At 69.7% G+C, this 56,109-nt stretch carries 56 protein-coding genes and 1 tRNA gene; 32 read left to right on the top strand and 25 right to left on the bottom strand.

Translation table 11 applies throughout. From position 1 onward, the window contains the following. Positions 1-128: 128 nt before the first annotated feature. From QM582_RS01480 to QM582_RS01465, 4 genes are all read right to left on the bottom strand, one after another. Positions 129-1,466, bottom strand: a complete 1,338-nt coding sequence (locus QM582_RS01480) for an O-antigen ligase family protein (RefSeq protein WP_415081108.1) — start codon at positions 1,464-1,466, stop codon at positions 129-131. Between the two features lies 1 nt (position 1,467). Further along, the gene (locus QM582_RS01475; protein WP_415081106.1) at positions 1,468-2,349 is read right to left on the bottom strand and encodes a hypothetical protein; all 882 of its coding nucleotides are present in this window, start codon (positions 2,347-2,349) and stop codon (positions 1,468-1,470) included. A gap of 250 nt (positions 2,350-2,599) precedes the next feature. Beyond that, positions 2,600-3,565: a glycosyltransferase gene (locus QM582_RS01470; protein WP_415081104.1), complete on the bottom strand. Its 966-nt coding sequence runs from the start codon at positions 3,563-3,565 to the stop codon at positions 2,600-2,602. A gap of 153 nt (positions 3,566-3,718) precedes the next feature. Further along, positions 3,719-4,558, bottom strand: coding sequence for a WecB/TagA/CpsF family glycosyltransferase (locus QM582_RS01465; RefSeq protein ID WP_415081102.1), 840 nt, complete (start codon positions 4,556-4,558; stop codon positions 3,719-3,721). 267 nt (positions 4,559-4,825) lie between these two features. Here QM582_RS01465 and QM582_RS01460 point away from each other — a divergent pair, with 267 nt between their 5' ends. Beyond that, complete coding sequence (locus tag QM582_RS01460) at positions 4,826-5,410, top strand: acyltransferase (protein ID WP_415081100.1); 585 nt, start codon at positions 4,826-4,828, stop codon at positions 5,408-5,410. Positions 5,411-5,414: 4 nt separating this feature from the next. On the opposite strand, the gene QM582_RS01455 is transcribed toward QM582_RS01460, so the two are convergent. The 3 genes from QM582_RS01455 to QM582_RS01445 all read right to left on the bottom strand — a co-directional run bounded on the left by QM582_RS01455 (position 5,415) and on the right by QM582_RS01445 (position 10,212). Next, positions 5,415-6,509 carry a glycoside hydrolase family 5 protein gene (locus QM582_RS01455; protein WP_415081099.1) on the bottom strand — a complete coding sequence of 365 codons (1,095 nt, stop codon included), beginning with the start codon at positions 6,507-6,509 and terminating at the stop codon, positions 5,415-5,417. Between the two features lie 4 nt (positions 6,510-6,513). Further along, entirely contained in the window at positions 6,514-8,646 is a 2,133-nt protein-coding gene (locus QM582_RS01450) for a glycosyltransferase (RefSeq protein WP_415081098.1), read from the bottom strand. A 285-nt stretch (positions 8,647-8,931) separates the two neighbouring features. After that, positions 8,932-10,212 carry an oligosaccharide MFS transporter gene (locus tag QM582_RS01445; protein ID WP_415081097.1) on the bottom strand — a complete coding sequence of 427 codons (1,281 nt, stop codon included), beginning with the start codon at positions 10,210-10,212 and terminating at the stop codon, positions 8,932-8,934. Between the two features lie 241 nt (positions 10,213-10,453). Here QM582_RS01445 and QM582_RS01440 point away from each other — a divergent pair, with 241 nt between their 5' ends. The 4 genes from QM582_RS01440 to QM582_RS01425 all read left to right on the top strand — a co-directional run bounded on the left by QM582_RS01440 (position 10,454) and on the right by QM582_RS01425 (position 14,784). Beyond that, positions 10,454-10,894 carry a MarR family winged helix-turn-helix transcriptional regulator gene (locus QM582_RS01440; RefSeq protein WP_415081095.1) on the top strand — a complete coding sequence of 147 codons (441 nt, stop codon included), beginning with the start codon at positions 10,454-10,456 and terminating at the stop codon, positions 10,892-10,894. Positions 10,895-10,899: 5 nt separating this feature from the next. Beyond that, entirely contained in the window at positions 10,900-12,114 is a 1,215-nt protein-coding gene (locus QM582_RS01435; protein ID WP_415081093.1) for an MFS transporter, read from the top strand. A 238-nt stretch (positions 12,115-12,352) separates the two neighbouring features. Further along, the gene (glmU, locus tag QM582_RS01430) at positions 12,353-13,810 is read left to right on the top strand and encodes a bifunctional UDP-N-acetylglucosamine diphosphorylase/glucosamine-1-phosphate N-acetyltransferase GlmU (protein ID WP_415081091.1); all 1,458 of its coding nucleotides are present in this window, start codon (positions 12,353-12,355) and stop codon (positions 13,808-13,810) included. Further along, positions 13,807-14,784 (top strand): ribose-phosphate diphosphokinase, encoded by a 978-nt coding sequence (locus QM582_RS01425; protein WP_415081089.1) that lies wholly within the window; start codon positions 13,807-13,809, stop codon positions 14,782-14,784. The genes glmU and QM582_RS01425 overlap by 4 nt, the downstream gene beginning before the upstream one ends. Before the next feature lie 134 nt (positions 14,785-14,918). On the opposite strand, the gene QM582_RS01420 is transcribed toward QM582_RS01425, so the two are convergent. Further along, positions 14,919-15,935 (bottom strand): LacI family DNA-binding transcriptional regulator, encoded by a 1,017-nt coding sequence (locus QM582_RS01420; protein ID WP_415081087.1) that lies wholly within the window; start codon positions 15,933-15,935, stop codon positions 14,919-14,921. Positions 15,936-16,198: 263 nt separating this feature from the next. On the opposite strand from QM582_RS01420, the gene QM582_RS01415 reads away from it, so the two are divergent. The 11 genes from QM582_RS01415 (at position 16,199) to QM582_RS01365 (ending at position 27,278) form a co-directional block, all read left to right on the top strand. After that, positions 16,199-17,170 carry a family 43 glycosylhydrolase gene (locus QM582_RS01415; protein ID WP_415081085.1) on the top strand — a complete coding sequence of 324 codons (972 nt, stop codon included), beginning with the start codon at positions 16,199-16,201 and terminating at the stop codon, positions 17,168-17,170. Between the two features lie 120 nt (positions 17,171-17,290). Beyond that, positions 17,291-17,926, top strand: coding sequence for a 50S ribosomal protein L25/general stress protein Ctc (locus QM582_RS01410; protein ID WP_415081083.1), 636 nt, complete (start codon positions 17,291-17,293; stop codon positions 17,924-17,926). A gap of 9 nt (positions 17,927-17,935) precedes the next feature. Then, positions 17,936-18,535: an aminoacyl-tRNA hydrolase gene (gene pth / locus QM582_RS01405; RefSeq protein ID WP_415081081.1), complete on the top strand. Its 600-nt coding sequence runs from the start codon at positions 17,936-17,938 to the stop codon at positions 18,533-18,535. Between the two features lie 209 nt (positions 18,536-18,744). Continuing rightward, a complete protein-coding gene (mfd, locus tag QM582_RS01400) occupies positions 18,745-22,326 on the top strand; it encodes a transcription-repair coupling factor (protein WP_415081080.1) in 3,582 nt (1,193 codons plus the stop codon). Between the two features lie 82 nt (positions 22,327-22,408). Then, positions 22,409-22,930 (top strand): hypothetical protein, encoded by a 522-nt coding sequence (locus QM582_RS01395; protein ID WP_415081078.1) that lies wholly within the window; start codon positions 22,409-22,411, stop codon positions 22,928-22,930. Positions 22,931-22,970: 40 nt separating this feature from the next. Beyond that, positions 22,971-23,543: a MazG family protein gene (locus QM582_RS01390; RefSeq protein ID WP_415081126.1), complete on the top strand. Its 573-nt coding sequence runs from the start codon at positions 22,971-22,973 to the stop codon at positions 23,541-23,543. A gap of 156 nt (positions 23,544-23,699) precedes the next feature. Beyond that, on the top strand, positions 23,700-24,989 hold the full coding sequence (gene eno / locus QM582_RS01385; protein ID WP_415081076.1) for a phosphopyruvate hydratase: 1,290 nt from the start codon (positions 23,700-23,702) through the stop codon (positions 24,987-24,989). Between the two features lie 33 nt (positions 24,990-25,022). Next, on the top strand, positions 25,023-25,604 hold the full coding sequence (locus QM582_RS01380; protein ID WP_415081074.1) for an FtsB family cell division protein: 582 nt from the start codon (positions 25,023-25,025) through the stop codon (positions 25,602-25,604). A gap of 130 nt (positions 25,605-25,734) precedes the next feature. Continuing rightward, entirely contained in the window at positions 25,735-26,232 is a 498-nt protein-coding gene (locus QM582_RS01375) for a DUF501 domain-containing protein (RefSeq protein ID WP_415081072.1), read from the top strand. Further along, positions 26,229-27,149 (top strand): exopolyphosphatase, encoded by a 921-nt coding sequence (locus tag QM582_RS01370; protein ID WP_415081070.1) that lies wholly within the window; start codon positions 26,229-26,231, stop codon positions 27,147-27,149. Before QM582_RS01375 ends, QM582_RS01370 begins: the two co-directional genes overlap by 4 nt. A gap of 55 nt (positions 27,150-27,204) precedes the next feature. Further along, positions 27,205-27,278 (top strand) — tRNA-Leu (locus QM582_RS01365). A gap of 104 nt (positions 27,279-27,382) precedes the next feature. Here QM582_RS01365 and QM582_RS01360 read toward each other — a convergent pair. Beyond that, the gene (locus QM582_RS01360) at positions 27,383-27,955 is read right to left on the bottom strand and encodes a dihydrofolate reductase family protein (RefSeq protein ID WP_415081068.1); all 573 of its coding nucleotides are present in this window, start codon (positions 27,953-27,955) and stop codon (positions 27,383-27,385) included. Between the two features lie 75 nt (positions 27,956-28,030). Here QM582_RS01360 and QM582_RS01355 point away from each other — a divergent pair, with 75 nt between their 5' ends. Both QM582_RS01355 and QM582_RS01350 read left to right on the top strand, forming a co-directional pair. Next, positions 28,031-28,606: a TetR/AcrR family transcriptional regulator gene (locus tag QM582_RS01355; protein ID WP_415081066.1), complete on the top strand. Its 576-nt coding sequence runs from the start codon at positions 28,031-28,033 to the stop codon at positions 28,604-28,606. Between the two features lie 133 nt (positions 28,607-28,739). Continuing rightward, positions 28,740-29,576 (top strand): Bax inhibitor-1/YccA family membrane protein, encoded by an 837-nt coding sequence (locus tag QM582_RS01350; RefSeq protein ID WP_415081064.1) that lies wholly within the window; start codon positions 28,740-28,742, stop codon positions 29,574-29,576. Between the two features lie 157 nt (positions 29,577-29,733). On the opposite strand, the gene QM582_RS01345 is transcribed toward QM582_RS01350, so the two are convergent. Further along, positions 29,734-30,459: an NUDIX hydrolase gene (locus tag QM582_RS01345; protein ID WP_415081062.1), complete on the bottom strand. Its 726-nt coding sequence runs from the start codon at positions 30,457-30,459 to the stop codon at positions 29,734-29,736. A gap of 126 nt (positions 30,460-30,585) precedes the next feature. Here QM582_RS01345 and QM582_RS01340 point away from each other — a divergent pair, with 126 nt between their 5' ends. Then, entirely contained in the window at positions 30,586-31,434 is an 849-nt protein-coding gene (locus QM582_RS01340; protein ID WP_415081060.1) for a neutral zinc metallopeptidase, read from the top strand. 141 nt (positions 31,435-31,575) lie between these two features. Here the strand turns inward: QM582_RS01340 and QM582_RS01335 are convergent, their stop codons facing one another. Beyond that, on the bottom strand, positions 31,576-32,490 hold the full coding sequence (locus tag QM582_RS01335) for a hypothetical protein (RefSeq protein ID WP_415081058.1): 915 nt from the start codon (positions 32,488-32,490) through the stop codon (positions 31,576-31,578). A 36-nt stretch (positions 32,491-32,526) separates the two neighbouring features. Between QM582_RS01335 and QM582_RS01330 the strand changes: the two genes are divergently transcribed. Beyond that, entirely contained in the window at positions 32,527-33,135 is a 609-nt protein-coding gene (locus tag QM582_RS01330; RefSeq protein WP_415081056.1) for a DNA-3-methyladenine glycosylase, read from the top strand. Between the two features lie 537 nt (positions 33,136-33,672). After that, positions 33,673-34,086: an SRPBCC domain-containing protein gene (locus tag QM582_RS01325; protein ID WP_415081054.1), complete on the top strand. Its 414-nt coding sequence runs from the start codon at positions 33,673-33,675 to the stop codon at positions 34,084-34,086. 133 nt (positions 34,087-34,219) lie between these two features. Here the strand turns inward: QM582_RS01325 and QM582_RS01320 are convergent, their stop codons facing one another. Beyond that, positions 34,220-34,489 (bottom strand): DUF2277 domain-containing protein, encoded by a 270-nt coding sequence (locus tag QM582_RS01320; RefSeq protein WP_415081052.1) that lies wholly within the window; start codon positions 34,487-34,489, stop codon positions 34,220-34,222. A 121-nt stretch (positions 34,490-34,610) separates the two neighbouring features. On the opposite strand from QM582_RS01320, the gene QM582_RS01315 reads away from it, so the two are divergent. Together QM582_RS01315 and QM582_RS01310 are read left to right on the top strand one after the other, a co-directional pair. Further along, positions 34,611-35,531 (top strand): phosphodiester glycosidase family protein, encoded by a 921-nt coding sequence (locus QM582_RS01315; protein ID WP_415081051.1) that lies wholly within the window; start codon positions 34,611-34,613, stop codon positions 35,529-35,531. A gap of 3 nt (positions 35,532-35,534) precedes the next feature. Continuing rightward, on the top strand, positions 35,535-36,596 hold the full coding sequence (locus QM582_RS01310) for a GtrA family protein (RefSeq protein WP_415081049.1): 1,062 nt from the start codon (positions 35,535-35,537) through the stop codon (positions 36,594-36,596). Between the two features lie 18 nt (positions 36,597-36,614). Here QM582_RS01310 and QM582_RS01305 read toward each other — a convergent pair whose 3' ends face one another. The 8 genes from QM582_RS01305 to QM582_RS01270 all read right to left on the bottom strand — a co-directional run bounded on the left by QM582_RS01305 (position 36,615) and on the right by QM582_RS01270 (position 43,513). Next, positions 36,615-37,046, bottom strand: coding sequence for a CoA-binding protein (locus tag QM582_RS01305; protein WP_415081047.1), 432 nt, complete (start codon positions 37,044-37,046; stop codon positions 36,615-36,617). A gap of 5 nt (positions 37,047-37,051) precedes the next feature. After that, entirely contained in the window at positions 37,052-37,762 is a 711-nt protein-coding gene (locus tag QM582_RS01300) for a hypothetical protein (RefSeq protein WP_415081046.1), read from the bottom strand. Continuing rightward, positions 37,759-38,154 (bottom strand): pilus assembly protein CpaE, encoded by a 396-nt coding sequence (locus QM582_RS01295; RefSeq protein ID WP_415081044.1) that lies wholly within the window; start codon positions 38,152-38,154, stop codon positions 37,759-37,761. The genes QM582_RS01300 and QM582_RS01295 overlap by 4 nt, the downstream gene beginning before the upstream one ends. 40 nt (positions 38,155-38,194) lie before the next feature. Next, positions 38,195-38,830 (bottom strand): peptide-methionine (S)-S-oxide reductase MsrA, encoded by a 636-nt coding sequence (msrA, locus tag QM582_RS01290; RefSeq protein ID WP_415081042.1) that lies wholly within the window; start codon positions 38,828-38,830, stop codon positions 38,195-38,197. 174 nt (positions 38,831-39,004) lie between these two features. Then, on the bottom strand, positions 39,005-40,501 hold the full coding sequence (gene dacB / locus QM582_RS01285) for a D-alanyl-D-alanine carboxypeptidase/D-alanyl-D-alanine-endopeptidase (protein ID WP_415081040.1): 1,497 nt from the start codon (positions 40,499-40,501) through the stop codon (positions 39,005-39,007). 194 nt (positions 40,502-40,695) lie between these two features. Next, on the bottom strand, positions 40,696-41,382 hold the full coding sequence (locus tag QM582_RS01280) for a uracil-DNA glycosylase (protein ID WP_415081038.1): 687 nt from the start codon (positions 41,380-41,382) through the stop codon (positions 40,696-40,698). Beyond that, positions 41,360-42,562, bottom strand: a complete 1,203-nt coding sequence (locus QM582_RS01275; RefSeq protein ID WP_415081036.1) for an MFS transporter — start codon at positions 42,560-42,562, stop codon at positions 41,360-41,362. Before QM582_RS01275 ends, QM582_RS01280 begins: the two co-directional genes overlap by 23 nt. 396 nt (positions 42,563-42,958) lie before the next feature. Further along, a complete protein-coding gene (locus QM582_RS01270) occupies positions 42,959-43,513 on the bottom strand; it encodes a DUF4352 domain-containing protein (RefSeq protein WP_415081034.1) in 555 nt (184 codons plus the stop codon). A gap of 77 nt (positions 43,514-43,590) precedes the next feature. Between QM582_RS01270 and QM582_RS01265 the strand changes: the two genes are divergently transcribed. The 4 genes from QM582_RS01265 (at position 43,591) to QM582_RS01250 (ending at position 46,471) form a co-directional block, all read left to right on the top strand. Next, on the top strand, positions 43,591-43,872 hold the full coding sequence (locus tag QM582_RS01265) for a helix-turn-helix transcriptional regulator (protein ID WP_415081032.1): 282 nt from the start codon (positions 43,591-43,593) through the stop codon (positions 43,870-43,872). 94 nt (positions 43,873-43,966) lie between these two features. Next, entirely contained in the window at positions 43,967-45,142 is a 1,176-nt protein-coding gene (locus QM582_RS01260; RefSeq protein ID WP_415081030.1) for an AI-2E family transporter, read from the top strand. Between the two features lie 46 nt (positions 45,143-45,188). Then, positions 45,189-46,067, top strand: a complete 879-nt coding sequence (locus tag QM582_RS01255; RefSeq protein ID WP_415081028.1) for a hypothetical protein — start codon at positions 45,189-45,191, stop codon at positions 46,065-46,067. After that, entirely contained in the window at positions 46,064-46,471 is a 408-nt protein-coding gene (locus QM582_RS01250) for a DUF2089 domain-containing protein (protein WP_415081026.1), read from the top strand. The genes QM582_RS01255 and QM582_RS01250 overlap by 4 nt, the downstream gene beginning before the upstream one ends. A gap of 160 nt (positions 46,472-46,631) precedes the next feature. Here the strand turns inward: QM582_RS01250 and QM582_RS01245 are convergent, their stop codons facing one another. From QM582_RS01245 to QM582_RS01235, 3 genes are read right to left on the bottom strand one after another with little or no spacing between them, the layout of a single operon-like run. After that, positions 46,632-47,363 (bottom strand): hypothetical protein, encoded by a 732-nt coding sequence (locus QM582_RS01245; protein ID WP_415081025.1) that lies wholly within the window; start codon positions 47,361-47,363, stop codon positions 46,632-46,634. Positions 47,364-47,411: 48 nt separating this feature from the next. After that, on the bottom strand, positions 47,412-47,924 hold the full coding sequence (gene greA, locus QM582_RS01240) for a transcription elongation factor GreA (protein WP_415081023.1): 513 nt from the start codon (positions 47,922-47,924) through the stop codon (positions 47,412-47,414). Positions 47,925-47,955: 31 nt separating this feature from the next. After that, positions 47,956-48,357, bottom strand: coding sequence for a DUF4307 domain-containing protein (locus QM582_RS01235; protein WP_415081021.1), 402 nt, complete (start codon positions 48,355-48,357; stop codon positions 47,956-47,958). Positions 48,358-48,419: 62 nt separating this feature from the next. Between QM582_RS01235 and mca the strand changes: the two genes are divergently transcribed. Then, the gene (mca, locus tag QM582_RS01230) at positions 48,420-49,364 is read left to right on the top strand and encodes a mycothiol conjugate amidase Mca (RefSeq protein ID WP_415081019.1); all 945 of its coding nucleotides are present in this window, start codon (positions 48,420-48,422) and stop codon (positions 49,362-49,364) included. Next, positions 49,346-49,510, top strand: a complete 165-nt coding sequence (locus tag QM582_RS01225; protein ID WP_415081017.1) for a hypothetical protein — start codon at positions 49,346-49,348, stop codon at positions 49,508-49,510. Before mca ends, QM582_RS01225 begins: the two co-directional genes overlap by 19 nt. 18 nt (positions 49,511-49,528) lie before the next feature. Here the strand turns inward: QM582_RS01225 and QM582_RS01220 are convergent, their stop codons facing one another. Continuing rightward, the gene (locus tag QM582_RS01220; protein ID WP_415081015.1) at positions 49,529-50,821 is read right to left on the bottom strand and encodes an ATP-binding protein; all 1,293 of its coding nucleotides are present in this window, start codon (positions 50,819-50,821) and stop codon (positions 49,529-49,531) included. 123 nt (positions 50,822-50,944) lie between these two features. Next, entirely contained in the window at positions 50,945-51,355 is a 411-nt protein-coding gene (locus QM582_RS01215) for a DNA-binding protein (RefSeq protein WP_415081014.1), read from the bottom strand. Between the two features lie 324 nt (positions 51,356-51,679). Between QM582_RS01215 and QM582_RS01210 the strand changes: the two genes are divergently transcribed. From QM582_RS01210 to QM582_RS01200, 3 genes are all read left to right on the top strand, one after another. Beyond that, positions 51,680-52,600 carry an IS982 family transposase gene (locus tag QM582_RS01210; RefSeq protein ID WP_415081013.1) on the top strand — a complete coding sequence of 307 codons (921 nt, stop codon included), beginning with the start codon at positions 51,680-51,682 and terminating at the stop codon, positions 52,598-52,600. 117 nt (positions 52,601-52,717) lie between these two features. Next, positions 52,718-54,751, top strand: a complete 2,034-nt coding sequence (locus QM582_RS01205) for a thioredoxin domain-containing protein (RefSeq protein ID WP_415081011.1) — start codon at positions 52,718-52,720, stop codon at positions 54,749-54,751. A 231-nt stretch (positions 54,752-54,982) separates the two neighbouring features. After that, positions 54,983-56,029: a hypothetical protein gene (locus tag QM582_RS01200; RefSeq protein ID WP_415081010.1), complete on the top strand. Its 1,047-nt coding sequence runs from the start codon at positions 54,983-54,985 to the stop codon at positions 56,027-56,029. Positions 56,030-56,109 lie beyond the last annotated feature (80 nt).

Below are 56,109 nucleotides of genomic sequence, written 5' to 3'. Positions count from 1 at the left end.
CGATGGGGGGAGGGGCAGCGGCAGTGCTCTCCGGCTGGCTGCCGCCGGACGCCGAAAGGGCCGGGAGCGATAGACGCTCCCGGCCCTGGCCCGGCGATCTGCCGGAGTGACGACTGCTGTTGCCGGTGCTACCGGCCGCCGACCAGGTCGGACGCCGGCAGCGCGGAGGCCGCCGGACGGCGCGGCAAGTCGATCAGGATGCCGCGGGCGGCGATTCCCCAGATCAGCCAGACCAGATAGTTCGGCGTCAGATAGGGATTCGGGCTGGTCATCGACGGGACGATCCAGACGATGAAGGCGGCCAGGCCGACCAGCTTCCAGTGCCGCGACCAGACCGCGCTCGGCTTCGCGAGCAGGCCCAGCATCGGCCCGGTGATGAAGCACAGAGCCCAGAGCAGAGCACCCAGCACGCCGGTCTCCGCGGCGCGGGAGAGGAACACGTTGTGCACCTCGATGGTCACGGTGGTCACCGGGTAGGTGTCGGCCTGACGCACCCAGAGCACGTTCTGGTGGACGAACTGGGCCCAGCCGATGCCGAACAGCGGAAGCTGCTGAACGATCTGCAGTGCCGCGGCGTTGGTGTTCTGCCGGTCGTAGACCGACCGCTCGGTGAAGAGCCGGGTCGCCAGCGCGTCGCGGAACTCCGGGAAGGCGACCAGCAGCACCGTGCCGGCGATCACGATCAGCACCACCAGTGGAGCCAGCCGACGCCGCAGCCGGGGTACCAGGACGGCGACGGCCAGCCCGGCGAGGACCGCGGAGAGCCAGGTCGACCGGGTCAGGCAGACGACCGTGCCGATCATCCCGCTGAACACGCCGACCGCGCCGATCACGCGCCAGAGCCGCTCCTTGGTGATGTGCACCAGCAGGCCGGCCATGAAGATCGCCAGCACCGACACCATGCCGAGAGGCTCCGGCGCCAGCCAGGGACCGCCGGCCCGGCTGTCGATGCCCTGGCTGGGGCCGTTCAGGATGTACCGGGGGAACAGCAGCGAGCGGATGCCGAGGAACTCCATCAGGCCGGTGAAGCCGATGTAGATGGCCATCAATGCCAACGTCCGGAGCAACAGCTCCCGGCGGTGGCCGGTCGAGAAGATCGCGGCGCCGAGCGGGAACATCAGCAGCGGGACGATGATCCGGTCGAGCAGCGCGAAGGCGGGTTGGGTGTCGCTGGGCGGCCAGGTGGACATCCAGGAGAGCGTGGTCCACACGATCGTGGCGCCGGCGACCGCGTAGAAGGCCCGCAGCCGCAGGTGATCGCGGGCAGGGTCGAGGAACCACAGCAGCACCGCGAGCGCGATCAGCGGCCGGTCCAGCGGAATCGGCAGCCCGATCGCGTCGGTGTGGCCGGTGAACATGGTGAAGACCAGGCCGGCCAGCAGGAGCCAGACGTAGGCGGGCTCCCGCGGGCCGATCCCGGGAAACTGTTGCGGCGGCAGCGCCCTGCTCGGTGCGGACGTGGACACGTCACTCACCGTGGCGTCCGGTCGCCTTCTCGTTCGCGGTGCGGGCGGTCGAGGTGCCCCGGCGTTCGATCCGGAGGGCGATCACCAGGCCGGCGGCCGCTCCGACGATGAGGCCCAGCAGTCCCAGCTGGGAGACCCGGCTCATCCGATTGGACTTCAGCGCGTCCGCGGTGCGGATCAGCTGGAGGTTGGCGGCGGTCTTCCCGCCGTCCACCAGGTTGGTGTACTTCTGGCGCAGCGCCGCCGACTTCGCGGACGTGTTGGCGGCGTTCGCGGCGGCCTGGGTGACCTTGTCGCGAGCGGCCTGAATGGCCGCCTTCTTGGCGCCGTCCTTGTTCAGCAGCTGGTCCAGATTGCGTTGCGCGGCAGCCAGCTGAGTCTGGTTCTTGGCGTCGTTCTTGGCAGCCTCGGAGAAGTCGGCGAAGGCCGCGTCGATCGACTGCCGGCCGTTGGTGTTGACGATGTTCACCAACTGCTCGGCCGCGGTGTTGGCGGCGGCGGTCGCCGCTGCCGAGTCGGCGGAGACCGCCTCGATCCGGATGACATTGGACTCCGGGATCTGCGAGGCGGACAGCGTGACGCCCTCCGGCACGTCGGTCTGCGCGACGCCACGGTCGTTCACGTACCGGGCGTAGTTGGAGGCGAGCCCGGAGGCGGCGAGCGGGAAGCCGGCCACGGCGCCCGACGTGAGGTCGCCCGCGCCGACTGCCACCCGGGACTCCGCGGTGTACGACACCGGCATCGCGAAACCAACGGCCACGCCGACGACGGCGCCGATCAGGGCAGCCACGGTGCCCTTGACCCACTGCCGTCGCCAGGCGGCGAGCGGGCCGATCGCCACCTGGGTAAACGGCTCGCTCTCGCGATATTCGGTACTACTCACGTCTTTCCCCCTATGTCCCCGATGCGGGGACCGTGTGATGTCAAGCTATTTGGGCATGGCGGAGGAGGTGTCGCCTCGACGCCGCGCACTAGCGTAGCCGGACTTGCCGACGACTCTTACCACGTCCGTGGTTCTGGGCCGGCACCGTCCATCGGATTCGGTGCCGTAACGGCGCGACTTTCTACGGTGGCGCGGGATCGGGGAGCCGGTGCCGGACGCCGCCCGAACTCAAGACCGTTCCGCGTCGTCCCTAGTGGGAGGGGCTCGACCCGTCGATCACCCGCCGCCGGGCGGCCCGTTCCAGGACGCTCGCGGTGAGGTCCGGGCCATCGACGGCGATGCCGAGATCGGCGCCGTTGACCAGTTCCGCGATTTCGGTCTGATGGTCGTCGACGTGTTCATTGCGAATGGACCGCCGGATTGCCATCACCGGATAGATGCCCATGGACAGCAGCTCCAGCAGGGTGCCGACGCCGGAGTGTGTCACCACGACGTCGGCCGCCTGGGCGGCGGCCACGAACTCGGTGGGCGTCAGGTAGTCGTGGACGGTTCCGGGCAGGTCGTCGGCCCGGTCGGTGTCGCCGAGTTGCCACACGGTGTGCTCGTTGGCGTATCCGCTGGCCAGCACGGCATCGATCGCGGAATCGAACCGATAGCCCCGAATGGTGCCCAACGTGACGAAGAGGCGGTGTGGCGTGGCGTGCGGATCGGCCGGTTCGCTGCGCACATTGGACAGGATGCTCTCGCACGCCTGCCAGCGCCGGCCGGCCCACTCGTGGTGTTGGGTGTAGAGCGAGATGCCGGGGATCCGCTGCAGGATCCGACCGGTCGCGGACGGGCCACGAACCCGGCAGACGCTCTCCACGTAGACCGCCCGGACGCCGTGCAGAGCAGCGGCGGGAAGGGCCGCCGTGGCGATTGCGGCCCCGGTGCTGATCGCCACCTCGAATGGCTCGGCGCGCAGCAGGCGGCGTGCCTCGGGAATCGCGGCCAGCGTTCCGCGCACGTCACGAGGGCCGATGTACGGCAGGTGGTGGACGCGTCGGTGGCGCAGCAATTGCCGCGCTTGGGGCGTGTCGAAAGTCAGCCACACGGAGTCGGGATGGATTCCCAGGCGCTGTTCGAGTCGGACCAATTCGGACAAATGGCCCCCGGTCGAACAGACCAGCAAGGCCTTTGCCGACAGCGGAGCAATCGGCGCATAGGCGTCGGTCACCCGGAGGTACCTCCTTCTGGGCTCCACATCGCCCGCGTTGCTGATCGTCGCGTCCGGGCGCCGCGGCGGTCGCTCGGTCTGGGGAATTACAGACAAGGATGCTCCCCGCCGCGGACTATCGCAAACGGGGAGCAATTATCGGGCTGGACGCCCTCACTCGTGGCCGAAGGACCCGCCCAGGGTGGCTCGCTGAAGCTGCAGGTACGCCGGCGGTCCCTGGACCAGGTAGCGCCGAGCCAGACGGCTGGGCTCCTGCGCCAGGCGCCAAGCCCACTCGAGTCCGGCCTCGGCGATCACCTGCGGAGCCCGGGAGACCTCGCCGGCGAGAAAATCAACAACCGCGCCGAAGGCGAGCAGCACGCGGGCTCCGGTCGCGGCGCCGTTGGCCTCGATCCAGGCCTCCTGGCGCGGCTTGCCGAGGCAGACCACGAGCAGGTCGACGTTCGCTTCGCGAACCTCGGCTGCCAACTCGCGGGAGGCCGCGGGATCGACGATCTGCTGCCGCGGAGGTGCCCAGGTGCCGGCGATGGTCAGGTGCGGCCACTCGACCGCTGCGGTCTCGCGCAATTTCATCAGTGTCGGCGCTGCGCCGCCGAGGAAACCGACCCGGATGCCGCCGGCCTGCGCCCGGTCGAGGATCGGTCCCATCAGATCGCTGCCGGCGAGCCGCGGCCACGGGGTTCCGGTCAGCCGGCGCGCCTTCTTCGCGATCGGGGCGCCGTCGATCAGGTTGAGCCAGGGCATCGACTTGCCCAGCGAGCCGTGCCAGGCACCCTTCTCGCCGAAGTGATGGATGTGGTCGAGATTGATCGACGCGACCCCGAGCGGCTGATCCTGGTCGGAGGCCCAGTGGGCTTCGATGAGATCGAGCGCGTCGCCCGCGGTCAGCAGCTGGGTCGGAACGCTGGAGACGATCATCTCGGGCGCGACCTTGGCGGCGCCGGCGAACAGTCGGCGCGGGGCGTCGGTGAGTGGAGTATGGACGTTATTCACGGAGCGGTTCCTCTCGTTCTGGGGTGGGAACGGGGAATGAACCAGGTGTGCGTTCTATTGGTCTATACCGAAGTTGCGTACCCGAAAATGGGTACGCGCTCCCGTAATGACCTCCCCCGAGGATACTTACCTTGACTAGTATGCACGAATTGCGTTGGACGTCAAAAAAGGCCACTTGCTGTATCGCACTGTGGACAGGGTCTTGCCAGCCTCGCGGCGCTGCGGGCGCTCGCCCCTGGGGAGTGGCGCGCTGCTAGCATCCGTCCGGTGACCTCCATTTCTCGATCGGCGATGGCGTTGGCGAAGTCCGTCGCTCGCGACCTGCTGGCGGACGTCAACGCCGTCCGGACCCGCACGGCACTGCGGGTGACGTACCCCACGGCGGCGATCAGCCGCCGGGTGACCATCCTGGGCGATCCGGGCCGGATCAGGCTGGGAGACCGGGTCAGCATCAGCGGCCCGACCAGCATCGTGGTGGTCGACGGCGGCGGACTCACTGGCTCCCGGCTGGACGTCGGCGACGAGACCTACATCGGGGAGTTCGGGAACATCCGGGCCTCCGGTGCACCGATCACGATCGGTGCTCGCTGCCTGCTCGCCCAGAACGTGACCGTCGTCGGCAGCAATCACGGCACCCGGGCCGGGGTGCCCATCGTCGACCAGGACTGGTCCGGCACCGGTGTCGAGATCGGCGACGGCGTGTGGATCGCGGCCGGGTGCATCATCGTTCCGGGTGCCCGGATCGGTTCCGGTGCCGTCGTCGGGGCCAACTCGGTGGTCCGCGGGGTCGTGCCGGAGAACGCCATCGTCGCTGGTTCGCCGGCGCGCCAGGTGGGCGAGCGGAAGTCCTAGCCCGCTAGCGGGGCTGGTGGCCGAGCTGCCACAGCCGCGACCCGCCGTCGGAGAGCCCGTGGTCGGGCCCGCCGGTCCAGAAGGCCGTTCCGTCGGCCTTCAATGAGTACTTGTCGCCGTGCGTCGCGTGCCACCACAGCGCGCCGACGCCGTCGTTGCGGGCAACCTCCAGCACCGCCTGCGCGCCGGCGTAGTTGGCCGCGAAGCTGCCCGCGGTGCTGGAGCGGTCGACGGTGTAGCCGAACTCCCCGATCAGTGGGGTGAGCCCCGCCTCGCGGACCTTGGCGACGTAGCCGGCGAGCTTGTCGGCCGTCGAGTACATCTCGTAGGCGCCGTAGTTGTGCTGCTCCAGGATGACGTTGCCGTGCTTGCGCTGCAGGGCCGGGGCCATGTCGGCCTGGTAGCTGAACTTGGCGCCGGCGAAGTAGGGCTCGGTAGGGCCGAGGTCCTGGCCCCAGCAGGGTGCCCCGAGCAGGATCGGATTCGCGTTCCCGGTGCCGCGCACCGCGCTGGCCAGGGTGTCCAGGATCCGCACCCATTCGTCGTTGAGGTAGTCGGGCTCGTTGAGCAGCCCGCACCACACCCGGGGGTTGTCCCGGAACCTGGCGGCGGCGGTGGTCCACCAGGAGATGAGTTGCGACTCGACCGCGGCCTGGTCGTTGTCCTTGGACCGTGGATTGTCGTGGGCGTCGAGGATCACCACCAGGCCGGCGCCGGTGTACTCGTCGACGATCTCGGACGCCAGGTCGAGCAGTGCGTCGGCGCCCCGGTTCGCCACGTAGGACCAGCTGGCGGCGTCGGTCACCATCAGGTTGAGCCGGACCGTGTTCCAGCCCCAGGCCACCGCGTCGGCCGCGTGGCCGCGGGCATCGCCCTTCCAGTCGAAGGTCTTGACCGTGCCCACGTTCGCGCCCAGCGGCGTGAAGGTGGCGCCGTCGAGACCGCGGATGATCCCGTCCACCGCTTCGAAGCGGGTCGGGGCAGGGGAGCCGCAGCCTCCCAGGATCGGTGACGCGAGGATCCCGATTCCGGCGGCGAGCAGTGCCCGCCGGCCGAAGGGGCGGTCGACCGGGTGGGCTTCCTGGTTGACCGGATCCATGGCGTCAGCCGATCGACTCGGTCGGGGTCGGGCGTCCGATACCGTCCAGGAACTGCTGCTGCGCCAGTGCGCAGGCATCCAGCGCGAACCCGGCGATCACGTCCTCACGGGCCGTGACGCCGAGCCGATGCCGCAACGCGGGGTCGGACGCCAGGCCGGCCAGCGTGTCGGCCAGCAGGTCCGCCCGGCCCGGGGGCACCAGATAGCCGTTGCGGCCGTCCTTGACCAGCTCCGGAATACCGTTGATCGGGGTGGTCACCACCGGCATGCCGGTGGCCATCGCCTCCATCAGGACGACCGGCAGGCCCTCCTGGAAGCTGGGCAGGCAGAACACGTTCGCCCAGTGGTACTCGGCGAGGATGTCGTCCTGCCCGACCGGGCCGACCAGGGTGACGCGGTCGGAGAGGCCACGGGCCGCGATGATGGTGCGCAGCTCGGCGTCCAGGTCACCGCCGCCGACCAGCCGCAGCTCGAAGTCGACACCCTGCTCGGCGAGCTGGGTGGCGGCGTCCAGCAGCACCGGCGCCCCCTTCTCGGGCACCAGGCGGCCGACGTCGAGGATCCGCAGCGGGCCGTCGGTCGGGCGGGGCTCGGCGGGCGGCACGAAGCGGTCGGTGTCGACGCTCATGTGCACGATCTGCAGCTTGGCCCAGTCGCTGGGGTCGCTGAGTCGCATCAGCTGGCTGCGGGTGAAGTCGGAGATGCAGGCCACCCCGTCGGCGTCGGCGACCTTGCCGGCCAGGTCGAAGCGGTCGACCGCCTCGAACTCGGTCGGTCCGTGCATGGTGAACGACCACCGCCAGCCGCCGTCGGGATCGACGCTGCGGGCGTAGGCGACGGCGGCCCGGGCGATGTCGGCGCCGCTGTTGGCGAAGTGGGCGTGCACGTGGCGCAACCCGAGGCGGCGCATCTCGGCCAGCAGCCGCATCGCCTCACCGGCGTAGAAGATCTGCCAGACCCGGCTCCGGGCCCGGGCCTCGCCGGTCCGGACGGCCCGTCCGAGCGCGCCCAGCACGGCCGCCGGATGTCCGAGGGTCTCACGCAGTGCCGCGGTGGCGAGGGCGCCGGTCGACTCCTGCAGCACGATGGTGCGCGCGGCCTCCGCGCGCATGGTCTCGCTGAGCAGCGCGCCCGGCGGGCGGACGGTGAACGAGTGCACCGGCGTGCCCATCCGCCGCAGTCCCTCGATCTCGCGCTCGACGAAGGTGTGCGAGATCAGCGGGTATTGGCTGACCAGGTAGGCCACCGGCTCGTGAGAGTCGACCGCTGTGGCATCCGTCGCTACCACCCGGCTGGAGTCGTCGCGCCCCCACTGATCGCCCTTCAGCCGGGCCTGCACCTTCGCCGCCACCGTGGTGCCGACGTAGACCAGCGCGGACGGGGCCAGCGAGGGCTGCTCGGCGACCAGCCCGACCAGGCTGCGCACCGACGAGGACGAGGTCCGCGAGTAGTCGTGGCCCGACTCGAGATCGTCGGCGGCGGCCGCGACCTGCGCGTTGCCGCGGTCCACCCGGGTCCGCACCCGGACCAGGTCGGCCCAGCGCCGCGGCGTCCGCACCACGAACTCGCCGGGGGTCCGGACGCGTTCGGCGGGCTCGAACAGGCGCTGGATGTAGAGATCGTCGGCCATCAGGTCGGGGAACCGCTCGAAACGCTGCCGGCCCTGCTCGGAGACGCCGTAGACGCCGAGCCCGACGAGGTCCTCGCTGAGGTACGGCATCTGCTCGAAGACGCGGTAGTAGTCGCGCACCCAGCGGTCGGCGCCGTCCAGGTCGAAGCGGATGGCGGGGGAGCCGACCACCGGCTCGTCCACCGACAGCGCGGAGATCATCCCTTCCAGGGCGCCCGGCCCCAGCACGATGTCGGCGTCGAGGAAGATGCGCGGAAATGCCTGGGCCGCTTCGTCGCCGAGGTTCAGGGCGTTCGCCTTGCCCGGGGTCTCGGTGTCGATCACCGTGAGCAGCGGGAGCCGGTCGGCGAAACCGCGGGCGGTCTCGACGGTCGAGTCGGTGCAGGCATTGGCGACCACGACGACCTCGACGGACGCCGCCAACGGGTCGTCGGCGATCCGCTCCAGCGTTGCCGGCAGGACGGCGGACTCGTTGTGGGCGGGAATGATCAGGCTGGCGAGTGGCAAGGGAACTCCGTGTAGAACTGAGGTGCTCGGCGCGGTGCGCGAGCGGACAGGGCGTCGGGGTCCGGGGCTGCTCACCGTGGCGTCGACCGACGCCCGACGGGCAGCGCCTCGTATGGTCCGGGGCGGTGGTGACTGGCAGTCTACCCTGGCCGGGCCGCCGAGTGTCCCGACGATCATCGGACCCGTCGGGGGCGGTGGCCCGCAATGCAACGCTGCCGGCCCGCAACGCAACTCAGCGCCCCGGGATCCCGAGGCGCTGAGTTGCGTTGCGATGGTGGCCGTCGGTCAGGCCGCGGCGTCCGCCGTTCGCTGCGAGTCGCGGACGAACGGATCACCCTCGACGTCCTGGTCGTCCTTCTTGAGTGCGAAGTACGCCCAGATGCCCGCCAGAGCCACGACGCCGGCGATCACGAAGAACGTGGGCTGGAAGCCGATCGAGTCGCGGATGGCGCCGAAGGGGATGGCGAAGACGGTGTTGCCGACCTGCGCCGACACCTCGAAGCCCACCAGGTACAGGGTGGCGGAGAGGGCCGCATTGAAGTGCAGGGTCAGGTAGCGGAAGATGCCGAGGATGAACAGCGGCACCTCGATGGCGTGGAACATCTTCACGATCGACACCAGGACGGGATCGTGGAACACCGCCGAGCCGAGGATGCGCAGGCACATCACCGAGACGCCCAGCATCAGCGTGGTCCGGACGCCGACCTTCCGCATGATGATCGGGACCAGCATCATGCAGCCGGCCTCGGCGAACACCTGGACGGAGTTGAGGATGCCGTAGGTGTGCAGGCCGACGTCCTCGTTCTCGAACAGGCCGCGGTAGAAGTTCGGGAACATCTGGTTGTCGTACAGGTTGTAGAACGTCCAGCTGAAGATGACGAAGCCGATGACGACCCAGAGGTTCTTCAGCTTCAGCACCGCGGCCATCTCGCGCAGGCTCGGGGTGTGCGGGTGGGCGGTGTGGCCAGGTGCCAGCGGCACGTGATCGGTCTTCCAGAAGACCTGGATCAGCAGACAGGCGATGCCGAAGGCGGAACCCAGGAAGAAGTTGATCTGCGGGTTGATGGTGAAGATGAAGCCGGTGCCGAGGGCCGCCACGCCGTAGCCGAGCGAACCCCAGCCGCGGGCCTGACCGTACTCGAAGCCGTAGGTGCGGCTCATCCGCTCGGAGAACGCTTCGAGCAGGCCGACCGCGGCGGTGTAGCCGAAGGGCAGGTAGATGGCGCCGGCGGCGACGCCCAAGCCGAAGTTGTTCTTGAGCAGGGGCTCGTAGACGAAGATGACGAACGGCGCGAGGCTCGCCATCACCGCCGAGGACAGGATCACCAGGTGCCGCTTCAGGCCGAGCCGGTCCTGGACCATGCCGTAGAAGAACATCACGGCGATGGTGGTGAACGAGTTCACCGAGTAGACGGTGCCGATCTGGGCGCCGCTCAGCCCCAGGCTCTTGTCGAGCCAGGTCGAGAAGAACGACCACCAGATGCCCCACGAGGCAAAGAAGATGAACAGAGTGGCGGAACTCTGCAGATAGGCGCCGTTTTTGAACAGATGACCGATTTTCGGCATAGGAAAGAGCTCCTTTGATCTTCGGATCAGCTCGGCCGGAGACCGAGTACTCATGAGGCTAAATCGATTCTCGACGCTGCTGAACCGGTTTAGCATCCGTAAGGTAGCAACGCGGCGTCCATCCGTCAAGATTCCGCCGAGGTGGCCGACGAGGATGCGGGCGAGGCGTCAATCCAGGCCGCCTGGAGTGCCGCCGGGGGTCAGGGTTGAAATTTAAATACCCTAGGTATATAACTAAGGCATGGATACTCCGTCGTCCGCCGCCGAAGACCTGGTGCGGGCCGCGGGCGCGCTCTCTCGGTGGGCCAGCACGCAGGCCGGCCTCGGCGCCCCGTCCGGAGTGTTCCGGCTGCTGGCGATCGTCGAGGAACGGGGGCCGATCAGGATCGGCGACCTGGCCCATGCCGATCAGACCAGTCAGCCCGCGGTCACCCGCCAGGTGGGCCGGCTGGAATCTCGCGGCTGGGTCGAGCGGGACGCCGATCCCGACGACGCGCGCGCCATCCTGGTCGCCATCACGCCTAGTGGGAGAGCCGCGCTGGAAAAAGCCCGGCGGTCCCGGGGGGAGGCACTCACCCGGATCATGGACGCGGCCGGCGTCGCTGAGAGCCGCGTCCGAGACGCCGCCGATCTACTGGAGCAATTATTGCAGGCCGCCTCTGCGGCGGCCGGAAAGGAATGACGCCCATGCTGCGTCAATCGCGGACCGTCTGGTCCGTCGCCTTCGCCTGTGTGATCTCCTTCATGGGGATCGGCCTGGTCGATCCCATCCTCAAGCCGATCGCGGACGAACTGGGCGCCGGCCCGTCCGAGGTGTCGCTGCTGTTCACCAGCTACATGGCGGTGATGGGCGTGGCGATGCTCGGCACCGGCTGGGTGAGCAGCCGGCTCGGCGCCAAGTGGACGCTGCTGCTCGGTCTGGCCCTGATCATCGCCGGCTCCGCGCTGGCCGGAATGCAGGAAGGCGTCGCCGGCATCGTCGCGTTCCGTGCCCTGTGGGGGCTGGGTAACGCGCTGTTCATCGCCACCGCGCTGGCCACCATCGTCCGGGCCGCCACCGGCTCGGTCGGTCAGGCGATCATCCTCTACGAGGCCGCGCTGGGCGTCGGCATCGCGGCCGGCCCGCTGCTCGGCGGCTGGCTGGGCAGCGTGTCCTGGCGGCTGCCGTTCTTCGGGGTCGCTGTGTTGATGGCGGTGGCGCTGGTCGCCACCCTGGTCAGCCTGCCGCCGGAGCGGCCCTCCGGTCAGGCGACCTCGCTGGCCGCCCCGCTGCTGGCGCTGCGCGACCGGGGCCTGCTCACCGTCGGGATCACCGCGCTGCTGTACAACTTCGGCTTCTTCACCCTGCTCGCCTTCACTCCCTTCCCGCTGGCCATGGGCGCGTTGGAGATCGGTCTGATCTTCTTCGGCTGGGGCATCCTGCTGGCCCTGTCCTCGGTCTTCCTGGCGCCCTGGGTGCAACGTCGGATCGGCACCTTCGGCGGCATCGTCGCGGCCCTCACCGGGTTCGCGCTGGTGCTGGCCACCATGGCCCTGTTCGCCGACAACAAGGCCGTGCTGGCCACCGGGGTAGTGCTGGCCGGGGCGTTCCTGGGCGTGAACAACACCCTGATCACCGAGGCCGTGATGAAGGTCTCGGACGCCGAGCGCGGCACCGCCTCGGCGGCCTACAGCTTCGTCCGGTTCACCGGCGGCGCGGTGGCTCCCTGGCTGGCCGGGGTGATCGGCGAGTACTCGATCCACCTGCCGTTCTGGGTCGGTGCCGTCGCGGTGGCCGCCGCGATCGGGGTGCTGTGCACTGCCCGCGGCCGGCTGCGGGTGATCGACGACCAGCCCGAGCACGGTGCCGAGCCGGTCAACTCGGTGACCGAGGCCGAGGCGTTGTCGTTCGGCGATTCCTGACCCTCGTCCGCACCATCCGCTCGCCTAACTATTTGGGGCTCGCCGAACTCGGCGAGCCCCAGATAGTTAGGCGAGCGGTGGGCTCGGGCCGGCGTCCGCGCCGCGGCCCGTCGCGGGCGGTTGCCGTTCTCGGGTGCGGGCCACCCCCGCAGGTCCATTAGGCTGAGATCCAGAACTCCTCGGCCGAGCGACCCTCGACCCGGAGCCCCGCGTGGCCCATCGACCTCTTGGAGAATTCGTGTCCACTACCGACCAGGGGCGTGTCGCCGCCGTCGTCATCATGGCGGCCGGTGCGGGTACCCGGATGAAGTCGGCCACCGCGAAGGTGCTGCACCAACTCGCCGGCCGCTCCATGCTCAGCTACGCCGTCGAGGCGGCCAGCGCGCTGGAGCCGGAGCACCTGGTGGTGGTGATCGGTCATCAGCGCGAGCAGGTCCAGGCGCATCTGGACGAGATCGCCCCGCAGGTGGTCACCGCCGTCCAGGAGCAGCCCCGCGGCACCGGCGACGCCGTCCGCTCCGGACTCGCAGCCCTGGGTGACCTGACCGGCGACGTGGTCGTGACCAGCGGCGATGTTCCGCTGCTCACCGGCGACACGTTGCGCGAGCTGATCCAGGCGCATCGCGCGGAGGGCAACGCGGTCACCCTGCTGACCACGATCGTGGACGATCCGACCGGCTATGGACGCATCGTCCGTGAGGCCGGCGAGGTTGCCCGAATCGTCGAACAGCGCGACGCGTCCGACGACGAGCGGCAGATCGCCGAGATCAACGCGGGCATCTACGTCTTCGACGCCGAGACGCTGCGCGCCGGCATCGCGGCGCTGAGCACCGACAACGCCCAGGGCGAGCTGTACCTCACCGACGTGATCGCGTTCGCCCGCAGTCGCGCCGGCCGGGTGGGCGGCACCGTGCTGGCCGACTCGGTGCAGGCCGAAGGGATCAACGACCGCATCCAGCTGGCCGCGCTGAGCGCCGAACTCAACCGGCGCATCCTGCGTCGCTGGATGGCTGAGGGTGTCACCGTGCTCGATCCGGCGACCACCTGGGTGCATGATTCGGTCGACCTGGCCGCCGACGTCACCCTGCTCCCCGGCACGTCGCTGGAGGGGGCCACCTCGGTGGCCACCGGTGCGGTGATCGGGCCGGACACCACGCTGATCGATGTCGAGGTGGGCCAGGGTGCCCACGTCGTCCGGACCCACGCCACCTTGGCGGTGATCGGGCCGGACGCCCAGGTCGGCCCATTCTCCTACCTGCGGCCCGGAACCCAACTGGGCGGCAAAGGCAAGATCGGCGCCTTCGTCGAGACCAAGAACGCCCAGATCGGCGACGGGGCCAAGGTGCCGCACCTGACCTACTGCGGGGACGCCACCATCGGCGAGGGCGCCAACATCGGCGCCGGCACGATCTTCGCCAACTACGACGGGGTACACAAGGCGCACAGCACCGTCGGCAAGGCGTCCTTCGTGGGCAGCGACTCCGTCCTGGTGGCGCCGGTCGAGATCGCCGACGGCGCCTACGTCGCCGCGGGATCGACGATCACCGATGCGGTCGGCCCCGGCGAGCTGGCGCTGGCCCGCAGCCGGCAACGCAATATCGAGGGCTGGGTGGCCCACAAACGACCAGGTACTCGGACGTCGGCCGCGGCCGACGCTGCGCTGAACCGGTCCGGGAGCCAGGAGGGCGAGAAGTGAGCGGGATCAAGCGGCCCACCGAGAAGCACTTGATGTTGTGTACCGGCCGGGCGTTCCCGGAGCTGGCCGAAGAGGTGGCCGAACTCCTGGGCGTCGACCTGGTGCCCACCCGGCAGGTCACCTACGCGAACTCGGAGATCTACGTCCGCTTCGAGGAGTCGGTGCGCGGGGCGGACGCCTTCGTCATCCAGAGCCATCCGGCGCCGGTCAACGAATGGCTGATGGAGCAGCTGATCATGATCGACGCCCTGAAGCGGGCGTCGGCCAAGCGGATCACCGTGGTGTCGCCGTTCTACCCGTACGGACGTCAGGACAAGAAGCACGCCGGTCGTGAGCCGATCTCGGCCCGGCTGATCGCCGATCTGTACAAGACCGCCGGTGCCGACCGGCTGATGAGCGTCGACCTGCACGCCTCGCAGATCCAGGGGTTCTTCGACGGCCCCGTCGACCACCTGTTCAGCATTCCGGTGCTGGCCGACTACGTCGCTGCCAACTATCCGCTGGACAATATGACCGTGGTCTCGCCGGACGCCGGACGGGTGAAGCTGGCTGACAACTGGTCGGATCGGCTCGGCCTGCCGCTGGCGATCATCCACAAGCGGCGCGACCCGAACAAGGCCAACGAGGTGGCCGTCGGCGAGGTGGTCGGTGACGTGAAGGGCCGGGTCTGCCTGCTGGTCGACGACATGATCGACACTGCCGGCACCATCTGCCAGGCCGCTGCCGCACTGCGCGATCACGGCGCGTCCCAGGTGATCGCCGCGGCGACCCATCCGATCCTGTCCGGGCCGGCCGCCCAGCGGCTCAACGCTTCGGCTTTCGAAGAGGTGATCGTCACCAACACGCTGCCGATCCGCGACGACCTGCTGATTCCGAAGCTGACTGTGCTGTCCATCGCTCCGCTGCTGGCCCAGGCCATCCAGGAGGTCTTCGTGGACGGATCGGTCACTTCGCTGTTCGACGGCGTGGAGTAACGGACCCCGCTCCCGGCACTGGTGGCAGGCGGCGGCCCATCGGCGGCGGCTGGAGCAGTGGCTGGCACAGGACGGCGGGCGGTGACCGCGATCTCTCAGCGGCCGCGGACCGAGGGAAACCCGTCGGCGCGGCGCTATCGCAGCGCTCGGACGGACTCCCGCAGCCGCAGCGGCATCGGCACCAGCTGGTGCTCGGGTTCGGGATCGGACAGCAGCATCGCCATGGCGCGGCGTCCCATCTCCTCGTAGGGGATGGCCGCGGTGGTCAGTCCCGGCCGCAGATAGGACGCCACGATGTCGTCGTCGAAGGACACCACGGACAGGTCGTCCGGAACCCGCAACCCGGCCTCGGTCAGCGCCTGGTAGGCGCCGAAGGCCAGCCGGTCGTTGAGGCAGATCAGCCCGGTCGGCCGGGCGTCGCTGGCCAGCAGTTCGCGCATCGCCCGATAGCCGGTGTCCGGCTCCCAGAGCAGGCTGGAGTAGACCCAGCTGGGGGTGACTCCGGCCGTCGCGAGGGCGTCGAAGATGCCGTCGTAGCGGATCGCGATGGTGACCGACTGCCGCGGGTCGGCGGCGGCCTCCCGGTCCACGCCGATGATGGCGATGTCCCGGTGGCCGGCATCGAGCAGCGTCCGGGTCACCGTCCGTCCGGCTTCGAACTCGGCGGGCAGCACGCTGGGGTAGCCCCGTGGGCTGGTGGCGTTGATCAGCACCACCGGCAGGTCGGCGGGCACCTTCGGCACGTCGAACTCCCGGGCGCCCATCCGCCCGAACAGGATCGCGTCGGGTTGCCGGTCGATGATGGCCCGCATCGCCTCCCGGATCCGGCGCGGGTTGCTGCCGGTCTCGGCGATCAGCACGGTGCGGCGGTGGTCCTCCGCGACGTCCAGCAGGCCACGGATCATCGCCGAGGCGTAGCGGGTCACGGTGACGTCGTCGGAGACGAAGGCGACGATATTGGTCTTGCCGCTGCGCAGGCTGCGCGCCGCCGGGTTGGGTCGGTAGTCGAGTTGTTCGGCCGCAGCCCGGATCCGCTCCGCGGCCTGGGCGGAGAGCCGGCTGCCCGGGCGGTTGTTGAGCACCAGGCTCGCGGCCGTCTGCGATACCCCGGCCAGGGCTGCCACGTCGGCCAGCGTCACCCGCTTCGTCATGCGACTCCCGTCCCCATCGGCTGCCAAGTCTTCCACGGCGACTGCCGAGATCGCCCGTTCCGGCCTAGAAGCAAGGATTTAGCAGGTTGTCGGCCCGGCGCGGCGGTGTAGCCTTGACGCGTAAATGCTTTTAGCAGTCGTCGGGACGTGCCGATCCCGCGATCGTCCAGGAGGAACCAATGACGCTCCTCGCCAGGCCGGCGGCGTTCGGCCGACCGGTGGCCACGTCCGTCCCCGTCGCGTCGAGTAGGAAGGGCTGACCGGTGTTCGATCTCCCCGAGGCCTGGGTGTGGGACTTCTGGATCGTGGACGACGGCGATCGCTACCACCTGTTCTTCCTGTACGCCTCGCGGGCGTTGAAGGATCCGGAGGCCCGGCACTACCGGGCCTCGGTGGGGCACGCCGTCTCCGACGACCTCAGCCACTGGACCCGGGTGACGGACGCCCTGGTGCGCTCCGACGCGCCGGCCGCGGACGACCTGGCCACCTGGACCGGCTCGATCACCCGCGGCCCGGACGGGCTGTGGTACCTGATCTACACCTCGGCGACCGCCGCGCCCAACGGGTCGAACGTACAGACCATCTCCTACGCCACCTCGCCCGACCTCTACGACTGGACCAAGGCGCCGGGTCCGGTGCTGCGTGCCGACCCGCGCTGGTACGAGCGGTTGGCCGACGGATTGTGGAACGACGAGGCGTTCCGCGACCCTTGCGTGCTGCCCGACCCGGACGGCGACGGCTGGCACCTGCTGATCACCGCCCGGGCCAATCGCGGCGCCGCCGACGACCGCGGGGTGATCGGGCACGCCACTTCCCCCGACCTGCGCCGGTGGACGCTGCAACCACCGTTGTCGCAGCCCGGTCAGGGGTTCGGGCAACTGGAGGTTCCGGACCCGGTGGTGATCGAGGGCCGGCACTTCCTGCTGTTCAACTGCCTCGATCGCGACGTGTCTGCGGCGCGCAGGGCCACCGGCACCCGCGGCGGGGTGTGGCTGGCGCCGGCCGAAGGGCCGCTGGGGCCCTACGACATCGCCGGTGCACAGCTGCTGGCCGACCGGCGGCACTACGTGGGCCGCATCGTCACCGACCGGTCCGGGGCCCAGGTGTTCCTGGCCTTCCGCCACGACGGCCCGGACGGCGACTTCCTGGGCGGCATCATCGACCCGGTCCCGATCGCGGTGCGTGACGGCCGGGTGGTGCTGCCCGATTTCCACCCCTCGGCTTCGGCGCGATAAGCTACTCCGGTTGCCTCGGCGAGGGGCCCCAGGCCCGTGATCGACAAGGTGTGTGCCGATTCGCGCGCCTCCCTCGTCCGAGAAATCGAGTTGCAGACGAGGTATGAGGAGTAGCCATCCATGGCTGAAGTGAAGATTCCCGCGGTGTCCCGGACCGAGTTCGGCAAGGGCGCTGCCCGCCGGACCCGTCGTGCCGGCCTGGTTCCGGCCGTGCTCTACGGCCACGGGGCCGACCCGGTCCACGTGTCGCTGCCGGGCCACGAGACCCTGCTGGCGCTGCGCGCCGCGAACGCGCTGCTGTCGATCAGCATCGACGGCGCCGCCGCGCAGCTGGCGCTGCCCAAGCAGGTGCAGCGCAACCCGGTCAAGGGCACCATCGAGCATGTCGACCTGGTCGTCGTGAAGCGCGGCGAGAAGGTCTCCGTCGAGGTCCCGCTGGTTGTCCTGGGCGCCGACGAGCGTGCCGACCGGGTCATCGTGATGGATCAGCAGACCATCACCCTGGAGGCGGAGGCCACCCACATCCCGGCCTCGGTCGAGATCGACGTGACCAACCTGGAGATCGGCGACTCGGTGGCCGCCAAGGATCTGAACCTGCCCGAGGGCGCGGTGTTCCCCGGCGAGCCGGACGACCTGATCCTGAGCATCGCCGCGGCCAAGTCGCAGGAGCAGATCGACGCCGAGCTGGACGCCGCCGTTGCCGGCACCTCCGACGAGGATTCCGCTCCGGCGGAGGCCGCCTCCGACAGCGAGTAATTCGCTCCGATGGCTGTATGGCTGGTGGTCGGGCTCGGTAATCCGGGCCCGACCTACGCTTTTCACCGGCACAACGTCGGTTTCATGGTGGCCGACGAGCTGGCCCGCCGGGCCAGCGCCGGTTTCACCGCCCCGCGCGGGATGCGGGCCGACGTCTGCGAGACCCGGATCACCGCCGCCGGGATGGGCGGCATCGGTGCGGACGCCCAGCGCGTCGTGCTGCTGAAGCCGCGCACCTTCATGAACGACTCCGGCGCCGCGGTCGCCAAGGCGTCCGCCTACTACGGGGTGAAGCCGGCCCAGGTGATCGCCGTCCACGACGAGCTCGACCTCGATTTCGGACGCCTCCGGCTCAAGCTCGGCGGCGGCGACAACGGCCACAACGGGCTGAAGTCGATGCGTTCCTCGCTGAGCACCGGCGACTTCCTCCGGGTCCGGATGGGCATCGGACGTCCGCCCGGCCGGCAGGCCCCCGCCGACTTCGTGCTCAGCCCGTTCCCGGCCTCGGCGCGGGAGGATCTCGCCGTCGAGGTGGCGCGCGCCGCCGATGCCGTCGAGGTGCTGATGCGGAACGGGCTGGAGGCCGCGCAGAACGCCTTCAACGGCTGAGTCTCGCCCGGCGGCCCCGCGCCCGCCTACCCGGGATGCTCGACGCGATGCCTCCGGCCGGCAACTTCCTCCGCGCCGCGGCGGCCTTCCTGGGCTTCTTCCTGACGTTCGTGGGCGTCGGTGCGCTCAGCAAGGTGCTGCGGAACGCCCGCCACTGAGCCGGTGACCGAGCGCGTGGGGGTGTCGGTCCGAGGGCGTAAGGTTGCCCGGTGACTTTGTCGGGACTGGTTGAACTCGTCGCCTCCGACCCCACCATCGCACCGGCGATCGCCGACGCCCGGCTGGGACGCCCGCGGGCCCTCGATCTGACCGCACCCGAGGCGCTGCGGCCGGTGCTGGTGGCCGCGCTGGCCACCGGGTCGGGACGCTCCACGCTGCTGATCACCTCCACCTATCGCGAGGCGGAGGCGGCCACCGCGTCGCTGCAGTCGCTGCTCGGTGAGGACGCGGTCGCCTACTACCCGGCCTGGGAGACGCTGCCGCACGAACGCCTCAGCCCTCGCTCCGACACCGTCGGACGCCGGCTCGAGGTGTTGCGCCGGCTGGCCGGCAACGACGAGCGTCCGGCGCCCCGGGTGATCGTCGCGCCGGTCCGTTCGGTGCTGCAGCCGCAGGTCCGCGGACTGGGTGAGCTGTTGCCGGTGGCGCTGCGCAGCGGCGACAGCCACGATCTCAGCGATGTCGCGAGGGCCCTGGTGAACGCTGCCTACGTGCGGGTCGACCTGGTCGAGCGGCGCGGCGAGTTCGCCGTCCGGGGCGGCATCCTGGACGTCTTCCCGCCCACCGAGGAGCACCCGGTCCGGGTCGACTTCTTCGGCGACGAGGTGGACGAGATCCGCACCTTCGCGGTCGCCGACCAGCGCTCCTTCGGCGATCCGCTCAGCGAGGTCGTCGCTTCGCCCTGCCGCGAGTTGCTGATCACCGACGCGGTCAAGGCCCGCGCGGCCGAGCTGGCCGATCGCACCAGCAGCATCGAGGGCAACCTGTCCGAGATGCTCGACAAGATCGCCCAGGGGCACGCCGTGGACGGCATGGAGGCGCTGTCGCCGGCGCTGGTGGACGGCCTGGAACTGCTGATCGACGTACTGCCCGCCGACACCGTGGTGCTGGTCTCCGACCCGGACCGGGTCCGGGCCCGCTCCCGGGAACTGGTCACCACCAGCCAGGAGTTCCTGCAGGCCTCTTGGGCGGCTGCGGCGTCCGGGGGCCGGGCGCCGATCGACCTGGCCGCCGGCGCCTACCGGGAGCTGGCCGACGTCCGCACCGGGGCGATGGACCGCGGCCAGCTGTGGTGGTCGCTGTCGCCCTGGGCGTCCGCGCCGGATCCGCTGCCCGCCACGGTGGCCGACGACTGGGACGAGCCGATCGACCTGGGCATCGGCGAGGCCGATCTGGCCGGGGTGGAGTCCCGCACCGTCGAGGCCCGCGAGGGCGAGGTGTTCCGCGGCGACGCCGAGGCCGGGCTGGCCGCCGTCCGAGCCCGGGTGAGCGCGGGGGACCGGGTGCTGCTGGTCGCCGACAGCCCCGGCCTGGCGTCCCGGATGGGCGAGGTGCTGACCGAGGGCGGTGTCGCCGCCAAGGGTGCGATCGATCTCGACACGCTCCCCGAGCCGGGGCTGGCCACCGTGGTGGTCGCCGAATTGCGGCACGGTTTCATCCTGCCCGGCGTCGACCTGGCGGTGTTCACCGCGGCCGACCTGGCCGGCCAGCGAGAAGTCGACAAATCGTCTCGGCGGATGCCGGCGCGGCGCAAGAACACCATCGACCCGCTGGAACTGACCGCCGGCGACCCGGTGGTGCACGAGACCCATGGCGTGGGCCGGTACGTCGAGATGGTGCAACGCACCGTGCAGGGCGCCACCCGCGAGTACCTGGTCGTCGAGTACGCGCCGAGCAAGCGCGGGCACCCCGGCGACCGGCTGTTCGTGCCGATGGACCAGCTGCACCTGATCACCCGCTACGTCGGCGGCGAGAACCCGACCCTGGACAAGATGGGCGGCGCCGACTGGTCGCGCCGCAAGTCCCGGGCCCGCAAGGCGGTCCGCGAGATCGCCGCCGAACTGATCAAGCTGTATGCCGCGCGGCAGGCGTCCAAGGGGCACGCGTTCGGCCCCGACACGGTCTGGCAGCGCGAACTGGAGGACGCCTTCAGCTACGTCGAGACCCCCGACCAGCTGGCCGCGATCACCGAGGTGAAGGCCGACATGGAGCAGGTCATCCCGATGGACCGGCTGATCTGCGGCGACGTCGGCTACGGCAAGACCGAGATCGCCGTCCGGGCCGCGTTCAAGGCGGTGATGGACGGCAAGCAGGTCGCCGTCCTGGTGCCCACCACGCTGCTGGTGCAGCAGCACCACGCCACCTTCGCCGACCGCTACGCCGGCTTCCCGGTGACCGTGGCGGCGCTCAGCCGGTTCTCCACCGACGCCGAGCGGAAGAAGGTGCTCGCCGGGCTCGCCGACGGCACCGTGGACGTGGTGGTCGGCACCCACGGCTTGTTCGCCGGCGGCGTCCAGTTCAAGGACCTCGGCCTGGTGGTCATCGACGAGGAGCAGCGCTTCGGCGTCGAGCACAAGGAGGCGCTGAAGAAGCTGCGGCTCAACGTGGACGTGCTGTCGATGAGCGCCACCCCGATCCCGCGCACCCTGGAGATGGCGATCACCGGCATCCGCGAGATGAGCGTGATCGCCACCCCGCCCGAGGAACGCCATCCGGTGCTCACCTTCGCCGGCCCCTGGGACGAGGCCCAGGTGCGGGCCGCGATCCGTCGCGAACTGGCCCGCGAGGGCCAGGTGTTCTACGTGCACAACCGGGTCAACTCGATCGAGAAGACCGCCAAGCGGATCGCCGAGGCGGTGCCCGAGGCACGCGTCGCGGTGGCCCACGGGCAGATGAACGAGCACGCCCTGGAACAGGTGATGGTCGACTTCTGGGAGCGCCGCGCCGACGTGCTGGTCTGCACCACGATCGTCGAGGCCGGGCTGGACATCTCCACCGCCAACACCCTGCTGATCGAGCGTGCCGACCTGCTCGGGCTGTCCCAGCTGCATCAGCTGCGCGGACGGGTGGGCCGTGGCCGGGAGCGCGGCTACGCCTACTTCCTGTACCCGCCGGAGAAGCCGCTGACCGAGACCGCGCACGACCGGCTGGCCACGATGGCCGCGCACACCGACCTGGGCGCCGGCATGGCGATCGCGATGAAGGACCTGGAGATCCGCGGCGCCGGCAACCTGCTCGGTGGCGAGCAGTCCGGGCACATCGCCGAGGTCGGCTTCGACCTGTACATCCGGCTGGTCGGCGAGGCGGTCGCCGACTTCCGCGGCGAGCAGGCCGAGCCCGAGCCGGAGATGAAGATCGAGCTGCCGGTCGAGGCGCACCTGCCGGTCGACTACGTGGAATCGGAGCGACTCCGGCTGGAGATGTACAAGCGGCTGGCCCAGGTGGCCGACGAGGCCGGCATCGCCGCCGTCCGGGATGAGTTGATCGACCGCTACGGTCCGCTCCCGGAGCCCGCCGAGGCGCTGCTCGCGGTGGCCCGGTTCCGGCTGCTGGCCCGCGCCAAGGGGATCACCGAGATCATCATGGCCGGCACCTTCGTCCGGTTCTCGCCCGCCGACCTGCCCGAGTCGCGGCAGCTGCGGCTGAACCGGCTCTATCCCGGCTCCCAGGTGCGCAAGGCGGCCGGGCACGTGCTGATCCCGCGTCCGATGACCCGCCCGATCGCCGGCCAGCCGATCGTGGACCTGCCACTGCTCGAGTGGGCCACCGCCGTGCTGGACGAGATCTTCTGACGCGCGGCGCCGACCGGGCATCGCGTAGCGGGTGAAGGTTGGTGGCCGGGGCACTAGGATCGCGGGGGAGTCTGGAGGGACGATGAAAAGCGTGCGTTGGGTGCTCGTCACGGTCGTGGCGGGACTGCTGGTGCTGGTGGGGTGCTCCAATCCGGGGGCCAATGTGGCCGCCAGCGTGAACGGGGTGTCGATCCCGGTCTCCCGGGTCGAGGGCCCGGTGAAGGCCATCGGCGAGACCGGCGGCCAGCTGGCCGAGCCGCACGCGATCGTGCTGTCCTACGCGATTCGCGGTGAGATCGCCCGGGCCATCGCCACCGAGCAGGGCATCCAGCTCACCGGCGACGCGCGCACCACCGTGCTCAACGCGAATCCCAACCTGGCCGCGTTCGGCGACGACCCGCAGGTCTCCGGCTTCGTCGACGACGTGGTCGACTCGACCCTGGTGATCAACCGGGTCGGCGAGACCGCGTTCCTGGCCCGGGTGGCGCAGGCCTCCGTCCAGGTGAACCCGCGCTACGGGTCCTGGTCGGTGGAGTCGGCGGCCATCGCCCAGTCCGGCGGTCAGCTGTCCAAGCCCTGGGCAACGCCCAGCGCTCCCGCCTGAGCCCGTGTCTCATCCGCAGCTGGAGCGCCTCGTCGAGGTGATGCGGACGCTGCGTCGCGGCTGCCCGTGGGACGCCGAGCAGACCCACGAATCGCTGGTCGGCTACCTGGTCGAGGAGACCCTGGAAGTGGTCGAGGCGATCGAGGACGGCTCCGATCCGGCGCTGCTGGAGGAGCTCGGCGACCTGCTGCTGCAGGTGGTCTTCCATGCCGAGATCGCCGATCAGGAGGGTCGCTTCGACATCGAGGACGTGGCCCGCGGGATCGCCGACAAGCTGGTCGCCCGGCACCCGCACGTCTTCGCGTCCGAGCCGGTGCCGGACGACATGCTGGCCAGTTGGGAGCAGCGCAAGCGGGCCGAGAAGGGACGCACCTCGGTGCTGGACGGGATCCCGCAGCGGATGTCGGCGCTGACCCGGGCCGCCAAGGTGATCGCCCGCAGCGACTGGCAGGGGTCGGGCACCCCGACGCCGACCCCGTCCGACGACATCGGGGAGCGGATCCTGGCCCTGGTCATGGAGGCGCACGCCCGCGGTGTGGACGCCGAACAGGCCACCCGCGCCGCCGTCCGGGAGCTGGAGCGCCGGATCGTCGCCGCCGAAACGGCCGGCTGAACCAGCCGACTGGACCAGCCCTCCGGGCCGGAACCCGGACCGCGCCGGCGAGTCCCGGGCACGGATCGATTCCGTTCCTCGTCAACCCCCATCCCCAGCGGGGCTCGGACCGATAGGGTGAAGGCGACGTTTCCACCACCCGAAAGGCACTGCATCGTGGCAAGCATCGAATTCGTGGACGCCCGCGAGATTCTGGATTCCCGGGGCAACCCCACCATCGAGGTCGAGGTCATCCTCGACGACGGCTCCCAGGGACGCGCCGCGGTTCCCTCCGGCGCCTCCACCGGCGCCTTCGAGGCCGCTGAACTCCGTGACGGCGACAAGAGCCGTTACGGCGGCAAGGGTGTGCTGAAGGCCGTCGAGAACGTGCAGCAGCAGCTCTCCGCCGAGATCACCAACGTGTTCGAGGCCGACGCGCAGCGTGCGATCGACCAGGCGATGATCGAACTGGACGGCACCCCGAACAAGTCCAAGCTGGGCGCCAACGCGATCCTGGGCGTGTCGCTGGCCGTCGCGCACGCGGCCGCCGAGTCCGCCGGCCTGCCGCTCTACAAGTACCTGGGTGGCCCGACCGCGAACCTGCTCCCGGTTCCGATGATGAACATCCTCAACGGTGGGTCGCACGCCGACTCCAACGTCGACATCCAGGAGTTCATGATCGCCCCGATCGGCGCCAGCACCTTCGCCGAGGCGCTGGAGATGGGCGCCGGTGTCTACCACGCCCTGAAGGCCGTGCTGAAGGGCCGCGGGCTGGCCACCGGCCTGGGCGACGAGGGCGGCTTCGCCCCGAACCTGGAGAGCAACCGGGCCGCGCTCGACCTGATCGTCGAGGCCATCGGCAACGCCGGCTTCGAGCCCGGCAAGGACGTCGCGCTGGCGCTCGACGTGGCCGCCTCCGAGTTCTTCAACGAGGACGGCACCTACGCCTTCGAGGGCCAGTCGAAGACCTCGGCCGAGATGGTCGCCTACTACGCCGACCTGGTCGCCAACTACCCGCTGGTCTCCATCGAGGATCCGCTCAACGAGGAGGACTGGGACGGCTGGAAGGCCATCACCGACGAGCTGGGCGACAAGGTGCAGCTGGTCGGCGACGACCTGTTCGTCACCAACGTCGAGCGGCTCAAGCGGGGCATCGACACCGGCACCGCCAACGCGCTGCTGGTCAAGGTGAACCAGATCGGCTCGCTGACCGAGACCATCGACGCCGTCACCATGGCCCATCACGCCAAGTACTCCACGATGATGAGCCACCGTTCCGGCGAGACCGAGGACACCACCATCGCCGACCTGGCCGTCGCCCTGGGCTGTGGCCAGATCAAGTCGGGCGCCCCGGCGCGCACCGAGCGGGTGGCCAAGTACAACCAGCTGCTCCGCATCGAGGAGGACCTGGAGGACGCGGCACGCTACGCCGGTGCCGCCGCCTTCCCGAGGTTCAGCGCCAACTGACCGTACGATTGACCTGATGAGAGGTCAGGTCTGATGGCTCGCGACAGGCGACCACCACGTACATCGCCAGCCGGCCCGGGTCGTTCCACACGCACCCGGGCCGGCTCGCGCGCGTCCGGAGCCAGGCCGGCCGCGACGCCGGACGCCGAGGCGCAGACCCCGGCGTCCGCACCGAAGGCCGCGTCCCGGCTGCCCAAGCTGCCCGGACGCCTCGGGCTGACCCGGCGGGCGCTGGCGGTGCTCAGCGTCCTGGTGGTGCTGGCGCTGTCCTACGCCAACTCGCTGCGGATCTATCTCGACCAGCAGCGCGATCTGGCCGCGGCGAACCAGCAGATCCAGGAGCGCACCCAGCGGATCAGCCAGCTCGAGGACGAGATCCGGCGCTGGAACGACCCGGCCTACGTGAAGGCCCAGGCCCGGGCCCAATTGGGCTGGCTGCTGCCGGGCGAGACCGGGTATCGGGTGATCGGCCCGGACGGCAAGCCGCTCGGTACCGGGGTGGTGCTGGACTCCGAGAACGAATTGCCCCCCGGCGAGCACTCCCAGATGTGGTTCGACCGGCTCTGGGGTTCGGTGGAGACCGCCGACAACCCCACCCGCAAGGTCGGACGCTGACCGCTGCCCGAACCCCGCCGGTGGGTGGTACGACGGGGACGGTTCCTTTCGTCCCACTGGTGATACCTTTCCGGCCGCTGGGCCCGTCCCGCACTTCGACAGCCCACCGGCCAGCGGGCAGAATGACCCCATGCCCGCGTCCCTGATCGACCCTGCCGACATCGCGGCGATCGAGGAACAGCTGGGCCGCACCCCGCGTGGCCTGGTCCGCGTCGCCTGGCGGTGCGCGAGCGGTCACCCGGGTGTCGTGGTCACCACGCCGCGGTTGCCGGACGGCACCCCGTTCCCGACCACCTACTACCTGACCTGCCCGCTGGCGGTCGCCGGCTGCTCCACCCTTGAAGCACAAGGTGTGATGGCCGAGATGACCCGGCGGCTCGGTGAGGACGCCGAACTGGCCGCCCGCTACGCCGCGGCCCACGACGCCTACCTGGCCGACCGCAAGGCTCTCGGTGAGGTGCCCGAGATCGACCGGGTCAGTGCCGGCGGCATGCCGACCCGGGTGAAATGCCTACACGTCCTGGTGGCGCATGCGCTGGCGGCCGGGCCGGGGGTGAACCCGCTCGGCGACGAGGCGGTGGAACTACTGCGAGATTTCCCGTTCGGCGAGTGTCTGGGGGCGGCATGAAGGTTGCGGCGATCGACTGCGGAACCAACTCGGTGCGACTGCTGGTCGCGGAGCCGGCGTCCGGGGGTGGGCTGGTCGACCTCGATCGCCGGCTGATCCTGACCCGGCTCGGCCAGGGCGTGGACGCCACCGGCCAGTTCCACCCCGACGCCCTGCGCCGCACCCTGGACGCCTTCGCCGAATACGCCCAGGTGATCGAGGAGTTCGGTGCCGACCGGGTCCGCCTGGTGGCCACCTCGGCCGCCCGGGACGCGTCCAACCGCGACGAGTTCTTCGCCGGCGCCCGCAGCCTGCTCGGTGTGGACGCCGAGATCATCAGCGGGGACGAGGAGGCGGCGCTGTCGTTCCGCGGCGCCCTGACCGCGCTGCCGGACGTCGCCGCCCCCGCCCTGGTGATGGACATCGGCGGCGGCTCCACCGAACTGGTGCTGGGCAGCGGCGGGATCACCCCCCGGATCGAGCACGGCCTCTCTCTCGACATCGGCAGCGTCCGGGTTCGGGAGCGTTTCCTGGCCGGCGACCCGCCCACCGGCGCGCAGATCGACGCGGCGTCCGACTACATCGACGCGCTGCTCGACTCCTCCGGCATCCCGTTCGCCGACGTGGCCACCTGGATCGGGGTGGGCGGTACCGCCACGTCTTTGTCGGCGGTCAGCCAGCGGCTGCCCGAGTACGACCGGACCAGGGTGCACGGCTCCACGCTGGCTCGCCACGACCTGTCCGCGCTCACTCAGCAACTGCTCGGCTCCAGCGTCGCGCAGGTCCGCGAGCTGCCGTCCATGCATCCCAAGCGGGCCGACGTGATCTGCGCCGGCGCCCTGATCGCGGACCGGGTCGGACGCCGGGTGCAGGTCGATCTCACCGTCAGCGAGTCGGACATCCTGGACGGCCTCGCCCTCGGCCTGTTGGAGGCCTGACCGGCCCTGCCCGACACGGTGCCGTCCGGGCCGGGCTCCTCTAGGATCGAGCCGTGCCCCCGTAGCCCAACCGGCAGAGGCAGGCGGCTTAAACCCGCCCCAGTGCGGGTTCGAACCCCGCCGGGGGCACCCAGCAGCCCGATGCGACGAGGGCTGGCCACCGACGGCAACTACATCGACTTCTGGGCGGAGTGACCCGAGGTCGCCGACGAGCCGTCCGGGAGCCGCGGAGGTCAGCTCACCCGTTCGTACTCTTCGACCACGACGCCGGAGTTGAACGTCCGCGCGCTGACCAGTCGAAACGACCTGACCGGGGCAGCTGTGCCGCCGCCGAACATCGGGATGCCGGCGCCCAGCACCACGGGGTTGCGTTTCAGCACCAGCCGGTCGATCTCGGGCAGCAGCGCCCCGGCCAGTTCGCCTCCGCCGCACAGGTAGATCGCCAACCCGTCCTCCCGTTTCAACGCCCGGACGGTGGCGAGGGCGTCCGCGGTGAACGTGACGCCCTCGGGTGGCGTCGTCTCCGAGCGGGTCGCCACATATTCGCGCAGCTGCGCGTACGGACGTTCGATGCCGACCGTGCGGGCGATGTCATAGCTGTGCCGACCCTGGATCACCGTGTCGAACCGGGTTCGCGGCGGCTCGATGCCCAGCGCGGTCAGGACGTGGGCGGGGAGCGCGTCGGCGAACTCGCCCACGATCACGCTCAGGTGATCGCCTTCCAGCGGGAAGGCGTCGTAGCTGCCGTCCGGAGCGGCGATGTAGCCGTCGATCGAGACTGCCACGTAGTAGACCAACTCGCGCACGGCGGCTCCAATCACTACTGATGTCGTGGTTGGAATCTACCACGACATCGGTAGTGATTGCGATAGGTTGGCGAGGTGCCACGAAACGCGGAGCGCCGCACCGTGCTCGCCGATGCGGCGGTACGGGTGCTGGCCCGGCAGGGCGCCCGCGGGCTGACCCACCGGGCGGTCGACGCCGAGGCCGCGGTTCCGACCGGCACCGCGTCCAATTACTTCGCATCCCGCGACGAGATCGTGGACGCGATCCTGCTGCGGATCGGCGAGCGTCTTCAGCCCGACCCTCGGGTGCATGCGGCTCTCGCCGAGCGGACGCCGGACCGGACCCTGTTCGCCGCCTACCTGCGCGACATCGTCCATCGCCTCACCGCCGACCGGGACGCCGCCATCGCCCTGTTCGAACTGCGACTCGAGGCGACCCGCCGGCCCCATGTCGCCGACATTCTGAACACCTGGCAACGCCAGGAACTGCGCGCCGACGTCGAGTTCACCGAACGGATGGGGCTGCCCGGCGACCGCGCCGCCATCGTCCTGTTCCACTACGCACTCGATGGCCTGATCCTCGACCAGCTCACCGTCCCGCTCGATCCGGACGCCGATCCCGACGCGGCGGTGGGCGTCCTGGTGGAGCGGGTCCTCGGTCCCCGGAGCTGACCGAGGGCGGTTGCCGCCCCCTCCGGCGCGGTTTCGGGTCGCCGACTCAGGGAGGAACCGGGGGTGGGAAGCTTCCCGGCGTTCCGCGCGTTACCTACTATGGATGCACATCCACTAGGAGGAAGAAACCCACATGCGTAGCTCCAACCCCGTTCTCTCGAGGCCGGATGCTTTCACCCCGCAACAGCAACAGAACCCGTACGGCTACCAGCAGTACGGCCAGCCGCAGGGTCAGTTCGGCTATCAGCAGCCGGGCCAGCCCTTCCCCGGCCAGCAGTACCCGCAGGATCCGGTCCAGGCGACCCGCGGGGTGATGACCATCGACGACGTGATCACCAAGTCGGCGATCACGATGGGCACCGTCATCGCCTCCGCCGCGCTGACCTTCATGTTCCTGCCGCGGACGCTGTTGCTGCCGGCGATGATCGTCAGTGCGCTGGTGGGCTTCGTCACCGTCCTGCTGGTCTCCGCGCGGCGGGTGATCAACCCGGGGATGGTGCTGGCCTACGCCGCCATCGAGGGTGTCTTCATCGGTGCTGTCAGCAAGGTCTACGAGTCCGCCTGGGGCGGCATCGTCCCGACCGCGGTGATGGCGACGCTGATCACCGCCGCTGCCACGCTCGGCGCCTACAAGTTCTTCCGGATCAAGGTCAACAACAAGTTCCGCAAGATGGTGATGATCGGCACCATGGCCTACGCCGCCGTCCTGCTGGTGAACTTCGTGCTGTCGCTGTTCGGCATGGGCTTCCTGTTCTCGGGCGGCAACCTGGCCTTCCTGCTGCTGATCTCCGCGATCGGCGTGGGGCTGGCGGTGTTCAACCTGATCCTCGACTTCGACTACATCGAGCAGGGCATCGCGATGCGCGCCCCCGAGTCGGAGTCCTGGCGCGGCGCCTTCGGCCTGACCGTCACCATGGTCTGGCTCTACATCGAGATGCTGCGGCTGCTGTCCTACTTCCGGTCCAACTGACCTCGATCTCGTCACAACGCCGCCGGGTCCGTCCGGCGGCGTTGTCGCGTTTCCGCGTCCCCCCGACGCAGCGCTCGCCTAACTATTTCCCGCTCGCTGAACTCAGCGAGCGCTAAATAGTTAGGCGAGCGGTCGATGGGGGAGGAGGCCGGACGCCTCAGCCGGCGTTGCGTCGGCGGTAGCCGAACCGGGCGGCCAGCGTGGCCAGATGGCGGTCCAGCAGTGCCCGGGACCCGGCCGCCCAGTGCAGCCGGTGCCACTGGTTCAGCGGCACCCAGCGAGCGGACGCCGTGGTGCCCCCGACGTCCCGGACCACCGGGTCGGTGGGCTCCGGGCAGGTCGCCGCATAGATGATCCGGACGGCGTGGAAGTCCTCGACGACACCGCGCGGCGAGCGTCCGATCCAGTGGTCGGTCTGGACGTCCAGCAGCTGGGAGATTTCGACGTGCTGGTCGGTTTCCTCCACGGCCTCGCGAATCACCGCCTGGCTGGGATTCTCACCCGGGTCGATGCCGCCGCCCGGCAGCCCCCACGAGTGCGGAACCGCGGTGCGCTCGGAGAACTCGGTGGCCAGCAGCCCCCGGCGGCTCAGCACGATCGCATAGGCGGCCAGCCGCTGCCGGACCAACGGGTCGCCGAGTTCGTCCTCGGTCAGGCCGGGGTCGAGCGCCCGGCGGCGACGCAGCCCGCGACTGGACACCGCCCGGCCGTGGGCCGAGACCTGCACGGTCAGGGTCAGCTCGTCGCCCTGGCCGGTCGCCGACAGCGGCCGGACGATTCGGTAGCCGAGTTCCCAGGCCAGTTGATGCGGATCGGCGCCATGCTCGAGCGGACGGGCGAAGACGCTCGCTCCGCCCGCGACCACGACGCCGACGATCTGCATCTGCCCATGATGACCGAGGGTTTTGGGCAGACCAAACCGACTCCCCGGCGCACCCCGGCTGCGGGCTGACCGTCGACGGCGTCCGCACGTACACTCAGTCACACTCTCGCGGCGAAGGAGCGGACGGTGCAGTACAGGGACTCGGCGGGCCTGGACAGCTCGCAGGTGCGCAGCAGTTCCGGAGCGGCGGGCGGCAAGCTGGCCGTCGGCGGCGTCGGCGGCCTGGTGATCGTGCTGCTGGCGGTCTTCCTCGGCTTCGACCCGAGCGCGCTGCTCAGCGGTACCGAGGCCGGGCCGCAGCAGAACACCGACAGCTATGCCCAGTGCCGCACGGGGGCCGACATCGAGCAGAACCGCGATTGCCGGTTCGTCGCCTACACCAACTCGATCCAGGCGTACTGGAGCAAGGCGCTGCCTGGCTACCAGCCGACCACCACCAACATCTTCACCGGCCGGGTGAGCACCGCCTGCGGTACCGCGACGTCCGCGGTGGGGCCGTTCTACTGCCCGGTCGACCGGGTGGTCTATCTGGACACCGGCTTCTTCGACCAGCTCACCCGGCAACTCGGCGCCAAGGGCGGGGACGCCGCCGAGGCCTACGTGATCGCCCACGAGTACGGGCATCACATCTCCAACCTGACCGGCGTGCTGGAGCGGGCGCAGCAGGCGGGCAACCAGACCGGGCCCAACTCGCCCCAGGTGAAGCTCGAACTGCAGGCCGACTGCTACGCGGGGGTGTGGCTGGCGAACGCGGCCAAGGACGCTGCGTCCCCGATCGCCGCGGTGACCCGCGACGACATGCTGCGGGCCGCGGACGCCGCCCGCGCGGTGGGTGACGACCGGATCCAGGAGCAGTCCACCGGACGGGTCGACCGGGAGTCCTGGACGCACGGGTCGGCGAAGCAACGGCAGGACTGGCTGACCAGAGGATTCAACTCCGGGGATCCCCGGCAGTGTGACACCTTCGCCGCCTGAGCACCGCCGAGCCACGAAAAGGCCCTGCCTAACTATCTGCGCCCTCCCGCATGCGGGAGGGCGCAGATAGTTAGGCAGGGCCTTGTCGGCTGGGGAAAGTGCGGGCGGGGGAGGACCCGGGCGGCGTCCGGGCCCAGCGGTTCAGCGGGTGAGTTCCTGGCCGTCCAGGTCGGTGGTCAGCGAGGTGCTTCCGATGGTGAAGTGCATCCGGGGGATGCCGGTGCGCTCCCGGTCGTCCACGGTCACCTGCCAGCGGGTGCCGGCGTCGAACAGGCCCTTGAGCCGGGCGTCGGCGAGCACTCGCCAGATCGCGGACGCCCGTACCCGGGACACGCTGAAGGTGGGCAGATCGGAGCGCTGCGACCGCTCGTTGATGGTGACCGGGACGGTGGAGGTGCGCAGCCGCCGGATCGTGGTGGTGGCGCTGCCGGGCAGGTCGACCCAGGCGCCCAGATTCGACTGCACCCCGATCGCCAGGGCGTTGGCGCCGGTCGCGGTGACGTCGTCCAGGCCGCGTTGGATGCCGCCCTCGGTGTTGAAGTCGAGGGTGGGCAGCAGGCCCCCGTCCGGGTAGAAGAAGACGGTGCGCGACTCCGGAAGGGTGGACACGCTCATGAACAGCTCGCCGGCCGAGGAGTCCACGATCTGCAGTTCCTGGCCGCTCTCCGAGCCGGAGATGGCGGCGGCGGCACGGAACAGCCCGCCGATGTTGTCGATGTTGAACTCGTCGATCGAGAAGACCCGCTGCTGCACGTAGGCGACATCGCTGTCCACCTGCTTGATGGTGTTGTCCCGCCAGGCCCAGGTCTCCGGCTGGTCGTCCTTGACCACGGTGATGGCGGCCCACTCCTTGGCGATCTCGACCTGGATCAGCCGCGGGGTGCCGGCCTTGGCGATCAGCCGGCGGATCATCGCGCGCGCCTGCTCGGGGGCGGTGAGATCGACCGCGACCGGGGACGGGCTGCTGCTCGGGCTCGTCGTCGGGGTGGGCGGGGTGCATCCGCCGAGCAGGGTGACCACGACCACGGCCGCGGCCAGGGCTCGGGGGGATCGCACCAGGCGAGACTACCCGTCCAGGGCAGACTGGGGCCCATGGACCTGAACCGGGATGCCCTGTCCGTCGCCCCCGATCTGCTCGGGATGCGGCTCCGGGTGGGGCCGGTGACGCTGCGGATCACCGAGGTGGAGGCCTACCACGGCGCCGACGATCCGGCCGCGCACGCCTACCGGGGCTGGCGCCCGCACACCCGGCACCTGTTCGAGCCGCCCGGCACGCTGTACTGCTACCGGTCCTACGGCATTCACATCTGCGCCAACCTGGTCTGCGGCCCGGACGGCAGCGGCTCGGCGGTGCTGCTGCGTGCCGGCCAGGTGGTGGAGGGGCTGGACGTCGCGCGCGCCCGGCGTCCCGGCGTCCCCGATGTCCGGCTGGCTCGCGGACCCGGGTGCCTGGGCCAGGCGCTGGCGCTGACCCTGGCGGATTCCGGACGCCGCCTCGGCGAGCCCGAGCTGGACCTGCTGCCTCGGCGGGAGGAGAGCGGACGGATCGCGACCGGGCCGCGGGTCGGGGTGTCGGTGGCTGCCCGCCGGCAGTGGCGGTTCTGGCTGGCCGGGGATCCGACGGTGTCGGTCTACCGTCCCAGCCCGCGGCTGCGGCCGGCCGCGCCCGCAGCGGCGGGTGAGAATGGTGCCGCAACGTAAGGCGGGGCCGGACCAAGTATGAGTTGGTCCGGCCCCTGTTCGCTCGGGGAAGACGACTCCCGAACTCCGGTCGGCTCGCCGGCTCGTCCGCTCGTCTTACGGAACACCCGTGGATTGCTCCCCGGGCAATGAGCCCCGATCTCCTACCGTGTACCGGATCACTGGTGACGGCCCTGTGAAGTCTTTCGACTCCGGTTCGTCGGATCCGGCGTAGAGCTATTTCTACTCCGCATCGCGGGCCGGCGCAAGGCTTTTCGGGGAGGTTTTCCGTCGACTTCGGCGATCCGTCTCGCGTTCGGGTATCTGCCTGTCACAAGGGGCTTTGCTCGTCCCAACTGTCTCAGCTGTCACAGCCGGGCGGCGTCCGGGAACGACTCGACCGGACCACCTCATACGCGGTCCGGTCGCAACTCCTTTCTATCCGCTGAGCGTTCGCCAACTGTGGATCGACACGCCGCACGCGGCCGTCACGCCGGGAGTATGGTGGCTCTACCGGTCATCGTCGACCGGGTTCGGACCGATCGGATCGAGGTTTCAATGTCAGATCAGAGTGCGAGCGACTCGCTCGAAGAGTCCCAGGACACCACCGTTGTCGTGGCGCGGTCGGTGTCCCAACCGGTGAAGGAAGTGTGGCGGCTGCTGGCCACCCCGGTGGGTGCCGAGGCACTGCTGGGCGAGGGCGGCCTCCTCGGCGACAAGGGCGACAGCTGGCGATCCAACAACGGCACCTACGGCGTGGTACGCAGCTATCACCCGCTGGAGCAGATCCGCTTCAGTTGGCACGCGGACGCCGAAGCCCCCAAATCGCTGGTCGACCTGCACCTGGTCAAGCAGTCCGAGGACTCCACGGTGGTCGAGATCCGGCACGAGCACATCCCGGGCGGTTGGGACGTCGACGCGATCACCCAGCACTGGGAGAGCGCACTCGACCGGATCGCACAAGCGAGCTGATCTTCTGCGGTTCCGCAGGCACCGACGGGGCCCCGACCGATGACGGTCCGGGCCCCGTCCGCATGTCCAGCCCGGTCCGCAGGTCGGGCGCCGTCCGCATGTCCAGCCCGGTCCGGGTGTCGGGTGCCGTAGCTCAGCTGGCGAACCGGGCCGCGGAGCGGGCGCGGGCCTTGGCCGCCTCCACCTCGCGGTTCTTCGGCGGGGCGGTGGTGGTCAGGTGGTCGAGCAGGTGCTGGGTGATCTGGGCGATCTCCTCGACCGCCTCGTCGAAGTACTGCTGATTGGCCTTGGACGGCTTGGTGGTCCCGGACACCTTGCGGACGAACTGCAGCGCGGCCGCGCGCACCTCGTCACTGGACGCCGGCGGCTCGAAGTTGTTCAGCGGGCGGATGTTGCGACACATGCGGTCACCCTACGCCGCACCGTCCCGGCCGCCCAGGGCCGTGCCGAGGCCCCGCGGATCGCCCAGCGCCGGCGCAGCGCGGGCACAGCGGCCGCACAGTCCGGCTTCGTACAACTGATCCATGAGCGATTCGGTACTGGCGAGGCGGGTCTCCCGCAGGCTGTTGTTCGGCGGCGGCGCCGCCGGCGTGGTGGGCCTGGGCGGGACGACCGCCTGGGCGCTCAACCGGTACGTCATCGAACATGTCGAGGGCACGGTGACCGAGAGCACCACCGCGGCACCCACCGGCACGGTGAGCGACAACCGCTACACCAGCGCCAGCACCTCGCTGACCGTCGAGAAGGTCTCCACCGGCTCCGGTTCGGACGCCGTCACCTACTTCGTCGCCGACATCACCACCAGCGACGCCACCCTGATCCGTTCGGCCTTCGCGAAGGACTCCTTCGGGTCGAACATCATCGACTACCCCTCCACGATGGCCGCCGCCAAGAACGCGGTGCTGGCGATCAACGGCGACTACTACGGCTTCCGCGACACCGGCATCGTGGTCCGCAACGGCGTCGCCTACCGCGACAAGGGCGCCCGGCAGGGTCTCGCGCTGTACCGGGACGGCTCGATGGCGCTCTACGACGAGACCGCGACCAGTGCGCAACGGCTGATCGACGACGGCGTCTTCCACACCCTGTCCTTCGGGCCCGGGATGGTGGCCGACGGCAAGGCGGTCGCCGGCATCGACGCGATCGAGATCGACACCAACTTCGGCAACCACTCGATCCAGGGCGACCAGCCGAGAACCGGGGTCGGGATGATCGAGCCCGGCCATTTCCTGTGGATCGTGGTGGACGGCCGCAGCACCGGCTACAGCCGCGGGGTCGGCCTGCCGGAGTTCGCCCAACTGTTCCTGGACCGCGGGGCCACCCTCGCCTACAACCTGGACGGCGGCGGATCGTCGGCGATGGTGTTCGACGACGCGCTGGTCAACAACCCGTTGGGCCGGGGCAAGGAGCGCGGCACCTCCGACATCCTGTACCTGGCGGGCTGAGCCATGGTGCTGCTGATCCCCGCCTACGAGCCGGACCACAAGCTGCTCGACCTGCTCCGCGAGCTGGCCGACATCGCTCCCGAACTGGACGTGGTGGTGGTCGACGACGGCAGCGGCCCGCTCTACGCACCGGTGTTCTCCGACGCCTCCGCCCTGGGCGCGGACGTGATCGGGTTCGCCGTCAACCACGGCAAGGGTGCGGCGCTGAAGCACGGTTTCGCGCACATCGCGGCGCACTACCCGGGCCAGGACGTGGTCTGCGCCGACTCCGACGGCCAGCACCGGGTCCTGGACATCCTCCGGGTCGGCCGCGCGGTCCGTCCCGGGGCGATGGTGCTCGGCGTCCGGTCCTTCGGTGGCCGCGTGCCGGCCCGCAGCCGGGTCGGGAACGCCATCACCCGCTGGGTCTTCCGCGCGGTGACCGGCGTTCCGGTGAGCGACACCCAGACCGGGCTGCGGGGCTACCCGGCGTCCGCGCTGAGCTGGCTGGGCAGTGTTCCGGGGGACCGGTTCGAGTACGAACTCAACCTGCTGCTGCGGGCCCGGGGTGCCGGCTGGACGATCGAGGAGCTGCCGATAGACACCGTCTATCTGGCCGGGAACGCCTCCTCGCATTTCCGTCCGCTGGCCGATTCGATCCGCGTCTACCGGCCGCTGCTGGCCTTCTCGGCGTCCTCACTGGCCGGCTTCGCGGTCGACCTGCTGGTGCTGCTGGCGATGCAGGCCTGGACCGGCAACCTGCTGGTCTCGGTGATCGTGGCACGCGCGGTGAGCTCGGCGGCGAATTTCGCGATCAACCGGCGCCTGGTGTTCGCGTCGCGGCGTCGGACCCGCGGCGCGCTGGGCCGCTACTACCTGCTGGTGTCGGTGCTGCTGCTCGCCAATTACGGTCTGCTGGCCGCGCTGACCGGCCTCGGCATGGCGTTGCTGGCCGCCAAGCTGCTGGTCGAACCCGTGCTCTTCCTGGCCAGCTACCACGTCCAGCGCAGCCTGGTCTTCGGTGCCGGCGGCTCGGTCGGGGCCGTGGCGCTGGAACGGGAACCCGTGCTTGCCGGGAGGCGCTGAGCGCCGTGATGAGCGGTTTCAGCCGCGCCGGCGCCATTCGATCGCGGGGCAGGTGTCCATCACCATCGGCAGCCCGGCGGCTTGGGCGCGGGCGAAGGCGTCGTGGTCGATCACGCCCAGCTGGAACCACACCCCGCCGGCGCCGATGGCCAGGGCTTCGTCGACGAACGGGCCGGCGGCCTCGGAGCGGCGGAAGACGTCCACCACGTCGATGTGGAACGGCACCTCGGCCAGCGACGGGTAGCCCTGCTCGCCGAGCACGGTCGGTGCGGCCGGATGGATCGGGACGATCCGTTTGCCGCGGCTCTGCAGCAACGCGGCGATGGCGTACGCGGTGCGTTCCGGATTGTCGGACAGCCCGACCACGGCCCACACCTCGGACCGGTCCAGGAAGTGGTCGATGGCGGCCTGGTCCTGCCAGGCCGGGCGGGTCGGCGCGTCCGAGGTCATGGCGGTCAGCCTACGGGCTTGTTCAGCGTGATCCACAGCGCCCGGCTGGCGGCCAGCAACTCGCCGTCGGCGGTGTGTAGGGCCGCCGCGGTGTCGTATTTGCGGCCCTCGTGGCCCAGCGCCCAGCCCATCACCACGCACCGTTCACCCTGCCGCGGCAGCCGGCGCAGCTCGGCGGTGAACCGTCCCAGCAGCATCAGCGCCGGCCACTCGGCGAAACAGCCGTAGCCGAACAGGGACGGGCAGTCGATGCTCGCCCAGACCACCTCGGGACGGGCCGCGCCGTCGGCGCAGACGGTGGCGTCCGGCACCCAGGGCGCTGCCGCGACCCGACGTCCGGGAACCGGGCCGGGGAAGATCTGCAGCCCGTCCGGACGGTCGGTGCCGCAGACGAAGCACTGCGGATAGGGATGATCGACCAGCCACGGGCAGTCCCGGGCCGCCTGCCCGGCCTCGCCGAAGCCGACCGGCTCGGGGATGTCCAGGTCCAAGGCGGCCGGACGGGCCTCGGCGACCAGGGCGTCCGCGGCGCCGACCCGGACGCCGGCGGCGTCCACGACGGCCGGCAGTGGGACGTCCAACGGCGGCGGACGCCACAGCGTCACCTCGGCGGGACCCAGCGGCAACCCGAGCGCGGCCGCCACCGCGCCGGCGCTGTAGCCGCCGTTGCCGGAATCGGCGGGGCCGCGGAAGCGGTGCGGGACGACGACGTTCACGACGTCTCGAGCAGGTGCAGCAGGCCGCGGGCGTAACTGCGCTCGGCGTCGATGTCGAGGTGCCGGGTGCCGTCGGTCAGGGTCACCGCGAAGCCGCCCGGAACCGCCTCCAGGGTCTGGAAACGCTCACCCAGCTCGTCGCGCAACTGGTCTTCGCGGGGCAGCCAGAGCACCCGGGTGTGGTCGATCGAGTCCAGCGCCCACTCGGTGGTGCCGTTGAACTTGAAGATCATCGATTCGCCCGGCACTTCGTCGGCCTCGATCACCATCTCGGCGATCACGAAGACCTCGTCGGCCAGCTCGCCGCCGGGAATGGTGAACCGGTCGCCGCTGGCCGGGCGCCAGCTCAGCCCGGCGGACTTCAGGCGTCCGGCGAGGTCGGTGTCGATCATGCCGGTCAGAATAGTGCGACGACCGAACCGGGGACCCGGCTCAGGCGTCCGGGTTGCAGGTCACCCCGGTGGCATGGATCGGGCAGTACCCGCGGGGGTTCGCCTCCAGGTACTGCTGGTGGTAGTCCTCGGCGTAGTAGAAGGCGTCGGCCGGTTCGATCTCGGTGGTGAGCGGGCCGTACCCGGCGTCCGCGAACGCCCTGGTGAAGGCGTCCCGGGCGGTGAGCGCGCGTTGCTGCTGGTCGTCGTCCAGGGTCAGGATCACCGACCGGTACTGGGTGCCGCGGTCGTTGCCCTGCCGGAAGCCCTGGGTGGGGTCGTGGTTCTCGAAGAAGATCCGCAGCAGGTCGGAGTAGCTGAGCTTGGCTGGGTTGTAGACCACGCGCACCACCTCGGCGTGGCCGGTGCGTCCGGAGCAGACCTCTTCGTAGGTCGGGTTCGGGGTAAACCCGCCGGCGTAGCCGGCGGCCGTGTTGACCACGCCGCGGGTGTTCCAGAACAGCTTCTCGACGCCCCAGAAACAACCCAGGCCGAGGATCGCCACCTCGGCGCCCTCGGGAACCCGGTCGACCGGATGACCGAACACCCGATGGAAGAACGGGTGTCGCAGCACCGGAGTTTCGCGTCCGGGCAGGGCGATGCGGGGATCGACCATGGTCGGTTTGGTGAACAGCATGCTTGGCCTCCTGCGAGATGCAACCGCCGGACGTGTCCGAGCATTCCAGCAGACAGCGGATCGAGGCTTCGGGAACCGCCGATCAGTGCGACGGATCGCTGGTTGAGCTTGAAACCTGCTGCCGGAGGGGTCTCGACAAGCTCGACCAGCGACAATCGGCGCTCCAGGTTCCGGTCAGCGGTTCCAGCCGGCCAGCGCGGCGCCGACCTTGTCGAACACCGGTCGCGGCGAGGTCCCGGTGTATCGGCCCAGCATCGAGAAGGTGTACAGCTGCCCGGTGGTGTCGCTGACGTAGCCGCTGAGCGCGGTCACCCCGCTGAGGGTGCCGGTCTTGGCGCGCAGGTTGTTCTGCGCCGGCGTCCCGCGCATCCGCGAGCTGAGCGTGCCGCCGATGGCCGGATCGGCGTTCCCGGCCAGCGGCAGGGCGTCGTGGAAGATGCCGAACCAGGTGCGGGTACGGGCGTACTGCAGCACCCGGACCAGCACCTGGGCGGTGAGCTTGTTGCGGTGCGCCAGGCCGGAGCCGTCCACGATCTGCACCGTGCTGGGCACGCTCTGGGTGGACTTCAGCCAGCTCAGCACCCGGGCGGATCCGGCTTTCCAGGTGCCGGCCTTGTCGCCGCTGCGTCCGAGGGTCTTGATCAGGTGCTCGGTCATGCCGTTGTTGGAGGGCTTCATCAGCGTCCGGACGATCGTGCTGAGCGGCACCGAGGTGTCGGACGCCAGACTGACCCGCGCCGTCGGCAGGCTTCCGGTGGTCGCCGATCCGTCGACGACGATGCCGCTCGCCCGCAGCACGTTGCGGAAGACATGCGCGACGTAGCGGGCCGGGTTGCTGATCGTCACGGTCGCGGCGACGGTCGATCGCTTCAGCGCCACCCGGCCGGACACGGTGACGGTGTTGGTTCCGTTGCTGCGCCGGACGCCGACGCTCGCGCCGCTGCCGGCCTTCGTCGTGGTGGTCTTGTTGACCAGCTTCAGGTAGCCGGCCGCGGTGGCCGGAACGACGCCGAGGACGGCCTTCTTGCCGGTCTTCGATCCGGGCTTGTAGGTGACCTGGATGGTGCCGACCTTGAACGCCGAGGACGGCGAGAGGGTCAGCCCGGAGATCTGCGCGGCGTAGGAGGAGTTGTAGTCGTTGGGGTTCCAATAGTCGTTGTACTTGTCGTTGTCGAAATAGCCGCCGTCGCCGATCACGGCGCCGCTGACCCGCCGGACGCCGGCCGCCTTCAGCTGCGCGGCCAGCGACTTCAGATCGGACTCCAGCAGCGTCGGGTCGCCGTTGCCGCGCAGGTAGAGGCTGCTCACGGTGCCGTCCGCGGAGGGGGTGGCCGGGGCGTAGACCCGGGTGTCGAAGCGGTACTCGGGACCGAGCAGGTCCAGGGAGGCGGCGGAGGTGAGCAGCTTCATGTTCGAGGCCGGGCTGATCGCCGTCGCGGCCGATCTGCTGTACAGCTCGTCGCCCGAGGCGGAGTCGGCGACCAGGACGCCGACGGTCGCCTTGGTGACCGCGGAGGTCTTCAGGACGGCGTCCAGCTTGCCGGCCAGGTCGGGATCGGTCACCGCCGCCGGCGCCGCCGGACGGGCGTCCGCCGGCGTCGGAACGACGAGCAGCCCCAGGCTGCACAGGGTGACCAGGGAAAAGAGCATGCTGCGGCGCGGTGTGGCCATCATCGGGGGTGTCTCCAAGGGGGGTGGGGGTGCGCCCACGATGACACAACGACGCGGCGGCTCGCCAGACGTCCGACAGTCGGGAGGACGCGGTCCGGAACCAAGCGGGGACGAACCAAGCGGGGGCGAACCAAGCCGGGACGGTTCCTTTCCGGTTCAAGGAGCCGTCCCCTGAACCGGAAAGGAACCGTCGCTCAGTTCAGGGCGGGGAGTTCCCAGTCGATCGGGTCGGCGCCCTGCTGGGCCAGTGCGGCGTTGGTGCGGCTGAACGGACGCGAGCCGAAGAACCCCGAGCGGGCCGACAACGGCGACGGGTGTGCCGAGGCGATCACCGGGACGTCGCCGAGCATCGGCTGGAGATTCTGCGCGTCCCGACCCCAGAGGATGGCGACCAGCGGTCCGCCGCGGGCCACCAACGCCTGGATGGCGCACTGGGTGACCTCCTCCCAGCCCTTGCCGCGATGCGATCCGGGGGAGCCGGGGCGGACGGTGAGCACCCTGTTGAGCAGCAGCACGCCTTGCTCGAACCAGGCCGACAGGTCGCCGTGCGCGGCCGGCGCGATGCCCAGGTCGCTGGACAGCTCGGTGTAGATGTTGACCAGCGAGCGGGGCAGCGGGCGGACGTCCGGGGCGACCGAGAAGGACAACCCGACGGCGTGGCCGGGGGTGGGGTAGGGGTCCTGCCCGACGATCAGCACCCGGACTCCGGCCAGCGGACGGCCGAACGCCCGCAGCACGTTGGTGCCGGCGGGGAAATAGCCGCGTCCCTCGGCGAGCTCGGCGCGCAGGAAGTCGCCCATCGCGGCGATCCGTCCGGCGACCGGCTGCAGGGCCTGTGCCCAATCCGGCGCGACCAACTCACTCAACGGTTTCGGGTTCACTGTTCCTCCTGTCCAGCCGGGCCGGGATCATCGCCGCGGCCACCGTGCCCGCCACCAGAATGGCGGTACCGGAGCCGAACGCGGCCCACATCCCCCAATGATCGGCCAGGATGCCGGCGGCCAGCGGCCCCAGGATGGCGCCGATGTCGCCGACCATCGAGTAGATCGCGATGGGTTGGCTGCCGGCGTCCTTGGCGGCATCGCCCAACGCCGCGGTGGGGGCGGTGCCCAGGGCTGCCGACCCGACCCCGTAGATGCACAGCAGCACGATCAGCACCTGCAGGTTGGGTGCAAACGGGGTGGCGATGGTGGCCACCGCTGCCAGCACGCCACCGGTGACCATCACCGGGCGGCGTCCGATGGTGTCGGTGGCGCGTCCGGCCGCGGGCAGGGCGGCGGTCTGGGCGACGGCGGCGATCGCGAACGCGATGCCCGCCCAGGACGGTTCGGCGTGCAGCGCGCCGACCACCAGGATCGGCACCAGCGCCGAGCGGACGCCGAAGCTCTGCCAACCCTGGCCGAAGCTCATCAGACAGGCGGCCCGGAAGCGGCTGTCGGCGACCACCTGGCGCAGCGACCGGGTCGGCGCCACCGCGGCCGCCTCGGCCATGCCGGGCGGGTCGTGCAACTGGGTGAAGGCGATGGTGCCGGCGATCACCAGGGTTCCGGCATAGAAGAAGAACGGCGCGGACAGCGAGATGCCGGCCAACAGCCCGCCGATCGCGGGCCCGGTCATGCCGCCGAGCAGGAAGCCGCCCTGGTAGAGGCCGCTGGCCCGGCCGCGCAGTTCGGGGCCGACGCTGGCCAGCAGCAGGGCGGTGGCCGAGATGGTGAACATGGCCGAGCCGAGGCCGCCGACGGCACGCCACAGCAACAGCTCTGCGTAGCCGCCCGAGATGCCGCAGAGTGCGGACGACGCCCCGACGATCCACATCCCGATGCCGATCGTGCGGCGATGGCCGATCCGGTCCGAGATCCGCCGGCAGAACGGGCTGATCGCCAGCCGCATCCCGGCGAATGCCGACACCACGAGCCCGATCAGGAAGTTCGAGACGCCGAACGACGAGGCGAAGATCGGCAGCACCGGGCTCATCACCCCGAACCCGACCGCCACGAAGAAGGCTGAGACCGCCAGCATCACCACCGTGCGCGGCAGCGGTGTCCGCAGCGTCCACTTCACTCGGGTCAACCTATAGCCCCACGGTCGCGGGGGTGATCGCGGACGGTTCGTGGTCGGATCCTGGGCGACCGCGTCATCCCGGACGTGCCCGGGGAACGCTTCTGGCGCGGATGCCGCGAGCCGTCGGTGAGATTCGCGGGCATCGGGCCGGACGTCTCCGCGCCGATCTCGCCACCGGTGTCTGCTGGCCGGATCGATGACTGGTTTCATGAAATAACACGAAAGTCGTCACCGAAGGTGAAAGCAGGTGCCGATGGCGAGATCGACGGGGCAGGCGAGCGCACCGTCCGGAGGAAGGCGGAGCGACACCCGAGATGCCTGGGAGGCTCCGGGCTGCCGGGCGGCAACGGTGGGAGCGGCGAGGTGTGACGCGGGGATCCGGCGGCTTGTGGTCGGTCAGTTGACCGGGACGGCCACACCCGCGCTCATGGCGTTCTCCTTGAGTAGCACTGTGGCCACCGAGTCGTCGGTGGCGATGTCGAACACCACGTTGCCGGTCAGCTTCTGACCCTTCTTGATGTAGTCGGCTTTCAGCGCTCCGGCGTACATCATCGCGCCAACGTCCGGGGTCACCTCTCCGTCGATCTGTGCGGTGGTGATCGTGATGTCTCCAAGGAACATGCCAATGTTCTTGAGGGCGGTTGCAGAGACGTTCACCTTGCAGAACTGCCCGTCCGGATCGAGTGGGCTGTAGTTCCCGTCCTTCATCGGGTCCGTGGTGCATTTCACGGAGTTGACGACGAACTCCACATCACCATCGACAACCGGTGTGCCGATCTTTGGCGTCGTATTCGTCTTGGCCGACGCTGGCGCCGTCTCCGCAGGGGCCGTAGAGGCTGTCCCCACCGGTTGCGTTGCCTCGGGGGCGGGGCCGGAGCAGGCGCCAAGGCCGAGAGCCAGTGTGAGCGTGGCGGCGAGTGTCACCGCGGTCTTTGAGGGCGTAGTGATCATGAGCTTCTCCTGGGGTCAATCCATCTGTGATGGATAGCCATAACGTATCGCATCTCTTGAGCCGTTGTGGTTGACGGGTGACTCCATTCGTCCGCGAGCCTGACTTCGACGCACTGCGATTGCATCTCGCTCGTCTGCGTCATGCTCGCGGGTGGTCCTACGACGAGTTGGCCGCACGATCCGGTGTTGGCCGCGCGACGATCGTCAGTCTTGAGTCCGGCCGTCCTCGCCGGAACCCCGGCAAGCCGGCGTCGGAGGGAACGCTGCGCACGTGGTTTCGGATTGCTGAAGCATTCGAGATCGAGTTCGGCGAACTCGTCCGGCCGCTTTACGGAGCTCATCCCGACGACGCCCCTTGAGTAGCCATTCACGGCGCCTGACTACGGCATCACCAGCCGGGCCGCGGATCGTGCCGCAGTAGGGTGGTCGGCAACCCCAGGAAAGGACCTGAGCGTGGCTTTCAGTCTGTTCCGCCGCTCCCGGCGCCGCCCCGCCCTGCCGGCCCGAATCTCCGAACCTCCGGTCGTGCTCGTCGAGTCGCCGGCCGCCCCTGCCGAGGAGGAGGCCATTCCGCAAGGCGTCCGGACGGCCGCCGGCTGGGCCTGGCGGGCGCTCGTGCTGGCCGCCCTGGTCTGGGGTATCGGGTGGCTGCTCGCCGAATTCTCCGAGGTGAGTGTGCCGCTGGCCATCGCCTTCCTGCTGGCCGCCCTGCTCAGTCCGCTGGCGCAGCGGCTGAAGCGGTGGAACTGGCCGCCGCTGCTGGCTGCCGCCGGAGGCCTGCTGGTGATGGTCCTGGTGGTCGTCGCGATCATCTGGGGAATCGGCGCCACCGCGGCCCGCCAGGCCCCGGCGCTGGTCGACCAGACGGTGGCCGGCTTCCACACCTTCATGCAGTGGCTGGCCGGTGAACCCTGGTACATCGACCAGGCCCAGATCGATCAGTGGATGGGGTCGCTGACCACCTGGATCAGCGATTCCCGGGCGGTGCTCGCCGGCTATGCGGCCCGGGTGGGCGCCTCGGTCGGGCACTTCTTCGCCGGAGTCGCCATCGCGATGATCGCCACCTTCTTCTTCCTGGCCGACGGCGACCACATGTGGAAGGGATTCGTCGGCATCCTGCCGCCGCGCTACCGCGAGTCCACCGACGCCGCCGCCCATCGCGGCTGGGCGTCCCTGGTCAGCTACATGCGCGCCCAGGTGATCGTCTCGGCTGTGGACGCCGCCGGCGTCACGATCATCGCCGCGATCCTCGGCGTCCCGATGGCGCTGGCGTTGTTCGCGCTCACCTTCATCGTCTGCTTCGTGCCCGTGGTCGGCGCCGTGATCGCCGGCACCGTGGCCACCTCACTGGCGCTGATCACCCACGGCTGGGGGGCGGCGCTGATCATGCTGGGTGGCACGATCGCGGTGATGTGGCTGGAGTCGCACCTGCTGCAGCCGTTGCTGCTGGGCCGGGCCGCGTCGCTGCATCCGCTCGCGGTGCTGATCGGCATCGCGGTGGGCGCCACGATCGGCGGGATCGTCGGCGCACTGGTGGTGATTCCCGTGATGGCCTTCGGTGTCGCCTTCGTCCGGCACCTGCGAGGGCTACCGATCGGCGAGCACGAGGAGAACAAGGGTAAACACTGACCGACTTGCTCTTTCTATTCTGAAAAGAGCGGTTTACATTTGCTGCATGGCAACTGAACCTGATCTCACCGAGATCCTTGAGGAGCTGGCCGCTGGACGGATCGACGCGTCCGAAGCCGCCCGCCGCATCGACGTCCTGAAGGCGTCCACCCCGCCGACCGCCGAGCCCTCGGACGCCGAGGTCGCCGATGAGATCGCCGCCGATGCCCCGCAGCATTCGGCCGGCGTGTTCAGCCAGCCGCCGTTCGTCGATCAGGAGGCGCCGCCCAGCGCGCGCCGAGCCACCGGCGCCAAGGGCGTCGACCGGGTCAGCGTCCGCGCCGTCGCTCGCCGGGTTCGGATCGTCGCCGACGGCAGCGTCGCCACCGCGTCCGTCGACGGCCCGCACGTGTTGCGGCGCAGCGGCTCGGTGCTCGAGGTGACCAGCGACGGCGATCAGGGCCCCAGCCTGGACGGCTTCATCCTGCGGCCGCCGCGCAGCTTCGACGACCTGCGGGCGCTGGGCCTCGGCAAGGAGCTGCTGGTCCGGGTCAACCCCACCATCGCCGTGGACGCCGAGGTGACCGCCGGCATGCTGACCACCGAAGGGGTCCCGTTCCTGGGCAAGGTCCGGATCACCGCCGGCGGTGCCACGCTCGACCGGGTCGCGGAGGCCAACGATGTCCTGGTGCAGGCCGGATCGGCCAGCATCCGCGGCGATCTGGCGTCTGGACGGTCGCGGATCCGTTGCGAGTCGGGATCGCTCGACATCGAACTGGGCGACCGGTCGAACGTCACCGTGCGCACCGACGTCCAGCTCGGCAAGGTCAGCTGGGCCGGCACCGACAACGACAATGTGGACGAGGTGGTGCTCGGCAACGGCGCCGCCCGGCTCGATGTCGGCGTGGTGATGGGCTGGGCCACGATCAAGGCCGACCTGCGGTGAGCGGGCTGCGTCCGCCGACCGACTGCCCGGTGTGCGGCGATGAGCTGGTCACCAGCCGGCTCGGCTGTCCCGGCTGCGGCACCGAACTGTCCGGCCATTTCGCCCGCTGCGCGTTCTGCGCTCTGGACGCCAAGGAGCTGGAATTGCTCACCGTCTTCCTCAGCTCCCGAGGCAACCTGCGCGAGGTCGAGAAGCACCTCGGGGTGTCCTACCCGACCGCGCGATCCCGGTTCACCGACCTGCTGGTCAAGCTCGGCCTGGCCGGCGAACCGGACGCCGCGGCGTCCGAGAGTGCGCAGAGTGCGGCGACCCCGTCCGGAACCCGCGAGCAGGTGCTCGCCCAAGTGGCGGCCGGAACCCTGGCCCCGGACAAGGCCGCGGCGCTACTCGCCCGGCTGCCCTGAGAACCGTCCCCGAGTCGTCGATTTTCAACCGTCGAGAACCGTCCCCGACCGTTGAGAACCGTCCCCGGGGTGCGAAACCCAACCCTCGGGGACGGTTCTCGACGGTGCGATTTTCGACCGTTGGGGACGGTTCTCGGACGCCGGAGTCAACTCGGCGACGCTACTTCTGAGTCTCCGCGTAGCGGCTCAGCGGTGGCAGGCTCATCCGGGCTCTTGGGTCGGGGGCGGTGGTGCGGAGCAGTTCGACCAGATCGGACGAACCCTTGCCCCAGGCGCGATCGCGGACGGTGGACACTGTTCCGCGGGTCTTCCCGGCGTAGATCTCGCCGTTGCCCAGCGGGATTTCCTCGCCCTTGCCAATCACCTGGTCCTGGAACGGGAGTTGGTTCTGCAGACCCAGCGGAATCCACATGTCCATCAGTGCGTCCCCGTCCCCCTTGGGGATGAACGTCACCGGGATCAGGTAGTTCCGGCCGACCTCGACCCACGGCACACCGCTCATCCGAAGTGGCCGCTCGCCCTCCCGATCGAATGTCCAGCCGAGTTCGGGCCAGGTCAGCGTCTTCGGCGCTGCCGTCGAGGTTCCCGGACGTGACCACGGCACGTCCGTCACGGTCATGGTGAGCTCTCGGGCGATGCTGCCCTCGCCAGCCTCGCGCTCGTCCTCGGAGATCGGCAGCCGTCGCTCGGACTCCACCGTGACGGTCACCAGATGATCCGCATAGGTCGCCCAGTCGATCGGGGTTGCCGAGGGCAGGACCTCCTGGCCGATGCCCGCCGTGCTTGGTGGGGCCGGCTCCGGTGACCGTGACGGACGCGGGGAAACGCAGGCGGTGAGCGTCGCCAGGGCGCAGGCAAGGATCACCAGCTTCCGGATGACCCGCCCGTCCATCACCGGCTCCCTTCGAAGCGGCGGCGCCGTGAACCGTCCCCGGTTCGATCAGGCCTTGTAGGGACGCACTTCGAGGATGGTGACCTCGATCGGCTTGCCGTTGGGGGCCGAGTAGCTGACCGTCTCGCCGACCTTCTTGCCGATGATCGCGGCACCCAGCGGCGACTGCGGCGAGAACACCTCGATGTCGGTGGAGTCGTCCAGCGCCATCAGCTCCCGCGAACCGAGCAGGAAGGTGTCGGTGTCGTCCGGATCGTCGTCGTAGGCGATGGTCACCTGGCAGCCGGGGGACACCTGGTCGATGTCGCCGGCGGGCGCCTCTCCGACCTGGGCGTGCCGCAGCATCGATTCCAGTTGCCGGATTCGCAATTCCTGCTGGCCCTGCTCGTCGCGGGCGGCGTGATAGCCCGCGTTCTCGCTCAGATCCCCCTCGTCGCGGGCCCGGGCGATCTTCGCGGTCACCGCGGCGCGCCCCGGACCCTTGAGGTGTTCGAGTTCCGCGCTGGCGGCGTCGAACGCCTCCTGGGTCAGCCAGATCGTGTCAACCTGCTCGTCAGCCATCGAGCGAGCCTACCAACTTCCCGGGAAGGCTTCAGGCCGGCCCGCAGCTGTCCACCGAGATGGCCGTGCCGCGCTTGAAGGTACGCAGGCTGACGTCCACCTTGGTGACCTGCTCGGTGCCCGGCGGCACCTCGACCCAGCGTTCCCCGACCCGGTCGTAGCTGACCGCCTGGACGATCAGGAAGCACTTGGCGGCCACCTGCGGATCCGGACGGTCGACGGCCAGCGTGGCACGCATCTCGTTGTCGGAGACCACGGCGAAGGTGTCGATCCGTCCGGTGACCGGGGGGTTCGCACGGTGCGACGCCACCCACACCACGTAGCCGATCAGGGCGATCACCACCACGCCGAGCACGGCGACGATGGCGGGGGAGAGTCGCTTGGGCGGGTAGCGCCGGCGGATCCGTTCGCGGTCGGCTGCGGTGATGGTCACCGGCCCATTCTGCCCGTCCGCCGAGTGGATCGTGCCGCGTCCGGGACGCGCCGCTGGGCACAATGGCGCCCATGTCCAGCACCAGTTCGATCCGTGTGGACGGGTTCGGCGAGCCGTTGCGGCTGCTGCACGTCCACGCCCACCCGGACGACGAGTCGTCCAAGGGAGCGGCCACCACCGCGAAATACGTGGCCCAAGGCGTGCAGGTGCTGGTCGCCACCTGTACCGGCGGCGAGCGGGGTTCGATCCTCAACCCGAAGATGGACACGCCGGAGAACTGGGCCCGGATCTCCACACTGCGCACCGAGGAGATGGCCCGGGCGAAGACCATCCTGGGCATCGAGCAGACCTGGCTCGGCTACGTCGACTCCGGCCTGCCCGAAGGCGATCCGCTGCCGCCGCTTCCCGAGGGCTGCTTCGGCCTGCAGGATCCCGAGGTTGCGGCCGGTGCCCTGGTCAAGGTGATCCGCGAGTTCCGTCCGCACGTGCTGACCACCTACGACGAGAGCGGCGGCTACCCGCATCCCGACCACATCATGTGCCACAAGATCTCGATGGCGGCGGTCGACGCGGCTGCCGACCCGGACGCCTGGCCCGAGCACGGCGCGCCCTGGCAGGTGCTCAAGGTCTACTACCACATGGGCTTCCACCGGGCCCGGTTCGCGAAGCTGGACGAGTTGATGCACGCCCACGGCCTGGAGAGTCCGTACGCGGAGTGGCTGAAGAACTGGGAGCGCGACGAGGTGGAGGACCGGCTGACCACCTTCGTGCCGTGCGCGGAGTACTTCCCGCTGCGCGACCATGCGCTGCGCGCGCATGCCAGCCAGATCGACCCCGACGGGCCCTGGTTCGCCGTGCCGCTGGCCATTCAGCAGGCCGGCTGGCCCACCGAGGACTACCAGCTCGCCAAGTCGATGGTTCCGGTGACCTTGCCCGAGGACGACCTCTTCGCGGGCATCGACACCCGAAATCCGATTACGCTCGACACATGGTCCTACTCGATCTAGCGGACGCCAGCTGGTTCCCCCTGCTGATGGTGGTCTTCATCGGCGGGGTGATGTACCTGCTGTACCGCAGCATGCGGCATGAGATCGGCAAGATCCGGGTGCCCCGGCGGGACGCCGAGTCACCGGAGAGTCCCGCCGAGCAGTAAGCCTCGGACGGCGGTCCTTCATGGGCCGAGCAGGGCGGCGGGAACCACGGCGATGCCGTCCTGGCGACGGTAAGCCTCGGTGCCGGTGGTGACGAGCACCGAATCCAGGAGCTGGTCTCCGATGCGTTCTTTCAGCCACCGGAGGTGCTTGGTGTCGCCGGTGCTCACCGTTGCCGAGAGTTTCACTTCGACAGCGACGACGCCCCCGTCCGGCCCAATGACGATGAAGTCGATCTCGCGTTCGCCGCGCTGGGTCCGTAGATGGCGTACGTCGGCTTCGGCGGCTTGCGCGTAGACGCGCAGATTCAACGCGACCAGGCTCTCGAACAGTGCGCCGAGGAACGTGCCGTCGCGAGGGACGGCCAGCTCGGGCTGTTCGCCGCCAAGCAATTTTCGCGGCGTCGCCTGGAGAAGTCGGGCCGCTAACGCCGGGTCGACGAGGTGGTGCTTGTCGGACGACGCGAGTTCCTTGAGCTTGTTGTCCGACGGAAGCCAGGCCCGCACCGGGTCCAGAATCCAGAGCCGGGTCAGGATGTCCCGCCAGGGCAGCGTCGTGGTCAGGGACGGCTTGTTGCCCACGCCGGGCGTGGCAGCGTCGCGAATGGTCTCGAAGCTGGCAGTTGTGGCTGTTGCGGCCGCGTAGGCTCGCATCCACGACCGCAGGCTGTCGGGTCGCCGCAGAGTCATCCCCTGCTCCGGGAAGTCGCGGTCGACAACGCGGTCCAGGTAGCCGTCGAGGGCTGTTCGGAGCTGCCGGTCCGTCAGCCCGCGCATGCCGGGGAAGCCGCCCGCAAGGATCTCGATGACGTAGTCGTTCAAGGTGGCTGGCGTGCTGCCGGAGATGTCCGGTCGTGATCCCGTGAGCAGCTTGGCAAGGCTCACCGATGCGGTGAATCCTCGCTCTGCCAGTGACATTGGGCGCATGCGGATGGGGACGATTCGCCCGGCGCCGGAATGGGTGTCGACGCCGGTCGGCGAGGCGGAGCCGGTGAGCAGGAAGCGCCCCGGGGACGGGTTCGCGTCGACCGCTCGCCGGATCACGTCCCAACTCGGCGGCCACTTCTGCCATTCGTCCACGAGGATCGGCAGTGCACCCTGCGTCAGGCGGTTCGGGTCCGCCTCGATGATCTGGCGCTGACCGATGTCGTCGAGCTGGTAGACGGTGGCGGCCCGAGTGAGCGCTGTAGCGGTCTTGCCGACCGCCTTGGGGCCCTCGATGCTGATGGCGGCAAGCCCCGGCATGAGCGCGTCGAGATCGTCGTCGACGGTGCGACGCCGATACCCGATCGGCGCTGGTCTCGATTCCACCATGTCGCCAACGCTACAGTTTCGGGCGTTGCAACACTACAATTTCGGGAGAGGTTACGATAGAAAATCGGCTGTTCTGCCCTGCTTGACTACGAAGCGCCGTAACCCGCGCTCGATCGTCTGACGTTACGCCGACACTTTGGAGCGGGTCCGCAAGCTGTGGAGATGTCGCGCGAGACTGACGGGGTCGACAGTGCGACCGGCCAGGAGTGGCTCGGTGACCTGCGACCGCTCGTCGTCATCGAGGGGTTCGAGCGTGATCCTCATCCCGAGTGCGGCGGCCACCTCGGCCAGCGTGCCGAGCGTGGGGTTGGACTTCTCAGAAGCGAAGAGTCGGCGGATGGTCGCAGGCTCGACCTGGATCGCGCGAGCGAGCTCCGCCTTGGACAGGCCGGCCGCCTCGCGAGCATCGTCGAGCGCGTTGACAACCTCGTCGATGGTGGCGATGCGCATGGACTCGACCACGAACTCCCGCAGGAACTCGGGGTCTTCAAGGTCGTGCGCGAGGTCATCCCAGAAGGCGCTGGTATCGGTCATGGGGGGACTCCTCTCATGAAGAGCGTAACATAAATGTTACGCTTCGGAGGGGTTGGGGCCTGCAGCATCGCTCGGTGCAGGACGCTGGCCTTGCCGATCTCCAGTCTGTCGAGGGGATCGATGCCGTGGTCGATGTCGGCGCCCGCTGGGGTGTCCTTCTCGGTGTCGAGGGCCGCCTCGGTCTGGGCCAGCAGGGTGCTTTGGGTGAGCCGGCGTCCCTACTGCTCCTAGATGAGTAAGTCCTGGGGCGGTGTGGCGTCTGGGGGTGTGGGTGAGGGTGTCGCAGAGTCGGTGTTGCGAACCAACCAAGCTCTGGAGGCTTTGATGGACACCGATCTGGACACCCTCGCGACAGCACTCTACGTGAGCGCTGATGATCTGTTGAAGGCGCATCCCGAGCAGGTACCGGCCCGGCCGGTGACCGGGTTCGTGGAGCGGATCAGCGATGCTGAACTGATCGTGTTGGCTGTGATGCAGGCGTTCCTCGGCTACGTCTCGGAGGCTCGTTGGTTGCGCTACGCCCATCGGCACCTGAGTGGCATGTTTCCGTATCTGCCCCGCCAGTCCGGGTATAACAAGCGGTTACGGAAGCTGAACGGCACCATGGCGTGGCTTGCTGCGGAGCTGGCCCGACAGTTGCCGGTGGTCACTGATGATGTGTGGGTGGTGGACTCCACCCCGGTGGAGTGTGGCCGGTCCCGGGAGACCGCGAAACGCTCTGACTTGGCCGGATGGGCCGAGTACGGGTATTGCGCTTCTCATTCCCGCTACTTCTGGGGCCTCCGGCTGCATCTGGTGTGCACCCTGCACGGCCTGCCCCTGGCCTGGGCGTTGACCGGTGCGAAAGCCGACGAACGCGACGTCCTGGAACACCTGCTCGACGCGACCGCCGCGTTGCAGGACCGGCCCCAGCGGCGGCGTCAGATCATCATCGCCGACAAGGGCTACCTGGGCCGCGAGTTCGAGACCGGGCTGGATCGGGCAGGGATCGATCTGCTCCGCCCGGCCCGCAAGGGCGAGAAGCCCCGACGCGGGCAACGGTTCTTCAAACCACTACGCCAGGTCATCGAGTCGGTCAACGACACGTTGAAGGGCCAACTCGACCTCGAAGCACACGGCGGCCGCACCCCGGCCGGCGTCGCCGCACGGGTTGCGCAACGCATCCTCGCCCTGACCACCGCCATCTGGCACAACCACCACACAAACTCCCTAGCCAGAAGAACACTGACCGCCTACGACCACTAACACCCCCAGGAATTGATCATCTAGGCTGTGAACTCGGGGTCCGGTCTGCCCGTCTCCCGAGAGCTGCTTCGCGTGTCACCGGAAGTGATGCGCTCGACCGATCAGGAGTCCGCAGGAATGGCCAACCGTCTCGTCAACGCCACGAGTCCCTACCTGCAGCAGCACGCGAACAACCCGATCGACTGGTGGCCGTGGGGCGAGGACGCCTTCGACGAGGCGCGGCGTCGCGACGTCCCGATCTTGCTCAGCGTGGGATACGCGGCCTGTCACTGGTGCCACGTGATGGCTCATGAGTCCTTCGAGGACGCCGAGGTCGCCGCCCTGGTGAACGCCGGGTTCGTCGCGATCAAGGTGGACCGCGAGGAGCGTCCGGACGTCGACGCCGTCTACATGAAGGCCACCCAGGCGCTGACCGGGCAGGGCGGCTGGCCGATGACCGTCTTCCTCACCCCGGACGGCAAGCCGTTCTTCGCCGGCACCTACTATCCGCCCGAGCCGGCCGCCGGCATGCCGTCCTTCACCCAGCTGGTCACCGCGCTGGCGGACGCCTGGACGTCCCGCCGCGACGAGGTGCTGAGCAGCGCGGACGCCATCGTGGCGCACGTCTCCGGCGAGTTCGGGGCGCTGCCGGCGCCGGCGGCGGTGGACATCCCGGCGGTGCTGCAGAAGGTGTCCGACGACTTCGACCCGGTGCACGGCGGCTTCGGACGCGCCCCGAAGTTCCCGGCGCCCGGCCTGATCGACGCCCTGCTGGTCACCGGCGAGCCGGCCTCGCTGGACATCGCCCAGCGCAGCCTGGAGGCGATGCTGCGCGGCGGCATCCACGACCAGGTCGGCGGCGGCTTCCACCGCTACAGCGTCGACGCCGGCTGGGTGGTGCCGCACTTCGAGAAGATGCTCTACGACAACGCGCTGCTGCTTGGCAGCTACACCCGCGCCTGGTGCCGCACCGCCGACCACGACCGCGGGCTGCGGCTGCTGTTCGAGCGGACGGTGCGCGGCATTGTCGCCTTCCTGGCCGACGACCTGCAACTCGACGGTGGCGGCTTCGCGGCCAGCCTGGACGCCGACTCGTGCGACATCCGCGGCATGGTGCACGAGGGCATCTACTACGTCTGGTCGCCCGAATTGCTCACCGACGCCCTCGGCGAGGCGGACGCCGACTGGGCCTGCGAGGTGTTTCACGTCACCCAACGCGGCACCTTCGAGCACGGCCTCTCCACCCTGCAGCTGCGCGGCACGCCCGACTGGCAGCGGCTGGACACGGTGCTGAGTCGGTTGCGCGAGGTGCGGTCCGGACGGTTCGTGCCGGCCCGCGACGACAAGCTGGTCGCCGCCTGGAACGGCTTCGCGATCGATTCGGTGGTCACCGCGGCGCTGGTCTTCGGCGAGCCCGACTGGTTGGAACTGGCCGAGCGGGCCGCCACGGCGTCCTGGAGCCTCGTGGTGGACGGCGAACTGCGCCGCACCAGCCTGGACGGGGTGCCCGGTGACGCCCCCGGCATGGCCGAGGACCATGGTGCCCTGGCGCTCGGCTACGCCCGGCTGGCCGGTGCCCTGGGCGAGTCGGTGTGGCTGGAGCGTGCCGTCACCCTGCTGGAGGCGGCCCTGGAACGGTTCGGTGCCGAGGACGGCGGCTTCCACGACGCCCCCGCCGGCAGCACCGGGCCGCAGCCGTTCGCCCGCGCCCGGGAAACCTCCGACAACCCCACCCCGTCAGGGACGGCCTGCCTGGTGGCGGCGCTGCGCCTGGCCGGGCTGCTGGCCGACCGTCCGGAGCTGATCGCATGGGCGGACGCCGCGGCCGAGACGCTGCGCGGCGTGGTCGAATCGGCGCCCCGATTCGCCGGCTGGGCGCTCGCCGACCTGCTGATCGCCGATCAGGCAGCCAGCCGGCTGGCGCCCGCGGTGGCGGTCATCGTCACCCCGGAGCCGACCCGGCTGGCCGACCTCACCCGGGCCGCGGCCCGAATGGCGCCGGCCGGGACCGCGCTGGTCGCCGGGCAGGCCGGGACGTCCGGCTTCGCCCACCACTTCGACGACCGGACGGCCCGCGACGGCGAGACCGGGTATGTCTGTCGCGGTACGGTCTGCTTCGCCCCGGCGTCCACGGTGAAGGAACTGCGAAAGGCGCTCTGGCAACGGGTGTGATCCCGTCCGCACCCCTCCCATCGCTCGCCTAACTATTTGGGGCTCGCTGAATTCAGCGAGCCCCAAATAGTTAGGCGAGCGGTAGCAGGGGTGGTGGTCCGAAGACCTGGTTCGCGGTGCTGCCGGTCATCCCTGGGGGTGACCGGAGTGTCGCCCCCGGGATGGAAGAATGTCCTTCCCGAGCCCACAATCCGTTGCGGCTCGAAGGCAAGTGAAAGGCCCCCCACTCTCATGCGCAGACTTACTCATGTCCTGGTGGCCGGCGGCGCGGTCGCGGCCCTGGCTCTGGCCGGTTGCGCGGCACCCGATCCCAAGCAGGCCGTGGACCAGGCGGTCGAAGCGTTCGGTTCCCAGCAGGCGGCGACCATGACCGTCAAGCTGGACACCACCACGGACGATCTGGCCAAGATCAGCAAGGCCGCCGGACAGGACGCGTCCAACCCCACTCAGTCGGCGCAGGCCGCCGCGGTGCTGAAGCTGATCCCGCAACTCAGCTTCACGATGGCCAGCCGGGCCCAGCAGGGCTCGCTGAAGCAGGCCGACAACTCCGACAAGATCGACTTCTCCGCCCGGATCGCGGTCGGCGACAAGCCCATCGAGTTGGTCAAGGTGAACAACAAGGGCTATGTCCGCGCCGACGTGGACGGGCTGGGCCAGCAGAGCGGCCTGTTCACCGGCACCCAGGTCCGGATGATGCTGAGCAGCTTCGCCGGTGAGATGCCGTGGCTCAACGAGCTGGTCGACGGCAAGTGGCTGCAGATCGACGAGGCCAGCATGAAGCAGTTCATCGAGAACCTCGCCAAGCAGACCGCCAGTGCCTCGCCGCAGGCCGTGGAGCCGTCCAGGTACCTCGCGGTGCTGACCACGAACTCCACCGTCGCTCGGGTCAACGACACCACCTACACGGTGGTGACCGACGCGAAGGGGCTGATCAAGGGCCTCGCCGACATCGATCCCAACGACGAACTGACCACCGAGAAGGCCGATCAGGCGATCGCCGAGCTGCAGGACGGCGCCAATCTGGACACCACGCTGACCATCGAGTCCGGCAAGCTGACCAAGGTCTCGGTCGACCTGGCCGACATCATCCGGACCTGGTTCAAGCCGGCGGAGGGGTCGAAGGGCGACATGCTGCGGCGGCTGCAGGCCGAGCAGTTCACGCTCAAGGGCGTGGCCGAACTCAGCGACAAGGCCGAGATCACCGAACCCGCCGGCGCCACCACCATTCCGGCCAAGGATCTGGAGCGGCTGTTGGGCGGTGCCGCCGGGCCGCGCTGACCTGGTCCCCCTCTCACCGCTCGCCTAACTATTTGGGGCTCGCCGAATTCGGCGAGCCCCAAATAGTTAGGCGAGCGGTG

Source organism: Micropruina sp., from assembly GCF_047607385.1.
In the GTDB taxonomy this organism is placed as follows: domain Bacteria; phylum Actinomycetota; class Actinomycetes; order Propionibacteriales; family Propionibacteriaceae; genus Micropruina.
The sequence above is the reverse complement of the archived record's forward strand: the minus strand, read 5'-3'. Positions and strand labels throughout refer to the sequence as shown.

What these genes read in the sequence shown, in the direction of transcription:
- QM582_RS01455 (WP_415081099.1), bottom strand. Translation starts at nt 6,509, where the DNA reads ATGGATCCGGTCAACCAGGAAGCCCACCCGGTCGACCGCCCCTTCGGC.
- QM582_RS01445 (WP_415081097.1), bottom strand. Translation starts at nt 10,212, where the DNA reads ATGCCGAAAATCGGTCATCTGTTCAAAAACGGCGCCTATCTGCAGAGT.
- QM582_RS01440 (WP_415081095.1), top strand. Translation starts at nt 10,454, where the DNA reads ATGGATACTCCGTCGTCCGCCGCCGAAGACCTGGTGCGGGCCGCGGGC.
- QM582_RS01435 (WP_415081093.1), top strand. Translation starts at nt 10,900, where the DNA reads ATGCTGCGTCAATCGCGGACCGTCTGGTCCGTCGCCTTCGCCTGTGTG.
- QM582_RS01420 (WP_415081087.1), bottom strand. Translation starts at nt 15,935, where the DNA reads ATGACGAAGCGGGTGACGCTGGCCGACGTGGCAGCCCTGGCCGGGGTA.
- QM582_RS01410 (WP_415081083.1), top strand. Translation starts at nt 17,291, where the DNA reads ATGGCTGAAGTGAAGATTCCCGCGGTGTCCCGGACCGAGTTCGGCAAG.
- pth (WP_415081081.1), top strand. Translation starts at nt 17,936, where the DNA reads ATGGCTGTATGGCTGGTGGTCGGGCTCGGTAATCCGGGCCCGACCTAC.
- QM582_RS01395 (WP_415081078.1), top strand. Translation starts at nt 22,409, where the DNA reads ATGAAAAGCGTGCGTTGGGTGCTCGTCACGGTCGTGGCGGGACTGCTG.
- QM582_RS01390 (WP_415081126.1), top strand. Translation starts at nt 22,971, where the DNA reads ATGCGGACGCTGCGTCGCGGCTGCCCGTGGGACGCCGAGCAGACCCAC.
- QM582_RS01380 (WP_415081074.1), top strand. Translation starts at nt 25,023, where the DNA reads ATGGCTCGCGACAGGCGACCACCACGTACATCGCCAGCCGGCCCGGGT.
- QM582_RS01375 (WP_415081072.1), top strand. Translation starts at nt 25,735, where the DNA reads ATGCCCGCGTCCCTGATCGACCCTGCCGACATCGCGGCGATCGAGGAA.
- QM582_RS01370 (WP_415081070.1), top strand. Translation starts at nt 26,229, where the DNA reads ATGAAGGTTGCGGCGATCGACTGCGGAACCAACTCGGTGCGACTGCTG.
- QM582_RS01350 (WP_415081064.1), top strand. Translation starts at nt 28,740, where the DNA reads ATGCGTAGCTCCAACCCCGTTCTCTCGAGGCCGGATGCTTTCACCCCG.
- QM582_RS01345 (WP_415081062.1), bottom strand. Translation starts at nt 30,459, where the DNA reads ATGCAGATCGTCGGCGTCGTGGTCGCGGGCGGAGCGAGCGTCTTCGCC.
- QM582_RS01330 (WP_415081056.1), top strand. Translation starts at nt 32,527, where the DNA reads ATGGACCTGAACCGGGATGCCCTGTCCGTCGCCCCCGATCTGCTCGGG.
- QM582_RS01325 (WP_415081054.1), top strand. Translation starts at nt 33,673, where the DNA reads ATGTCAGATCAGAGTGCGAGCGACTCGCTCGAAGAGTCCCAGGACACC.
- QM582_RS01320 (WP_415081052.1), bottom strand. Translation starts at nt 34,489, where the DNA reads ATGTGTCGCAACATCCGCCCGCTGAACAACTTCGAGCCGCCGGCGTCC.
- QM582_RS01315 (WP_415081051.1), top strand. Translation starts at nt 34,611, where the DNA reads ATGAGCGATTCGGTACTGGCGAGGCGGGTCTCCCGCAGGCTGTTGTTC.
- QM582_RS01310 (WP_415081049.1), top strand. Translation starts at nt 35,535, where the DNA reads ATGGTGCTGCTGATCCCCGCCTACGAGCCGGACCACAAGCTGCTCGAC.
- QM582_RS01305 (WP_415081047.1), bottom strand. Translation starts at nt 37,046, where the DNA reads ATGACCTCGGACGCGCCGACCCGCCCGGCCTGGCAGGACCAGGCCGCC.
- QM582_RS01295 (WP_415081044.1), bottom strand. Translation starts at nt 38,154, where the DNA reads ATGATCGACACCGACCTCGCCGGACGCCTGAAGTCCGCCGGGCTGAGC.
- msrA (WP_415081042.1), bottom strand. Translation starts at nt 38,830, where the DNA reads ATGCTGTTCACCAAACCGACCATGGTCGATCCCCGCATCGCCCTGCCC.
- dacB (WP_415081040.1), bottom strand. Translation starts at nt 40,501, where the DNA reads ATGGCCACACCGCGCCGCAGCATGCTCTTTTCCCTGGTCACCCTGTGC.
- QM582_RS01270 (WP_415081034.1), bottom strand. Translation starts at nt 43,513, where the DNA reads ATGATCACTACGCCCTCAAAGACCGCGGTGACACTCGCCGCCACGCTC.
- QM582_RS01255 (WP_415081028.1), top strand. Translation starts at nt 45,189, where the DNA reads ATGGCAACTGAACCTGATCTCACCGAGATCCTTGAGGAGCTGGCCGCT.
- QM582_RS01245 (WP_415081025.1), bottom strand. Translation starts at nt 47,363, where the DNA reads ATGGACGGGCGGGTCATCCGGAAGCTGGTGATCCTTGCCTGCGCCCTG.
- greA (WP_415081023.1), bottom strand. Translation starts at nt 47,924, where the DNA reads ATGGCTGACGAGCAGGTTGACACGATCTGGCTGACCCAGGAGGCGTTC.
- mca (WP_415081019.1), top strand. Translation starts at nt 48,420, where the DNA reads ATGGCGCCCATGTCCAGCACCAGTTCGATCCGTGTGGACGGGTTCGGC.
- QM582_RS01225 (WP_415081017.1), top strand. Translation starts at nt 49,346, where the DNA reads ATGGTCCTACTCGATCTAGCGGACGCCAGCTGGTTCCCCCTGCTGATG.
- QM582_RS01220 (WP_415081015.1), bottom strand. Translation starts at nt 50,821, where the DNA reads ATGGTGGAATCGAGACCAGCGCCGATCGGGTATCGGCGTCGCACCGTC.
- QM582_RS01215 (WP_415081014.1), bottom strand. Translation starts at nt 51,355, where the DNA reads ATGACCGATACCAGCGCCTTCTGGGATGACCTCGCGCACGACCTTGAA.
- QM582_RS01210 (WP_415081013.1), top strand. Translation starts at nt 51,680, where the DNA reads ATGGACACCGATCTGGACACCCTCGCGACAGCACTCTACGTGAGCGCT.
- QM582_RS01205 (WP_415081011.1), top strand. Translation starts at nt 52,718, where the DNA reads ATGGCCAACCGTCTCGTCAACGCCACGAGTCCCTACCTGCAGCAGCAC.
- QM582_RS01200 (WP_415081010.1), top strand. Translation starts at nt 54,983, where the DNA reads ATGCGCAGACTTACTCATGTCCTGGTGGCCGGCGGCGCGGTCGCGGCC.